The sequence below is a fragment of the Arthrobacter bussei genome, assembly GCF_009377195.2.
In the GTDB taxonomy this organism is placed as follows: Bacteria; Actinomycetota; Actinomycetes; order Actinomycetales; family Micrococcaceae; genus Arthrobacter_D; species Arthrobacter_D bussei.
The window spans coordinates 1,580,771-1,638,441 of record NZ_VJXX01000001.1 but is presented as its reverse complement, the minus strand read 5'-3'; the positions used below and the strand labels follow the sequence as shown (position 1 = coordinate 1,638,441).

The following is a 57,671-nucleotide window of genomic DNA, read 5'->3' as shown; positions in this document are numbered from 1 at the left end:
GACGAAGAAGGCGACCCGGGGCGGAAGCGTGATGGAGACGATGGACGACTCGTCGCCTCTCGGACGGGAGCTGGCGAACGAAGCGAAGCGTCGGGAGAAGCTGATGGGCAAGCAACTCCCCAAGCCGCACAACACGCGCATCATGACCATCAGCAATCAGAAGGGCGGGGTGGGCAAGACGACGACGACGGTCAACATCGCCGCCGCGCTGGCCACCGCGGGGCTGCAGGTCCTCGTGATCGACATCGACCCCCAGGGCAACGCCTCGACCGCACTCAACATCGACCACCATGCTGATGTTGATTCCATTTACGACGTTCTCATCGATGACGTTCCCCTCCGTGAGGTGGTTGCGCCTTGCCCTGACGTTCCCAACCTCATCTGCGCGCCGGCGACGATCCATCTCGCTGGGGCTGAGATCGAACTGGTGTCCCTGGTTGCGAGGGAGCAACGCCTTCGCCGTGCCATCGATGTCTACGCGAAGGAAAGGGAGGAGAAGGGCGAGCCACGGCTGGACTTCGTGTTCATCGACTGTCCCCCCAGTCTCGGCCTCCTCACCGTCAATGCTTTCGTGGCGGCCAAGGAAGTGCTGATCCCTATCCAGTGCGAGTACTACGCGCTCGAGGGATTGAGCCAGCTCCTGAAGAACATCGAGATGATCCAGAAGCACCTCAATGCGGATCTCGCTGTCTCGACCATCCTCCTGACCATGTACGACGGTCGGACGAACCTCGCGGCGCAGGTCGCGGCTGAGGTACGGGAGCACTTCCCTGAGCAGGTCCTGAAGGCTGTGGTTCCTCGCTCCGTCCGCATCTCCGAAGCCCCCAGCTACCAGCAGACCGTCATGACCTACGATCCCTCCTCGAGTGGTGCGCTGTCGTATCAGGAAGCCGCCGCGGAGATCGCTTCGCGTTCATAGGAGTTGCGGGTCCGGGTGATCCGAACCCCTGAACTGTACTGGTGGGCTTTCGGTCCACACCCGGAAGGAATGACATGGTTGAGAAACGGCGCGGATTAGGTCGAGGACTGGGTGCTCTGATCCCCAGTGCACCGACGGAGAAGGAGCAGGTCCTCCCGGCAGCGGAACCGACGGGTGCGACCGGAGAGGTTCCCCAGACGAACAGCAACGACCGCAAGCAGGGAGGGCGGCCTGTCGACCTGTTCTTCGAGCGCGTGACCGAGGACGACGTGGCAGAGCAGCCACGATCGTACTCGTCCGCCCTGCGCAGTGGGATCAACAAGAATGTTCTGGATGCCCAAACGAAACGAGTTGGGAAGACCGTTCGAAAGGCGGCGTCCGGTGTCGGCGGGAAGCAGCCGTCGAAGTCTGAGGCAGGGAACAACGACGAGCCGAGGTCGGCCGGCGACCCACCGATGCCGACGTCTACGGAGTTCGGGGAACAGAGCGAGATCCCGGCACTGGACGCGGTTGAGCCGAACGCCGCGACGGAATCCGTTGTGTCGCAACGCCCGGAGGACGACCAGCCGCTGCAGTCGCCCACCTCAGATCCTGATTCCACAGGCAAGGAAGAGGGATCGCTTCGCCGCGGTCCTGCCGGATCGACTGAGCGTGTTTCACGTGAAACGTCGAGCAGTGACGCGTCCGAGGGGGCGGTCAGTGCCATGGACACGAGGGGTGCCGGCGCCGCTGAAGGTCTGGTCGAGGTACCTGGTGCGAGCTTCGCGGATCTCCCGCTGGACGCCATCCATCCGAACCGCAAGCAACCTCGCGTCGAATTCAACGAGGATGAGCTCTCGGAACTGGTGCATTCGATCCGCGAGATCGGGGTACTACAACCGATCGTCGTGAGGCCTTCCCAAGAGCCGGGTGAACCCCGATATGAACTGGTCATGGGTGAGCGCCGTTGGCGAGCCTCGCGTGAAGCCGGGATGGAGACGATCCCGGCGATCATCCGCGTCACTCTCGACGATGACCTCCTGCGTGATGCCCTGCTGGAGAATCTTCACCGGAGCGCGTTGAACCCACTGGAGGAGGCGGCGGCATATCAGCAGCTTCTCGAGGACTTCGGGTGTTCGCATGACGAATTAGCCGGACGCCTGGGAAGATCCCGTCCTCAGATCTCCAATACTCTGCGCTTGATGAAGCTACCGCCGCTCGTTCAGCGCCGGGTCGCCGCAGGGGTTCTGTCCGCAGGCCACGCCCGTGCGCTACTCGGCCTTGCAGACCCTGTCGACATGGAGAAGCTGGCTCAACGAATCGTCGCCGAAGGTTTGTCTGTTCGGTCCACGGAGGAGATTGTTGCTCTGAGTGGTGGTTTGAGGCGGGCTTCGAAGCCTTCCACACCGAAGGACGGCGCTCGTCATGAGCGGCTCGACTATCTGGCTACGTCGCTAGCCGATCGGCTGGACACCAGTGTGAAGATCACCCTGGGTGCAAAGAAGGGCCGTGTCAGCATCGAGTTCGCCAGTGTTGATGACCTGAACAGGATCATTGGGGTTCTCGCCCCCACCGCCGAGTAGGTATTCGTCCCTCGCGTACGAGCTGCAGGAGCTGATGTTGTTCTTCTCAGCAATGGTCCGTGCGGAGTTGCGTCTTGGTCCCAGAGTTTCACGTGAAACCTGACCGCGGGAGGATCGGAGGGGCTGTGCATCGAGCAGTTCCTCCGTCGCTCGGCGGGAGATTCCTCCATGCTCCTGGCGGAAACTCCACCCGGAAAGGTCATGCTCGCACGATGACAGCATGCTCCCTCTCCTCATGGGGAGGCTTGATGTCGTTGCGGCCGTGCGTTCGCGCAAGCGCGTGACCGTCGAGTTGAACGCTTCGCGAGGTTTTGGGCTCGAGCACTGCCGCCAGATTGCCAGGAAAGACTTCAGTGGCCGTGGGATCAGTCCGAATGAGCTTGACGTGGCTCGTAAGACCATGGCCGTGGCCACGGGCAGCACGAGGCTATCTGAAGCAGTCAGGATTCACTGGGGCGGCGTACGTAGGTGTGCAGCTGGCAGCTAGCTTGCAGAACCTGTTGGCTCCCATGATCAGCCGGCGGGCGCCGACCACTGCAATCCGTGGGGCTCAGTACATGTTCCACGTGAAACCGGGCTGCTTCGATCTTGATGTTGTCGCGATCGCTCTCCCATGAAGCATGTCCCCCAGAACAGGGCAGGTGCGTCGCTTCTCAGGGACTTGGTCCGCCTGATGCGGGCATGCTGCTACCGAATACTGCGTGCGTCGGTGCTCCTACTACCAACGGAGTTCACGGCTATCGAGCCAGCAATCGAACGTGTGAGGATCGGCTGAACGAACGTCCGATGGGACCCCCTACTCTGCTACAGGAGTGCACGCTCCTCATCGAGGGCACCGGCCGCGCGCGGATCCCCTCCCTTCCGGTCCGTGCGATTCCTACCTGTCGGGCCGACGATCAGGATAGGCAGCTTCGAGTTACCCCTAGTACGTGCTGGCCCGGAATCAGTACGGGATCCCGTAAGGCAAGATGCGGCTCTCTGTTGATGGGAGCGCTATTGTGGTTCCACGTGAAACGCTATCCAATGCTGTGAAACGTGACTCGATGCTTTGGAGGGCCTCAGTTGTCACCGCTTCTTCTTCTTGCGGCTTAGTTGCGAATGGATCAAGCAGAGGCGAGCAACCACGCGCCGATGCCGGACCGATCGTTTGGCCAACTCGCAGCGGGTCAGTCTTCTGTCTCCGCCCTCTCGTTTCACGTGAAATGTCCAAGGGAGAACAGTGATCGAAGGGCTGATGCTTCGCTCTCAGGGAGACAGGTAGAGTTTCGGGACTATACGTGGACGTGATGCTGCAGACCGGTCGAGCAATGTGCGGACGATGCACTGTTCATCGATTCAGCGAGCTGAGGAACTCCTGGCAGGAGCGCCGTCCCCATCCCGATTCCACGGGAGAGCAGCGTAGGAAAAGGCGCTTGGAGTGGCGCCGAGCTTTATGCCTGACCTCTACCACCATCGTGAAAGAGGGCGACGCCATCGCTCCGTCTTCGTGTGCAGCATGTACGGTCTTCGTTTGTGGCGTATTCGAGGCTGCTATTGCTGAGGTGCTTGATCAGGGAGCCTTCGCCCTATGTTTTTGTTGGAGGTCCCGGTGTTGGCCCCAATGCGCGGAGATATGGCTTCCCAGCCGCCCACCAGATCACTGGTGACATCGCCCTGAACTGGATGCAATTGGTCTGAGGTGTTTTTGCGATGCTGTACCCGCAAACAGGTTCTTATGGGTTTCACGTGGAACATGGATTCCTCATGACAGGACCACCTGGAGCTCGGCGTCTGTCGCAGGAGCCGATACGCGCCTCCGCTGTTGTCCGGTGGCATGGCCTCCGCCCGATGACTGCAGAGCTCGTCGCAAGGATGATGCTCTTCTCGCTGGTATTGCGGTCGCTGTCCTCAATCTGATTGAGCTAGCGATGCCGATTCTCGCTCCTCGGGCAGGAACCCCACAGGAGCCGTACAGGAGCCGTACGAGGAGTCGTACCTGGAGTCGCCGCTCACCACGCGCGTGCCGCGCATCGGGTCCAGACGGTCCGGAAGTCTGTTGCAGGCGCAGCACTTGTGGTGTGGCTGACCAGGCCGCTCATAGGCCACGTCTATATCTCCACGACAGCGGGGCCCCGAGCGGAGCGGGCCACGAGACATCACTGACCGGAAGGGAAGCCAAGCTCCCCCGATGCCCTCCCGGCCTCATCAGGGTCAGCTCTTCGGACGCACGTCGTTCACTGCGCAGAGGACATGGATCGAGCCATGGTGGCGGCGGTCGGTCGGCACACCGCCCAATGTGGTGCACGGAGGCAGACCTGACATGTCGTCGACTCTCAGTCCTGTCACCCGTGCGGTCCACAGCACGAAAAAGGGACCCGCCTTCCGGCGGGTCCCTCAGTACGTCAGGCGATCAGTTGATGAAAGCTGCGAACTCCTGCTCGAGTACCTGCTTCGGCTTGGCGCCGATGGAGGTCGCCGCGACCTCGCCTCCCTTGAAGACGTAGACGGCGGGGATCGAGGTGATTCCGTACTTGGCGGCGATAGCGGGGTTGTCGTCGACGTTCACCTTCACGACGTCGACCTTCTCGGCGTGCTCGGCTGCGATGTCGTCGAGGATCGGCGAGAGCATGCGGCAGGGGCCACACCACTCTGCCCAGAAATCGACGATGACGGGCTTGCTCGCCTGCAGGACGTCGGCGTCGAATGACGCGTCAGTCACATCCTTTGCATTGCTCATTGCGTTACTCCTTGTGATTGATCGATCAGAGGGAAGCGTTCTCGGACACGGCTTCCGCCGGAGGCGTCGGCACGCGTGCTGCTGTCTGGGATGCGCTCACGGTGTCGGCCAGGTAGTGCTCGACGTCGAGGGCGGCCACGCATCCGCTGCCGGATGCGGTGATTGCCTGGCGGTAGGTCGGGTCGATGACATCGCCGGCGGCGAAGACGCCGGGAACCGAGGTCTTCGACGTCCGCCCCTGGACCGCGATGGTGCCTTCCACCGTCAGCTCGAGCTGGTCCTTCACGAGATCGACGCGAGGATCGTTGCCGATGGCAACGAACACCCCGGTCACCTCGATATCACTCGTCGTGCCGTCGGCGATATTCGCCAACTTGAGTCCGGTGACCTTGTCGGACCCGTGGATGCCGACGACCTCGGAGTTCCACAGGAAGGAGATCTTCTCGTGGGCGAAGGCGCGGTCCTGCATGATCTTCGACGCGCGGAGTGTGTCGCGGCGGTGGATCACCGTCACCGACCGCGCGAACTTGGTGAGGAAGAGCGCCTCCTCCATGGCAGAGTCACCGCCGCCTACGACGGCGATGTCCTGGTCGCGGAAGAAGAAGCCGTCGCAGGTGGCACACCAGCTCACACCGTGACCGGACAGGCGCTTCTCGTCGTCCAGACCGATCTCGCGGTACTCGGATCCGGTCGAGATGATCACCGATCGGGCCAGGAATTCCTCGCCCGTTGCGATGGTGAGCTTCTTGACGTCTCCGGAGAGTTCCGCCTTCACGACGTCCTCGTAGAGGATCTCGGTGCCGAATCGGCGGGCCTGCTTCTCGAACTGCTCCATGAGGTCCGGGCCCATGACGCCTTCCGGGAACCCGGGGAAGTTCTCGACATCCGTGGTGTTCATGAGCTCACCACCGGCCTTGACGGAGCTGGCGATCATCACGGGCTTCAGGTTCGCACGCGCCGTGTACACGGCCGCCGTGTAGCCGGACGGCCCCGATCCGACGATGATGACGTCGTGGATCTTCTGCTCGCCTTCCGTGCTCTGGGCGGTGGGCGCGTCCAACTGGACCTCGGTTTGGGTTGTCACGTTCTCGAAAGACCTTTCTGTCTTCTCCATCGCTGATATGGCCGGTCCGGTCACATCCGCGGACACTTCCCTCAACGGAACCACACATACGCTTATTCCGTCGACGACGCCGGCCGGTGCTCGACGACGATTCCCTGTCGGGAGTGGAGCACCCGGTACTCGGCGCGGTCAGCTCACCCGGATCTCGGCGATCCTCAGGCCGAACGGATACTGGGCCTGGATGTTCGACAGGCGCGGCAGCTGGGTGAAGTTCACGATGACGAAACGGCCGGTGCGCGGTCCGTCCGCTCCTGCGGGGATGGGCAGCGAGACGGTGGGGGACGTGAAGCCGCCCTGGGCGATCTGCTCCGCACCCTCGAGTGTCGGCTGGTCATTGACGAGCACGGAGAAGCTTCCGCCGGCTCCGTTGAGCTGGTCGATGGCCACCTGGGCGATGGTCGACTCCTCTTCCAGCTGGACGACCAGTGCAAGGTTGGTCGCCAGTCCGCCGAAGCTGTCGCTCGCGTACACCTGATTGCCCCAGAAGGTCGCCGGGTTGCCGTCGATGATCGACGGCAGGGTGACATCATTGGCCGCGTCGAGCCCCGGGTTGTCGGGCACCACACGGGTGATCCCGGTGATGACGGGAGTGACGGGCGCGGGTGTGGGCTCGGCGGAAGCAGTCTCGGCCGGGGCCGGCGCGGTGGCGTCCTCCGTTGCGGGAGCGGCGCTGGCCTGCTCCGTCGCGGGGTCGGCGACAGGGCTGCCGTCGAAGATGGATCCGAGCTGTGTCGCCGCGAGGACCACCGCGACGACGAGGACCACGGTCAGCACGACACCCACGAGGACCCGGGTGAACCTGCGACCGTTGCTGTCTTCGTCGTCGTACTCGTCCCGATCGGTGTCGTCGTACCCGTCGCTGTCGTCGCTGACGTCCCTGTCTCCCGAGAGCGGGAAGAGGGAAGCCGCACGGGCGGACGACGACGGCGACGAGGAGGCCGCGGCCGTTCCGGCCGCCAGGCCTGCCGCTCCCGCTCCGACGGCTGTTCCTCCGGCACCCGATGCGCGGCGGTCTGCGTCCTCGGAACGCCGTTCCTGCTCTTCGGAGGCTGCTCCTCCGGCACCCGATGGGCGGCGGTCGGCGTCCTCGGAGCGCCGGTGCGGCTCGTCGGTGGCTGCTCCTCCCGGGCGGCGGCTCGGCGGCGGCGGAACCCGGTGGGAGGACGGTCGGTTGTCGGGTGCGGCCTCCGCCTGGACGGGCGGAAGGTCCGAGGTGCCGTCCTGCCGGGAATCCTCCGCGCCGTGGCGTCCGAAGCGGTTACGGAGACCCGAGATGCGCGGCCTCCGCTGGTGCCGGTAGTCGTGGTCGTCCTCGTGGTCGTCGTCGTAGGACTCGGGTTCGGTGGATCGCGGGCCGCCGAAGATCTCCGAACCGAGCGTGTCGGTGAAGAACGGCTCCACGAAGGGCTGGTCCTCGCGCGGCGGATCCTGCTGGACGATCAGGTCCAGCATGTCCGCTGCCGGGGTGCGGTTGGTGACGAGGTAGGTGCCGGTGTCCGTGATGCCGAGATCGAGCACCTGGATGGCACTGTTCCTGTCTCCGGTCGCCAGGTCACGAGCGCTGGCCGCCACCTGCGAGGCGTTCCCGGAGGAGGCGACGAGGATGCTGACGGGCCGGTTGAGGACCTGATCGACGCCGTCGAGCACGAGATCCTTCTCAGCAGATGCCAGTACGTAGGCGGTCACCTTGTACCGGCCGCCCAGCACTGAACCGACGTCTACTGCTTCTGGCACGTGTTCCTCCCGCAAGCATGGCTGATTTTTACCCATGCTACCGGTCGCCCCGGCGTTTCCCGGGCGGTTGGGTCAGGCGCCGCTCCGGCGGAAACGCGCGAGGAGAGGGCCTGCGAATTCATCGAGTTCGCGGATCCGGAGCAGTTTCAGCATGCCCAGGTACACCACTCCCATCAGCACACCACCGATCGCGAGGACCAGCAGGGCGTTCAGCTTCGACTGCCACAGGAAGCCGTCGGCGTCGTAGCCGCCGAACGCCCAGCACAGCGCCGTACCGGCGAGCGCGGCGACGATCCCGGCGACGGCCAGGCGGACATGGACGTCGAAGACGTGCCCGGCACCGTAGCGGCCGATGGACCGGGTGAGGAAGGTATGACTCACGGCCACCGCGATGACGTTGCCCAGCGAATAGGCGACGGCCAGCATGGGGACGATCAGGCGGGGGTCGAACATGCCGGCGACGAGGGCGAGCACCACCCCGACGACCGAGAGGACGAGTTGGATCTTCAGGGGCGTCTTCACGTCCTCTCCGGCGTAGAAGACCCTGGTGAGGAAGAAATTGGCGCTGAGGAATGGCGCCCCGATCGCGAGGATCGCGATGATCACACCGTTGAGGGCAGCGCTCTCGGCGGATTCGCTGAAGAGGACGCCGAGGGGACCCGCGAAGGTCAGCAGTGCGGCTGATCCGAACACCGTCGCGACGCCGATGATCCGCAGGCCCTGCGACAGGGTCGCGCGGACCGCGGGGAGGTTGCCGTCCGCGTGTGCGGAGGAGAGCTGGTTGAACATGACCGTGGCCAGGGACAGGGCGATGACGGCGTGCGGCAGCTGGTACACCATGGAGCCGAACTCGAGGTTGGTCAGACCGGCGATCTCGACGGGTGGATCCTGCGCGAGCAGGGCCGGGCGGGCATCGGTGGCGATGGTGGCGACGCGCTGGTTGACGAGATAGAGGCCGTTGCCGATCAGCATCGTGACGATGGTGACGGAAGCGAGCCTGCCGGTGCGGCCGAGCCCCGTTCCACGCAGGCCGAACTTCGGCCGCAGCCCGAGACCGAGCCGCTTGAGGGGGATGAACAGCACGAGCGCCTGGATCACGATACCGAGGGTGGTGCCGCCGGCGAGAAGCAGGGTCTGCGTCGATGTCCAGGTCCCGGGACTGTGCCGCTCTGCCTGCTCGCTCCCCATCAGGACGATGAAGACCACCAGGAAGGCGATCGACACGATGTTGTTGACCACCGGCGCCCACATGTACGGACCGAAGGATCCGTTCGCGTTGAGGATCTGCCCGGTCACCGCGTACATGCCGTAGAAGAAGATCTGCGGCAGGCACCAGAACGCGAAGGTGGTGGCAAGGGCGAGCTTCTCGCCCGTGAAGCTGGTGGTGACCCCGACGATGAAGGGGGCTGCGAGGGTCGCGAGGACGGCGAGGACCAGGAGCGCCATGGCCGCGAGGGTCAGGAGCCGGCTGACGTAGTCCGCGCCGCGGTCGGGTTGGCGGCTGGCCCTGATGATCTGCGGGACCAGGACGGCGTTGAACACGCCACCGGCGAGCATGAGGTAGAGGAAGTTCGGAAGGTTGTTGGCCGAGGTGAACAGGTCCGAGACCTGGCCCGAGGCGCCGATGGCGGTGGCGAGCAGTGCCACCCGGACGAGACCGAGGATCCGGGAGACGAGGGTCCCGGCGGCCATGATGGCGCTCGACCGGGCGGTCGAGCCGCTGCGGGGAGCGGACGGATCGTCGCGGACGGGCCCTCGGGCGTCATGGAGGGGGATCGAGGCGGTGTTCGTGTCAGACATCGCTTCCCATCGTCTCACCCCACGGCCCGACGACGGCGACGGGTCACTGCGGGGCGGGCAGTACGGGAGCGGCCGGGTCAGAGGTGTTCGGGAAGGACTTCGCGGGCGAGGTCGGCGATGCGGCGCTCGTTGGGGAAGGACAGCCGGCGGCCGAGCTCCTGCAGCGGCACCCAGGCGACGTCGACGGCCTCGTGGTCCGGATCGTTCTCGATGGTCAGGTACCCGCCGGTCGCGATGAGGAGGTAGTGGTGCACGGTCTTGTGCACGCGGTGGCCGCTGACCGTGAACCAGTAGTCGATGCTCCCGAGCGCCGAGACGATCCTGCCCTCGATGCCGGTCTCCTCGGCGATCTCGCGGACCGCCGCTTCCTCGTTGTTCTCCGCACCCTCCGGATGGCCTTTCGGCAGACACCATTCGAGGCGTCCGCCGCGATTGAGTCGGGCGATGATGGCGACGTCGAGGGTCTCCCTGGAGGCATCGATGACGATCCCCCCGGCCGAGACCTCCTCCACCGTGGGGAGCTGGTGCTGTACGGCAGGCATACCCGTGGTTCCCATTGACACTGTCAACGGGGTGCGCTTCGGAGCACTCGGAACGGGCCGGTCCATACCGACCACTCTAACGATCTTTAAGCGGAGGGGATGACGGCGCGGCCCGGTGCGGAGCCGCTGGCAAGCCCGGGCCGCAGCCGTCGCGGACCCGCTCACGGTGTGGGAAACGGCGCCCCATCTGGCACCCTTAAGGGACTATGGCGCACCTGCTGGACACCTCGACACTCACCGCACCGCTTCCTCCCGTTGTCCTCGAGGTCGGCGAGCTCTTCGACGCTGCGGGTCATGAGCTCTCCCTCGTGGGCGGGCCCGTGCGGGACCTCTTCCTCGGCCGCGTGTCACCGGACCTCGACTTCACCACGGACGCCGACCCCGACCGCACGATCGCCCTCATCAGGCGTTGGGCGGACGCCTACTGGGAGATCGGCCGTGCCTTCGGGACCATCGGTCTCCGCAAGGACGGTTTCCAGATCGAGATCACCACCTACCGCGCGGAGGCCTACGATCCGGCGTCGCGCAATCCCACCGTCGCCTTCGGCACGAGCCTCGACGAGGACCTCGTGCGACGTGACTTCACGATCAACGCGATGGCCCTCCGCCTGCCGTCCCTCGAGCTCGTGGACCTCTTCGGCGGCGTCCGTGATCTCCATGCCGGGATCCTCCGGACGCCCGGTGCGCCCTCGTCGTCGTTCTCCGACGATCCGCTCCGCATGATGCGCGCCGCGCGTTTCGTGTCGCAGCTGGGCGTCACCGTTGCACCCGACGTGGCCGAGGCGATGACCGCCATGGCGGAGCGCATCTCGATCATCTCGGCGGAGCGGGTCCGCGACGAGCTGGTGAAGCTGATCCGGGGGGCGGCACCGGACGAGGGGATCGACGTCATGGTGGGCACCGGTCTGGCGGACCACGTCCTCCCGGAGGTCTCGGCCCTGCGCCTCGAGACGGACGAGCACCACCGCCACAAGGACGTGTACCAGCACTCCCTCACGGTGCTGCGGCAGGCCTGCGAGCTGGAGACGGACGACGACGGACCGGTTCCCGCGCCCGACGTCGTCCTGCGCCTCGCCGCGCTCCTGCACGACATCGGCAAGCCCGCCACCCGCAAGTTCGAGCCGGGGGGTGCGGTCAGCTTCCGTCATCACGACGCCGTGGGAGCGAAGCTGACGGGCAGGAGGCTCCGCGCGCTGCGGTTCGACAACGACACGATCAAGGCCGTGTCCCGGCTGGTCGAGCTGCACATGCGGTTCTACGGCTACGGAGAGGCCGGCTGGAGCGATTCCGCGGTACGGCGCTACGTGAGCGACGCCGGCCCCCTGCTGGAGCGCCTCCACCGCCTGACGCGCTCCGACGTCACGACGCGGAACCGGCGGAAGGCCGAGCGTCTGGCCTTCGCCTACGACGACCTCGAGACCCGGATCGCCGCGCTGGCCGAGCAGGAGGAGCTGGACGCCATCCGCCCGGACCTCGACGGCGGGCAGATCATGGACCTGCTCGGCATCCGGCCCGGACCCGTGGTGGGCCGCGCCTACCGGTTCCTGCTCGAGGAACGCATGGAGCACGGCCCCCACGACCCGGCCGCCGCCGAGACCAAGCTCCGCCGGTGGTGGAGCGAGCAGCCCGAATCCCAGGAGAGCACACCATGAAGCCCATGACAGGCGCCGCAGCACCGGACCTCACCCCGGCCGGGACGCCCCTGCCGAAGCTGTGGCTCCTCCGGCACGGCGAGACGGAGTGGTCCCGGGACGGCCGCTACACGGGCCTCACGGATCTCCCGCTCACCGAGCACGGTGAGGAGCAGGCTCTGGCCGCGCGTGGGCATCTCGAGGGAGTCGACTTCGACCTCGTGGTCACGTCACCGCTCCAGCGCGCCACCCGCACGGCGGAGCTCGCCGGCTTCCCCGATGCCGAGATCCTTCCGTTCGCCCACGAGTGGGACTACGGCGACAACGAGGGCCGCAACAGCGCGATGGTCCGCGAGGAGAATCCGGGCTACCTCATCTGGGACGACGGCGTGCCGAACGGCGAGACGCTCGACCAGGTGTCCGAGCGCGCCGACCGCGTGATCGCCAGGATCCAGGCCGGTTGCGGTACTCCCGCCGACCGTGAGCCCGGGGCGAAGCCGATCGAGAACGCGCTGCTGGTGGCCCACGGGCACTTCCTGCGGATCGTCGCGGCGCGGTGGCTGCAATTCGGAGCGATCGAGGGACGCCGCCTCGTCCTCGGCACCGCCGCCGTCTGTGCGCTCGGCTGGGACAAGCGCACTCCGGCGATCGTGCACTGGAACCTCTGAGGCGCTGGGCCGCCGCCACTGCCACCGCCACTGCCGCCGCCGCCGGATCTGGAGGCGGTCCCCGTCGTGCACCGACGGGTGCTCAGAGCGCCGGGGTGCGCCGCACGAACCGGCGCAGCGCTGCTTCCACCGGGCCGGTACCGAACCGCGCCAGGACGAGATGGCTCGCGCCCAGCTGGAGAGCGTAGAGCCCGACGACGACCACCGGCACCGCCGGAAGGGGGACCTGGTCCGCCAGACCGAAGCCGTAGCCCGTGAAGACGAGGCACAGCATCAGCGACTGCCCGAGGTAGTTGCTCAGCGATATGCGGCCCGCACCCGCCATCACTCTCCCGAGCGCACGCCCCGGCCGGCTGCGGAGCAGGAGGAGGAAGGCCGCAGCGTACCCGATCGTCACGAGGGGTGAGGCTGCGACCGACAGGCCCGTGGCAAGCAGGGACAGCCCCTCGCCGCCCTGCTGTGCCAGATGGGCCTGCAGGGCAGAGACGGCCAGGCCCGGCGGCAGGGCCACCACGGCCACGCGCACGAGGACGCGGCGGGACGGTGGGTGCGGCCGCAGGACGCCCCGCTCCGCGAGGGCGGCACCCGCATGGAATGCGGCGAGGGCGAGCGGCCCCTGGAACAGGACGACGGACGGCAGGATGGCACCGTAGGTCCCGGCGTTGGCGGCGAACGCCTCGCCGGGAGTGTCCGACGCGGTCCCCGGTCCGAGGGCGGCCGCTCCGCTTCCCGCAGGTCCGGCGGCCAGGACGAGGAGCGCCGATCCGATGATGAGCAGTGACACCCCCGCGGTGATCGCGGCGGCAGTTGCCCATCGCGCCCTCGTCGTCATGGTGCGGGTGGCGAGCAGGAGCGTCCCCGCAAGCGCGTAGGTCACCAGGATGTCCCCGTAGAAGAGGGTCAGACCGTGCAGGACCCCGAGGACGCCCAGCGCGGCGAGTCGCCGGCCGATCACCCGCACGGTGTGCGGCGTCGTCGAGTCCCTCAGCACCACGAAGCCGTAACCGAAGAGCAGCGAGAACAGCAGGTAGAACTTGCCCTCGAAGAACGTCGCGACGAGGAGCCTCACCGCCTGGTCCGAGATCTGACCGCCCGCCGGACCGCCCGCCGGACCGCCCGCCGGCCCGCCCGGGTCCGCGAAGAACCACACGTTGACCATCAGGATGCCGAAGAGGGCCAGACCGCGGAGCGCGTCGATCTCCGGTACACGGACCGACGTCGTCAGGCGATCGGACACACAATTCCCTCTTTCCAGAATTCCCCGAACTATTTCCGCCGGCGGGCTATGCCGGAGCGACATTCATACGGTAGCTTTACGTATGTGCCATTGGGGCTTCCCAACTCGATCCTCGAGTGTCGCCCCGGCCACCCGGACCCGACTGCAATCCATGAAATGGAGGTGGAGATTGTGAATACCATGCTCGGCAGGACCTACACGCCGCGAACCGATCCCGCCTTCGTTGTCCGTTCGCACTAGGAAGTCCGCGCACCGGCACTAGCCGGCCGACCTCGCCTCGACCCGCATCCGTGCGCGGCTTCCCCATATCTTCTTCCTGAATTCCCTTTTCGCGGCTCTTTCTGCCCGAATTCATTCCTCGAAAGTCTGTCATGCCCAATTCACGGCCCAGCCCTGCCCAATTCGACGAACAATCAGCTCCCCGACCGCCCGGGACGACGGCGGCGGAAGCACGCGCTCCCGCACCTCCACCACTGCAGCCTCCTCCCGTCCGGGGCGACTTCATCATGAGTGGCTCACTGACGCCACTGGTCGACATCTCCCCGGGTCCGATCCTCGAGGACCTGCCGGGAGTACCAGCGGTGCCCATGCCTGGATTCCACCGGCGGGAGGAGGTGCAGCGCCTGCTCGCCAGGTGGCGGAACGGCCTCTCGCTCTGGGGGCGCATCCTGAGCAGCCGGTCCCGCGGTCCCTGGGACGATTCACTGCGCTTCGAACAGCCGAGCCACATGCTCTACATCAAATGACGTCCGCCCGCGGGGGTGGCCGGGTGCAGCGGTCACTGCAGCGATCCTGGCCGGGCCACCCCGTCGAAGGACGGGCGTCGAACGCCCTCACCCCAGAAGGACCCGGCGGTGACGGCCCCACCACGAGCGAAGCCCGCGCTTCCCGGCGCGGGCTTCCGCCGTGGTCGGGCGCGACGGTCGCGCTCCCGTCCGGCCCCGGAATTCGGCGCGCGAACAGCGCGTTATAGGGTCGTGAGGGTCACTCGACCGGCCTCTCCCTCACCGCCGGTCGGAAGGGAGGAAGCGTGTCCGCCGTCCGGCGCGTAGCGATGCTCTCCCTGCACACCTCCCCGCTCGAGCAACCCGGCAGGGGCGATGCCGGTGGGATGAACGTCTACGTCAGGAGCACGGCGCGGGAACTCGCGCGGGTGGGGATCGATGTCGAGATCTTCACCCGGGAAGCCGGCGAGGGACGGCCCAGCCGTGAAGTTCTCGGCGACGGCGTCGTGGTCCACCACCTCGAAGCCGGGCCCCGTCGCCGCATCCCGAAAGAAGCGCTGCCCGGCCTGACCGACGCGTTCGCCGACGCCATCACGGACGTCGCCGACCTCCTGGCCGACGGTCACTTCGACGTCCTCCATTCGCACTACTGGGTGTCCGGGGCGGTCGGCCTGACCCTGAGCCGCGAGATGCGCCTTCCGCTGGTGCATTCCATGCACACCATGGCCAAGGTGAAGGATCTCCGCATGAAGGCGCTCGGAGCGCCCGAGCCCGCGGCCAGGACCGCGGGTGAACAGGACATCGTGGACGGCGCCGCCCGCCTGATCGCCAACACCAGCACGGAGGCGGCAGAACTCGTCTCGCTCTACGGGGCCTCACCGGATCGGATCGACGTCGTCGCTCCCGGCGTCGACCTCTCGACGTTCCATTCCGGAGACCGCACCGCCGCCCGTGCGGCACTTGCCTTCCCTCCGGAGCAGTTCCACGTGGTGTTCGCGGGCCGGATCCAGAAGCTCAAGGGCCCCCAGGTGCTCGTGGCCGCGGCCGCCGAACTCCGCCGCCGCCGTCCGGACATTCGACTGGCGGTGAGCATCCTCGGATCCGGCAGCGGATCGGAAGCGCTCGCCCTCCAGCCGCTCATCGACGACGCCGGCCTCACCGAGGACATCCGCCTCTACCCTCCCGTCACGGCCGCGCACCTCGCGCAGTGGTTCCGAGCGGCGGACGCCGTCGTCATGCCGTCCTTCAGCGAGTCCTTCGGTCTCGTGGCGCTCGAGGCACAGGCCTGCGGTACGCCCGTCGTCGCAGCGAACGTCGGCGGGCTCCCGCAGGCGATCAGCGACGGCCGGAGCGGCCTCCTCGTGGACGGACACTCGGCTCATGAGTGGGCGGATGCCCTGGAACGCCTGCACGACGACGACGGGCTGCGGGAGCGGCTCGGCCGCGGCGCTGCCACCCACGCGCTGGCTTTCGGGTGGCAGCGCACGGCCCTGCTGACCGCACAGAGCTACCGCACCGCCGTCGATCGCTTCCCTGCCGCGACAACACGCTGAACCTGGCAGTCCCACCCTGAATCGCCCGCCCGCCCGCCCGTCCGGTCGGTCCCGCCCACCTAGGATGGGAAGCGTGAATTCCGCCGAGCTCGCCGCCTACCTCGACTCCGTCCGCATCACCGGTGAGGTGGCCACACCCCGGCAGGACAACCTGCGGCACATGCGCCTGTTCCTCGAGGGCAACGAGAACCTCGAGTTCGGCGTCGCCCTCACCCGGGAGTGGAGCTACGACGAGGTCTTCGACCTCATGCACCGGCGCGTGGGCACGAGCGCGGACCGCAGCCTCGTCGAGGGACAGGACACCATCGACGGCTCGCTGTGCGTGGCTGCGCTCGACCGCTTCGCCGACCGGCTGGGCGCATCCGCCCACCGGAAGGAACGCATCCTCTTCGCCACCGGTCACCCGGCCGGCCTGCTGCCCGTCCACGCGGCCTTAGCGCGCGCCGCCGCGGCCGTCGGCGCCACCGTGGTGCGGGTTCCCGAGGGCCGGCGCTTCCGGGCCGGTGACATCCGGCAGATCTTCGGCGTGCTCGCCTGGCACCAGCACGGCGGCCTCATGCACACCCATCTCCCGGAGCCGATGCGGCTCAGCCTCGAGACTCTGGCCACGGACCCCGCAGGCGTGCCCGACCTCGTGGTGGCCGACCACGGCTGGGCCGGACAGGCGGCAAGCACGGGGCTGCCGACGATCGGCTTCGCCGACTGCAACGACCCGGGACTCTTCGTCTCCGAGGCTCAGGGCCAGCTCGAGGTGGCCGTGCCGCTCGACGACAACGTCTGCCCCGGCCTCTACGATCCGCTGATCGCCTACGTCCTGGAACGCGCAGGGCTCCCGGCGGCCTGACGCAGGAGCCGCTGATAGGTTGGCTGCATGAGCGATCTTGAGATTGCCCGCGCCGCTGCGGTCAGGCCCATCGAGGACATAGCCGATGCCGCGGGGATCCCCCGGGAGGCACTCGAGTTCCACGGACGGTTTAAGGCCAAGATCGACCCGCGCCTGCTGCCCGACGACGGCCGCGCGCCGGGCAGGGTGGTGCTCGTCAGCGCGATGAGCCCGACGCCGGCCGGCGAGGGGAAGTCCACTTGCACGGTGGGGCTGGCCGACTCCCTCGCACGGGCCGGGCAGCGCGTCATGATCGCGCTGCGGGAACCGTCCCTCGGGCCGGTGCTCGGCATGAAGGGCGGTGCGACCGGCGGGGGCTACTCGCAGGTGCTGCCGATGGACGAGATCAACCTCCACTTCACCGGCGACTTCCATGCCATCACCTCGGCGAACAACGCGCTCGCGGCGCTGATCGACAACCACATCCACCAGGGCAACGAACTCGGCATCGACCCCCGCCGCATCACCTTCAAGCGCGTCCTCGACGTCAACGACCGCGCGCTGCGCGAGGTCGTCATCGGCCTCGGCGGCCCGGCGCAGGGCACCCCGCGGCAGGACGGTTTCGACATCACCGTGGCGTCGGAGATCATGGCGGTCTTCTGCCTCGCACGGGACCTCGACGACCTGAAGGCACGCCTGGCCGCGATCACGTTCGGGTACACGTTCGATCGCGCGCCGCTCACCGTCGGGGATCTGGGGGTCGAAGGAGCACTGGCGCTGCTGCTCAGGGACGCCATCAAGCCGAATCTCGTGCAGACCATCGCCGGGACGCCGGCCCTCGTCCACGGCGGACCCTTCGCCAACATCGCCCACGGCTGCAACTCGGTGATCGCCACCCGGACGGCTCGGAGCCTCGCGGACATCGTCGTCACGGAAGCCGGATTCGGTGCCGATCTCGGTGCCGAGAAGTTCATGGACATCAAGGCGCGCGTCGCCGACGTGGCGCCGGACGCCGTCGTCGTCGTCGCGACCATCCGGGCCCTCAAGATGCACGGAGGGGTCCCTACATCGGATCTCGCCACTGCCGACATCGACGCCCTGCGCGAGGGTACCGCCAACCTGCTCCGCCATGTGCGCAATGTCGAGAAGTTCGGTGTGGCTCCGGTGGTGGCCATCAACAGGTTCGGTACGGACACGGACGAGGAACTCGACTGGCTCATGGACTGGTGTGCGGGCGAGGGGATCGACGCGGCCGTGGCCGACGTCTGGGGTCAGGGCGGTGGCGGTCCGGGAGGCGACGACCTCGCGGCGACGGTGCTCGCGGCGCTGGAACGCCCTGTGACGTTCTCCCACCTGTACGACCTCGACCTTCCGGTCGAGGACAAGATCAGGACGATCGTCCAGGAGATCTACGGGGCCGACGGCGTGGACTTCTCCGTTCCCGCACTGCGGCGCCTGAAGGAGATCGAGGCGAACGGCTGGTCGGGGCTTCCCGTCTGCATGGCCAAGACGCAGTACTCGTTCTCCGACGACGCCACCGTGCTCGGGGCGCCGAAGGGCTTCACCGTGCACGTCCGGGACCTCATCCCGAAGACGGGTGCAGGGTTCATCGTGGCGCTCACGGGTTCCGTGATGACGATGCCCGGGTTACCCAGGGAGCCCGCGGCACTCCGGATGGACGTCGACGCCGACGGGAACGCGGTCGGGCTGTTCTGAGGACCGCCGCACGACCGGCGTCGTTCAGGCCCCGCACCCTCGAGGCGGCGAGAAGTTTCGCGACCCCGCGATCGCACCTCGGACACGACGCAGCCGGTATGCCGGAGGCCGGGACGTCGCCGTCCCGGCCTCCGGTGTGCTGCTGGTCCTGACGTCTCCGGCCGGTCCTAGCGGTCGATCTCGCCGCGGATGAAGGCTTCGACCTTCTCGTGGGCGATGTCGTCCGCGTACTGCTCCGGCGGGGACTTCATGAAGTAGCTCGAGGCGGAGAGGATGGGGCCGCCGATACCGCGGTCCAGGGCGATCTTCGCCGCGCGGATGGCGTCGATGATCACGCCCGCCGAGTTCGGGGAATCCCACACCTCGAGCTTGTACTCGAGCGAGACGGGGGCGTCGCCGAAGTTGCGTCCCTCGAGGCGCACGAACGCCCACTTGCGGTCGTCGAGCCAGGCCACGTAGTCCGAAGGACCGATGTGCACGTCATTGGCGCGCAGTTCGGCCTTGACGTTGGAGGTCACGGCCTGGGTCTTGGAGATCTTCTTGGACTCGAGGCGGTCCCGCTCCAGCATGTTCTTGAAGTCCATGTTGCCGCCGACGTTCAGCTGGTAGGTGCGATCCAGCGTCACGCCGCGGTCCTCGAAGAGCTTCGCCATCACGCGGTGGGTGATGGTGGCGCCGATCTGGCTCTTGATGTCGTCGCCCACGATCGGGACGCCCGCCTCGGTGAACTTGTCCGCCCACTCCTTGGTGCCGGCGATGAAGACGGGGAGGGCGTTGACGAAGGCGACGCCCGCGTCGATCGCGCACTGGGCGTAGTACTTCGCCGCGTGCTCGGAACCGACCGGCAGGTAGCAGACCAGGACGTCGGCCTTCGAGGCCTTCAGCTGGGCGACGATGTCCACCGGCTCCTCGTCGGACTCGACGATGGTCTCGCGGTAGTACTTGCCGAGGCCGTCCAGGGTGTGACCGCGCTGCACGATGACGCCGGTGGGCGGTACGTCCGCGATCTTGATGGTGTTGTTCTCGCTCGCTCCGATGGCCTCGGCGAGGTCGTGGCCCACCTTCTTGCCGTCGACGTCGAACGCCGCCACGAACTGCACGTCCCCCACGTGGTACTTGCCGAACTCGACATGCATGAGGCCGGGGATGGCCCCCGACGCATCCGCGTCCCGGTAGTAGTGCACTCCCTGCACCAGCGACGCGGCACAGTTGCCGACTCCAATGATTGCCACGCGAATGGGGTTCTGTCCCACAGTTCTCCTCGAAAGCCCGTTGAATATGCCCCGGCCGTCATCACCCTGGGCGCGGTCGGCAGGAATTGCCAGTCTACGTTCAGTTCATAACGCCGACGTATGCCGTGCCATTCCTCGCCGTCCGCCGGCCGTGCTGCAGTGCCTGCCGACGGGACCGTGCATCCCGCCGGTGGAGGAGCACCACCGGCCGGCGGCACAGGACGGCTAGGCTCGACGCATGAGCTCCGGGACAGGCAGGCGAGGGCCTTACCGCATCAGTGTTCCGAGCAGGTCCGACCACCTCCTGATACCCCTGACCGAAGGAGCCGGCGGTGCGCTCGGGCGCCACGCCGACCCGGGACGCGTGGCTCCACGGTGGTTCACCGTCCCCCGCGTGCTGATCCTCCTGACAGTCTGCTCCGCCGTTTTGGCGATCGTCGTGAAGAACCCCTGCCGGGTGGCCGGGTGGTCCTCCCCCGAGTACTTCTACCGCGCGTGCTACTCCGACTGGACGGAGCTGTACCGGAGCCGCGGACTCGGCGAGGGTGTGCTGCCGTTCATCACCCCGGGAGCGCTCTTCGAATACCCCGTGCTCCTCGGTCTGCTGGCCTCGGGGACCGCGGTCCTCGTCGAGGCCCTCGTGGCCGGCCCCGACCTCGCTGCGAAGACCCTCCTGTACTTCGACCTGAACATGGTTCTGCTGGCCGCCGTGTGGATCCTGACCGTCCTCGCGACCCTCCGCCTGGCGTCCCGCCGACCCTGGGATGCGGCCATCGTCGCCGTCGCCCCCGTCATCATCCTCTCCGGCAGCATCAACTGGGACCTGTGGGCGGTGGCACTCGCGACCGCGGGGATGCTCGCCTTCGCCCGTGAGCGCCCGCTCCTCGCCGGGACTCTCTGGGGCCTCGGCACAGCGGTCAAGCTCTACCCCGTCCTGATCCTCGGGGCGGTCCTCGTCCTTTCCATCCGCTCCGGGCGGTACAGGCCGTTCCTCCTGGCAGCCGCGGCCACGACGCTCGCGTGGCTCGCGGTCAATGTCCCCTTCCTCCTGCGGGACCGCGCGGCGTGGGGCTATTTCCTGACCTTCTCGGAGGACCGCGACGCCGGATTCTCCTCGGGGTGGTACGTGTACAACGCGCTGGCCCGGGAGTCGGGAGCGCCCACCCTCACACCCGCCGCCATCAACATCGCGGCCGTGGCCCTCTTCGCACTGGCCTGCCTGGGCGTCGCCGTCCTCACGCTGCGCGCAGGACGCCGCCCGCGCCTCGCACAGCTGGCCCTCCTCATCGTCGGGGCGTTCGTCCTGTGCAACAAGGTCTACTCGCCCCAGTACGCGCTGTGGCTCGTACCCCTCCTGGCGCTGGCCGTCCCCCGATGGCGGGTGGTGCTCGTGTGGCAGCTCGTCGAGGTGCTGCACTGGTGGGCTGTCTGGCTGTACCTCGGCGGGATGACCAGTGGAGGCGCGGTGGAACACAATCTCGGGCTGGGTACCTATGCCTGTGCGGTGATCGCGCATATTCTCACCACGGCATACGTCCTCCTGGTCGTCGTCCGGGAGATCCGGACGCCCGGCGAGGACGTGGTCCGGCGGATCGGCATCGATGATCCGCAGGGCGGGCCGTTCGATCACGCCGACGACCGCTTCACGCTGCACCACGGGTGGCGTCGGCGCAAGGCGGGACGGAGGGCGACCGGTGCGCCCCCGGACGCCGTGCCGTTCGCTCCGCTCCGATAGGCTGGCCGGACCGCGCGAACGCCTCCCGGCATCAGCGTGACGGGCGCCGACCGGCCTGCCGGCCGGCGGACACCCCTGACGAGACGACTCCCACCGGAAGACCATCAGTGACAGCACCATCCCTGACCGCTCGCCCCCTCGACCGGGCTGCGTTCGACGCGATCGCCGCCGCCCACCCCGACGTGCTGATTCCGCTCGAGCAGACTCCGGACTGGGTGGACTTCGAGCTCGCGCTCGGACGGGCGGCACTGGGTATCTGGGCCTACGAGGACGCCGCGGGCGCTCTCGTGGCGCTAGCAGGCTATGTGCACGTGGTGCGGCGCTCCCGGGAGTCCGTCGTCTCCGTCAACGGCCCTGTCTGGTTCGCGGACAGGACCCCTGCGGCCGAGAAGGTCCTGATGGAGACGGTGCGGGAGCAGTTCCGCGATCATCCCGGGATCGATCCGTTGTATGTCCGCATGCAGGTGGCCACCCTGCAGTCCCCGGCGAGCGGCCCGATCGAGCACGGCTGGTACGAACGGGAGATCGTCGTCGACCTGACGCCGTCCGAAGCGGACCTCCTCCGCAGTTTCCGCCCCAATGCGCGGAACAGCATCCGCCGGGCCCAGCGGAACGGCGTGACCGTCCGGCATATTCCTCGGGAGGAATGGAAAGCCGTCTTCGCGCGGGAACTGTTCCCGATCATGCAGGAGACCGCGGAACGCGACGGGTTCCAGTCCTTCGACTCGTCCTACTACGAGACACTGCTCTCCGTCCTCGGTGACCACCTGCGGCTGATGGTCGCCTATCGGGACGATGCCGCCCTCAGTTGGCTGATCACCACCGAGTACCGCGGCTACGCCGTCTACTACTTCGCCGGCAGCACGCACGCGGCACGCACCACCTTCGCGCCCTACCTGCTCCTGTGGGAGGCCTTCCGGACGCTGAAGGCGGGGGGCAACACCGCCTGCGGCCTGACCGGGATCGAGAGCGAGAACTACCCGTCGCTGGCGAACGTCACCACCTTCAAGCGCAACTTCTCGAAGAACGTCGTCGTCGTGCCCACCACCTACGACATCCCGCTGCGGCCGGGGCGCTACACTGCCGTCTCCGCGCTGCTGCGGGGCCGCCGGGCGGCACCGGCTGTCGTCCGGCGGGCGGTGGCGCGGGTGTCCGGACGGGTGCGGACCCGGCGCAGCGGAGTGACCACCGAGAGCACATGACCCCGGCGGACAGGCCGGGCGGCGCCAGGAGAGGACGTCCCCATGGTTGATGTCGAGATCGTCGGCGCAGGTCCCAACGGGCTGGCCGCCGCCGTCGTCATGGCCCGCGCCGGACTGTCGGTCCGGGTGCACGAGGCCGCCGCGACCATCGGCGGCGGCTCCCGATCGCTCGAACTGATGGAACGGGACCACCTCCACGACTTCTGTTCCGCTGTGCACCCGATGGCGCTCGCGTCGCCGTTCTTCCGGGCCTTCGAACTCAGCCGGCGCATCGGCTTCGCCGTCCCCGACGTGTCCTTCGCCCATCCGCTCGACGGCGGCCGGGCCGGGGTGGCCCACCGCAGCATGGAGCGCACGGTTGCCGGGCTGGGCGTCGACGGCGAAGCCTACCGGCGCCTCGTGCAGCCGCTCAGCGACCGCGAGCAGGCGATCCTCGCCTTCACCCTCAACCACGTGGTGCGGATCCCGAGGAAGCCGGAGGCAGCCCTGCGGTTCGCCCTCTCGGTCCTCGACCAGGGCCTGCCCACCTGGAACCGCCGTTTCCGGACGGACGAGGCGAAGGCGCTGGTGACCGGTGTGATGGCCCATCCTGTCGGCACACTCCCGTCCCTGACCGGGGCCGGAGCGGGTCTGGTGCTGAACCTCCTGGCGCACACGGTCGGCTGGCCGATCCCCGTCGGCGGGTCCCAGGCCATCGCCGACGCCCTCGCCCTCGACGTGACGCGCCACGGCGGGGAGCTGGTCACGGGAAGCAGGATCGACACCCTCGCCGAGGTGTCCGGCGCCCGGGCGGTCCTGCTCGACGTCGCTCCCACGACGTTCCAGGCGATGGCCCGCGGCCGCCTGACCGGTCCCTACAGGAGGGCCCTCGAGGCGTTCACCTACGGGAACGCGGCCTGCAAGGTGGACTTCATCCTGTCCGGCCCCGTGCCGTGGACGCATCCGGACCTGCGACGGGCCGGGACCGCCCATCTCGGTGGCACGCGCGAGGAGATCGTCGCGGGGGAGAAGCAGGTCAACCAGGGCGTGCACCCGGACAGTCCCTACGTGCTCCTCTCCCAGCCGTCGTCCTTCGATCCGACCCGCGCGCCCGAGGGCCGGCACACCCTGTGGACGTACTGCCATGTCCCACACGGCTCCACCCGTGACATGGCCGAGGCCGTCACCGCGCAGATCGAACGCTTCGCGCCCGGCTTCCGGGACGTCATCGTCCGCACCCACACGACGACGGCGAGCGATCTCGAGGCCTACAACGCGAACTACGTCGGAGGTGATTTCAGCAGCGGAGCGGTGAACCTGCGGCAGATCGTAGCCCGTCCGGTGCCCTCCATCCGGCCCTGGGCCACTCCGCTGAAGGGCGTCTATCTGTGCTCGCAGTCCACGCCGCCCGGTCCCGGCGTCCATGGGATGGCCGGCTTCAACGCCGCGAAGCTCGCCCTCCGGCGCGAATTCGGCCTCCCGGTGCCGGCCCTCGGTCTCTGATCCGCTCACCCGTGGCACCTTCACCAGTCCGTTCGTGCCACGGTCCCCGCGGCCCTCGTCCTGCATTGGATACCCGGGTAACCGTTCGACACCCGGGTAGCCATCCGGCTACATCCGAGCGGCCAGCCTGACCATCCGGCTGATTTCGTCCCGTTGCGGCACGCGAGCGGGTGACCGATCGGCCACGAAACTCTAGCCGCGCGGCCGTGGCGGGCGCTACAGGCATGGTGTGCCATAAGGAGTAGGACGCGGTCTCAGGAAATCCTCAGGTTCAACGGCGTCCGGCTGGCTCGCATCACTCAGAGATGCATTGTTTCTAGGGGAAATCTGTCATGGCTCAGCACAACCGAATTCTTGCCGCTGGTTCGACCGCCGCTCTCGTAGCAGGCGGTCTTTTCTTTACGGCCGCGCCGGCCAACGCCGCTCCCGGCTCCGCCGAATGCCTTGCCGCCCAGGATCTGTTCCGGGCTGCCCTCGCCAACGCGGAGATCGACCAGGCCCTGGAGGGCGAGCTCTCGGCCGCACTCGAGGCCGTCCTCGTGGCCCTCGCCGAGCGCGACGCACTTGTCGCCGCCGTTCCGGGTGACACCGCGGACGCCCAGGCCGAGCTCGACGCGGCGCTGATCGTCCTCGCCGACGCGCAGGCCGCCGTCGTCGCCGCGCAGGAGGCCCTCGACGCGGCGGAGGAGGATCAGGCACCGCTCGACGCGGCGGTCGTCGCCGCGCAGCTCGAGCTGGACATCGCGACGCAGGCCCTCGCGGACGCGCAGGCCGATGTCGACGACGCCGAGGCAGCCCTCGCGCTCGGCATCGCCGCCGCTGCGGAACTGCAGGCCGCCATCGATGCCGCCCAGGCGGATGTCACTGCCGCCGTCGAGGTCCTCGCCGGCCTCCAGGACGATGTCACGGCAGCCGAGGCCCTGCTCGATGCAGCCGTGGAGGCGCAGATCCCGCTCGACGAGAGCGCCCTCGCAGCCCAGGCCGCGCTCGACCTGGCCCTCGAGGCGCAGGATCCGCTGGATGATGCCGCAGAGCTGGCGCAGACCGATGTCGATCTCGCCCTCGACGCCCAGGTGGGCCTGGATGCTGCCGCAGAGCTGGCGCAGGACGGTCTCGATGTGGCCCTCGACGCCCAGGTGGGCCTGGATGCTGCCGCCGAGGCGGCGCAGGACGGTCTCGATGTGGCCCTCGACGCCCAGGTGGGCCTGGATGCTGCCGCCGACACGGCGCAGACCGATGTCGACGACGCCACCGCGGTCCAGGCGGAGCTCAACGCCGCCGTCACGGCGGCGGAGACGAACCTTGGCGACGCCCTCGACGCCCAGGTGGACCTGGACGCCAACGCCGTCGCTGCTCAGGAGGCCGTCGACATTGCCCTTGACGAACAGGGCGATCTCGATGTCGCTGTCGAGGACGTGCGGACGGACCTCGACGCCGCCCTCGAGCTGCAGATCGGACTCGACGCGGACGCCACGGAAGCGCAGGACGCCGTCGACGTGGCCCTCGAGGCACAGGCGACGCTGGACGCCACCGCTACCGACGCACAGGCAGCCGTCGACGCGGCCGTCACCGCCCAGGACCTCCTCGATGATGCGGTCGTGTCGGCGCAGGCCGACCTCGACGCGGCGAACGCGGCCCTGCCCGGTCTGGCCGACGCCGTCCTGACCGCGCAGGCGAACCTCACCACGGCGACCACGGTCACTCAGCCCGCGCTCGAGCAGGCCGTTGTGGACGCACAGGCAGATCTCGATGCAGCGGAAGCTGCGGTTCCGGGTCTCGAAGACGCCGTCGTCGCGCTGCAGGTACAGCTCACGACAGCGCAGGGCGTCCTCGCCACCGCGACGGCCGCCGTCGCAACGGCCAACGGAGTGCTCGCTGACGCCAACGCACAGCTGGCGGCCCAGGAGGAACTGGTCGAGACTGCCCAGGTGAACCTCGACGCGGCTCTGGTCATCCAGACCGGTCTCATCGCCACCGCCCGGACAGCTGTCGACACCGCCGCCGCCGATGTCACCCTGACCGCGGGGGCAGTCGTGGCGGCGCAGACCGCTCTCGAGGAGGCACAGGCGAACGACGATCCCCTCGATGACGCTCCCGCGCTGGCTGCACTACTCTCCGCCCAAGCTGCAGCCGCGACGGCGGAGACCACCCTGGCCACGGCCACGGCTGCACTGAACGTGCTCCTCGCCGGAGACACCCCGGAAGTAGACCTTGCTCAGGCTGCCCTCGTGACGGCACAGGAAGCCCTCGCCGGCCTGCAGGTGAGCCTCAATATCGTTGGTCTCCAGGCGGACGTCGACGCCGCCGTCGGAGCCCAGACCACTGCCCAGGGCGTGGTGACGGACCTGAACGCCGAGATCGTCCTCGCGGGCGGTGCAGTCTCCGACGCCCAGGCTGACGCCGTCGCCGCTCAGGCTGCCCTCGATGCTGCCGTCCTCGCGGAAGCGGCGGGAGAGGAGAACATCCTCACGCTGCAGGCCGCGGTCACCGCGGCGATCGCTGCCGAGGACGCCGGCGACCAAGCCATCATCGATGCGACCGCCGCTCTCGAGGCCGCTGTCGCTGCCCAGGCGACCGGCGCGGACGCGCTCGTGACGCTGCGGGCCACGCTAGGGGCGGCGCTCGAGGCGCAGGCAGCAGGCGCCGATGCGCTTGCCGAGCTGCAGGTCACGCTGGAGGCGGCGCTCGCGGCGCAGGCAGCCGGCGACGAGACCATCGCGGGTCTCGAACTGGAGCTGACAGCAGCGCTCGAGGCGCAGGCGGCCGGCGCAGCCGCGCTCGCCGACCTGCGGATCACCCTGGCAGCGGCGCTGGACGCGCAGGAGGCCAACGAGGGGCTGATCACCGACCTCCGGCTGGCCCTGAACGCGGCCATCCTCGCCCGCAACGAGGGCCAGGACGTCCTGGACGGTCTCGAGGTCATCCTCGCCGCAGCCCTCGATGCCCAGGCGGAGGGAGACCAGCTGATCATCGACCTGCAGGCCGCCCTCGACCTGGCCCTCGGCAACCAGGCGGCGGGCGTCACGCTGATCGCCGACCTGCGGCTGGTCCTGGCCGCGGCCCTCGATGCACAGGCCGAGAACGCGGACCTGATCGTCGAACTCCGGCTGGTCCTGGCCGCGGCGCTCGAGGCACAGGCCGAAGGCGAGGACCTCATCGCCGATCTCCGGCTCGCCCTCGCTGCGGCGCTGGACGCGCAGGCGGAGGGTGCGCAGCTGGTCATCGATCTGCAGGCGGACGTGGACGCGGCCACCGACGCTCGTGATGCAGCGGCGGAGGAGCTGGCAGGACTCGAGGTGATCCTTCAGGTAGCGATCGACGCCCAGGCGGAGGCTGCCATCGACCTCGATGCCCTGCAGGCGGACGTGGACGCGGCACTTGCGGCCCAGGCGGACCTCGAGGCCGAGATCGACCTCGAGGCCCTGCAGGCCGAGCTCGATGCAGCCCTCGAGGCACAGGCCGCCGGCCAGGTCGACGTCGATGCGGCGCAGGCCGATCTCGATGCCGCGCTGCTCGCCCTGGCTGCTGCCGAGGTGGGCGTGGACGACGCCGAGGCCGCTCTTGCCGCCGCGGCGAACCTCGAGGCGATCATCGCCGCGAATGCACGTCTCGCCGTCGCCGTCGCGGTGGCGAACGCCATCCGGGTCGAGGCCGACGGCGTCGATGCTGACTTCGCTGCGATCGAGGACCTCTTCGACGCCGCGATCGTCGCCTGCGCGGGAACTGTCACGGTCGACATCGACATCGACATCGACATCGACATCGATGGCGGCGGCACGGTGATGGTGGTCGACGGTGGAACTCCGGTCAAGGGTTCCACGAACAGCGGGACCAACCGCGGCATGAACGTCCAGACGGGTAGCGCCGAGGAGTCCTCCGAGGGTGGTGTCCCCTTCGGCGGGATGCTCGCCGCCGGGTTCGGCCTCCTCGCCGCAGCCGGCCTGTGGGCTCGCCGCTCGCTGAGCACCAGGGACTAGAACCGAGGCTCTCCGACGAGGAGTAGCCGTGGTTCCCACCGCCGGCCCCGTCTCCGCAGATTCTGCGGGGCCGGGGCCGGCGGCCGTTCCGGACGGGGTGGTGCAGTCCTCGCGCTCGGGCTGAGCGGCGATCCCAGGACCCGTCTCGGCCACTTTGTTAGGTTATGCTTGCCTTGCCCCGGTGACGGGCCCTTCCCGGCAAGAAAGCCACCCCATGTTCGCGAACTACCTGATCGGCCTGCGCGAGGGCCTCGAGGCTGCCCTCGTGGTGGTGATCCTCGTGGCCTACCTCGTCAAGATCGGGCGCAGGGACCTGCTGCCCGGCATCTGGCTCGGGGTCTCGCTCGCCGCAGCGCTCTCCCTCGGATTCGGTGCGCTCCTGACCTACGGCACATACGGCCTGACCTTCGAGGCGCAGGAGGCCATCGGGGGCTCCCTCTCGATCATCGCCGTCGGCCTCGTCACGTGGATGGTCTTCTGGATGGCGAGGACGGCCAGGAACCTGCGCGGTGAACTGCACGGCCAGGTGGACCGCCACCTCGCAGGTGGCGGCAAGGGCCTCGTCATCGTCGCGTTCCTCGCCGTCGGGCGGGAGGGCCTCGAGACCGCGCTCTTCATCTGGTCGGCCGTCCAGGCGACCGGCCAGACCACCCAGCCCATCCTCGGCGCCGCGCTGGGACTGGCCTCCGCCGTCGTCCTCGGATGGATGTTCTACCGGGGCATGCTCCGCATCAACCTGTCGAAGTTCTTCACCTGGACGGGCGGCATGCTGATCGTCGTGGCCGCGGGAGTCCTGTCCTACGGCATCCACGACCTCCAGGAAGCCGGCATCCTGCCCGGCCTGTACTCCCTCATGTTCGACGTCAGCGCCGCGGTCCCGCCGTCGAGCTGGTACGGGACGCTGCTCAAGGGCACCGTCAACTTCTCGCCCGCGACCACCTGGCTCGAGGGGATCGCCTGGTTGCTCTACGTCATCCCCACCATGACCCTCTTCATCCGGCAGAGCATGCGCAGGTCCGCCGCGCCCGCCGCCGTCCGGCCCCCACTTCCCCAAGGAGTCCAGTGACCACCGCCCGCCTCTCCAGGCCAGCCGCCCTCGCAGCTGCCTGCGGCATCCTCCTCGCGACCGCCTGCACCCCCAACGCGTCCGCCGGGTCATCCGACGGTGCATCCGCGGGCCTGACGGTCACGAGTACCACCGACGAGTGCGCGGTCTCGGCGGCGACGGCGGAGAGCGGTCCGCTCACCTTCGCCATCACCAACGCCGGGGACCAGGTCACGGAGTTCTACCTGCTCGCCGAGGACGGACTGCGCATCGTGTCGGAGGTCGAGAACATCGGACCGGGCATCAGCCGCGACCTCGTGGTCAACGCGCAGCCGGGCTCCTACTACACGGTCTGCAAGCCGGGGATGGTGGGCGACGGCGTGGGCCGGGCCGGGTTCACGGTCACGGACTCGGGCACGGCGGTCGCGCCGTCCGGTGACGAGCAGGCGCAGATCGATGCCGCCGTCACCAACTACAGGGCGTACGTGAAGGACCAGGTGGACCAGCTCGTCACCGGTACCGATGACTTCGCCGCCGCGTACACGGCCGGGAACGACGACGAGGCGCGGCTCCTCTACCCGACCACCCGCATGCACTTCGAGCGGGTGGAGCCGGTCGCCGAGAGCTTCGGCGACCTCGATCCCCGGCTGGACAACCGCGAGGCGGACCTCGCCGAGGGCGAGGAGTGGACCGGCTGGCACCGCATCGAGAAGGACCTGTGGCCACCCGCTGATGCCGGGTACACGCCGCTCACGCAAGCCGAGCGCGAGGCCGTCGCTGCCCAGCTCGTTGCGGACACGGCAACGCTGCACGCCGGTATCCAGGACATCGAGCTCTCCCTGGATCAGCTGGCCAACGGGGCGATCGCCCTCATGGACGAGGTGGCCAACGGGAAGGTCACCGGTGAGGAGGAGATCTGGTCGGGCACCGACCTCTGGGACTTCCAGGGCAATGTCGAGGGTGCGCGCGTGCTCGTCGACGGACTGCGCGACCTGCTGGAGGCCAAGGACCCGGACCTCGCCACGACCCTCGATGCGGACTTCGACGCCCTGGCCGCGGAGCTGGGCGAGCACCGGACGAGTGCGCCCGACGCCGCGCAGCGCGACATCGCCTACGTCTCCTACGGTGAGCTCTCCCCGGAGGACGTGAAGGCGCTGTCCGATCGCGTCAACGCGCTCAGCGAACCGCTCTCGCGCATCACCGCGACCCTGCTCGGATAGCAGCCATGGCACGCACCTTCCGCATCTCCCGCCGTCGGGCGCTGACCCTCGCCGGGGTGACGGCGGCCGCCGGCGCGGGCGCGGGCGTGGCCGCCGGACGAGCCACCCCGGAGGCGACGGCGAGCCCCGCCGACCCCGATGTCCTGTCCTACCCCTTCCACGGGGAGCACCAGGCCGGGATCACCACGCCTGCACAGGACCGGCTCCACTTCGCAGCGTTCGACGTCGACGACATCTCCCGCGAGGAGCTGATCGGACTCCTCAAGGACTGGACCGCGGCCGCTGCGCGGATGAGCCAGGGCGGGAGCGCGGGTGACTTCGCGCCGGACGCCGGTCCGTACGAGGCCCCGCCGGAGGACACGGGCGAGGCGATGGGCCTCGGCCCCACCGGGCTGACCATCACGTTCGGCTTCGGCCCCACGCTGTTTACGACGGCGGACGGCACCGACCGCTTCGGGATCGCCGACCGCCGTCCACAGGTGCTCACCGAGCTGCCGACCTTCGCCGGGGACATGCTGGAGGAGCGCATCAGTGGTGGGGACCTCTGCATCCAGGCCTGCGCGGACGATCCGCAGGTAGCCGTGCATGCCGTCCGCAACCTCTCCCGCATCGCCTTCGGCCGCGCCTCCCTGCGGTACTCCCAGCTCGGCTTCGGCCGCACGTCCAGCACCAGCACCGCCCAGGTGACCCCCCGCAATCTCTTCGGGTTCAAGGACGGCACCGCCAATGTGAAGGCGGAGGACCCGGCAGCCGTCGACGAGCACGTCTGGGTGGCGGAGGGCGACGACCAGGCGTGGATGGCAGGTGGCTCCTACCTCGTCTCCCGCAAGGTCCGCATGAACGTGGAGCCGTGGGACCGGACGCGCCTGTCGGAGCAGGAGCGCTCCATCGGGCGGACCAAGGGGACGGGTGCGCCCCTCTCCGGCGGCGACGAGTTCACGGCGCCGGACTTCGCCATGCCGGGGAGCGGCGGCCGGCCGATCATCGCCGAGCAGTCGCACGTGCGCCTCGCGCACCCTGACAGCAACGGCGGCGCCCGCATGCTCCGGCGGGGCTACAACTACGTGGACGGGAACGACGACCTCGGCCGCCTCGACGCCGGCCTGTTCTTCATCTGCTTCCAGCGCGATCCCGAGCGGTCCTTCATCCCGGTGCAGACGAGCCTCGCGGGATCCGACATCCTCAACGAGTACATCCGCCACGTCGGCTCGGGGATCTTCGCGGTTCCGGGTGGAGCCACCGAGGGCAGCTACGTGGGGGCGCGGCTCTTCGAGGCCTGAGGGGCGCCGTCGGGGGTCCCGGCGTCGGTCGGTCGGCCGTCGTCGTACGCCCGGCCGTCGTCGTGCAGCCGGCTCGGAGCGTCACCGTACCGAGCCGATGATCCTCCGTGCGGCTTCGACCGCAGCGGCCCGGTGGGCTGCGAGGGGTGTCCGGCGTGCGTTCGCGTGCGCCGCCAGCGGAGCCTGCACCCATGCCTGCGCGACGCCGAACAGCAGGGGCAGGAGTTCCTCCACCGCCCAGGCCGCGTCGATGCGCCCCAGATCCTGCGCCCGCCGCAGCGCCTGCAGCTTGACGTCGGGATCGCTGCCGCCCGGGAGGTCGTAGTCCACGCCCTCGAGACGCGCCCAGGTGAGCATGCGGAGGATGTCCGGCTGGTCGTGCGCATGGTCGAACACCGCACCGACGAAGGCCGGCACGTCCTCGGGATCGAGCACGACGGCGTCGTGGAACATCGCCGCGTTGGTGTCGAGGACGGCCTGGAACAGCGCCGCCTTGGTGGTGAAGTGCGCGTAGAGGCGCTCCTTGCTGGCACTCGCCGACCTCGCGATCCGGTCGATCCTCGCACCCGCCAGACCGTAGGTCGCGAACTCTCCCCGGGCGGCCAGGAGGATGCGGGACCGTACGTCCGTCGTCGAGTGCATCCTTCGAGTATAACCAAACGAACCAGTTCGTTTGACTTGCTCCGGAACTGTCCCTACCCTCTAACCGACACCACTTCTGAGGAGATCCATGACCACCCCACCCTCGGGCCCCACGGCCCAGGCAGCACCGGACGTCGATCCGGTCCGAGCGCCGGCCAATCGCTGGCTCGTGCTCGCGATCGTCGCCCTGGCCCAGCTCACCGTCGTCCTCGACGGCACGATCGTCAACATCGCCCTGCCCCAGGCCCAGCTCGAACTCGGGATGTCCGACGGCGATCGCAGCTGGGTGGTCACGCTCTACGCCCTCACCTTCGGCGCGCTCCTGCTTCTCGGCGGCCGGATCGCCGACTTCTGGGGGAGGAAGCGCTCGTTCCTCGTGGGCATGGGCGGCTTCGCCCTCGCATCGGCCCTCGGCGGGATCGCCACCTCGGGCGAGACGCTCCTCCTGGCGCGAGGCCTCCAGGGTGCCTTCGCCGCGCTGCTGGCGCCGGCTGCGCTCGCCATCCTCTCCGTGACCTTCCCCGGCGGGCGTGATCGCGTGCGGGCCTTCGCGGTGTACGGGACGATCGCCGGAGGCGGTGCGGCCGTCGGGCTCCTGCTCGGCGGGGTCCTGACGGAGTACTTCAGCTGGCACTGGTGCCTGCTCGTGAATGTCCCCATCGCCGTCGTCGCGATCGCGGTGGGCATCCCGGTGCTCCGCGAGAGCCGGGCCGAGGGCAGCACCCGCTACGACGTGCCGGGTGCCGTGCTCGTGAGCCTCGGGCTCGCCTCCGTGGTCTACGGCTTCTCGCGCGCCGAGGCCGGCTGGGTCCGTCTCGATACCCTCGGCTTCCTCGCCCTCGGCGTCGTCCTGCTGGCGCTGTTCCTCCTCGTGGAAGCTCGCTCGGCCCACCCGCTGCTCCCGCTGCGCATCATCACGGACAGCGCTCGCGCGGGCGCGTACCTCTCATCCATCGCCGTGGGTGCGGCCCTGCTGGGCGCCCTGCTCTACCTCACGCTCTACTTCCAGATCGTGCTCGGGATGAGTCCCCTGGTATCCGGACTGGCCTCACTGCCGATGACGGCGGCGATCATCGTCTGCGCCGGCGTGGTGTCACGGCTCCTGCCGAAGGTGGGCCCCCGGATCCTCATGACCGTCGGGCCGCTGATCGCCGCCACCGGGCTGCTGCTGCTCAGCCGCATCACCGTGGGAGGCTCCTACGCGCTCGAGGTGCTGCCCGCGCAACTCCTCCTGGGCATCGGGCTCGCCTTCATCTTCGTGCCGCTGCAGAACGTGGCCCTGCTCGGGATCGCCCCGAGGGACTCCGGCGTGGCCAGTGCCGCCGTGACGGCGACGCAGCAGATCGGTGGCTCGATCGGCACCGCCGTGTTCACCGCCCTGTACACCGTGGGTGCGGGCGCCGGCACGGCCGAAGGCGCCGCGGGCGGACTGCAGTCCCTCGTGGACGGGTACTCGGTGGTCTTCCTGGCCGCGGCCGTGGCGCTCGCGCTGGCCTCGCCGCTCTCGTGGTTCATGATCAGGGTCGCGAGGAACGAGTTCTCCACCTCGAGCGAGGCCGCCCACCTCGGGTAGGGCGGCAGGCCGGGCTCAGGCGCTCGCCGGATGCTCCTGCTCACCGGCGGCACTCTGGAGCCAGGCCACTGCCATGTGCCGCGAGGTGAAGAACTTCGTGGGACACGGCGGTGAGTTCACGCCCAGGAAGAAGTTTGCGAGCATCCGGTCGACCGGCGAGGAGCCGAGCAGGGCGATGCGCGAGGCCGAGCAGGGGATCGCGAAGACCGCGCGCGCACCGCGCGTCACCGTCCTCGTCGTCTCCATGTCGACGAGCATGGGATGGCCCTCGGCGCCGACCAGGGCGTCGACCGCAGCCATCGCGAACGCGGCGTCCTCGGCGGTGATGGTGCTGTCACGGTCCCACTCGAGGTGGAGGATGCCGTTGGGGAGCAACTCGAGGGTCGCCTTGCCCCCGTCGATCCGTTCTGCGGGCATGGCCCACCTCCTGGTGATGCCGCTGACGCTCCCGGGCCGATCGGCCCCGGATACCCCCGTGAGACCAAGGATCAGCGAGACCCCAGCATAGCGAAATATCCCGGGATGCTGGTGGTGGTCCTGCCGCTCATCGGCACGGCCTCGATGAGGACGGGACCATCCGCCAGCACCGTCCAGATGCTGTCCGGCAGCGCTGCCCGCCGCTCGACGGGCCCGAAGTGGCCCGGCACGGGGATGCCGCCGATGGCCCGCCGGAGCGGGGCCGGGATGCTGCCCGGCCTCGCCCCGAGGCTCTGCATGTAGGACAGGGGATTGCCCCGGTAGTTGGTCTCGGTCAGCAGGACACGTCCACGCGCTCCGACGAGGTCGCGGAGGTTCCGGCCCAGCTGTTCGCGCTGCTTCGGCCGCAGGACGTGGAACACGCCCCGGACGAACACATGGCAGTCGCCGCATTCTGCCCGCAGGAGGCGGCCTGCGCCGGGCACGGTCAGGTCCAGGGTCCGGTAGGCGACGCTCCGTACGCCCTCCGACTCGTCCCCGGCGCGCTGCACCGCGCTCGCCGAGACATCGACGCCGAGGACCTGCGGAAAACGCCGGGACAGCCAGCGCGTCCACCGGCCGTTGCCGCAGCCGACGTCGATCACGGGCATCGACGGGTCCATGTACTCGTCCATGACAGCGGCGTACGGCTCCGCCTCGGCCCCGATCTCCGCGTCCCAGAGGACCTCACCCGCCGGCCCCGTGGTGCGGACCCGACTCCAGTAGCCCTCCCAGGCCACGGCGGCATTCCGGGGGGTCCGCACCGCGAGGCGCGCGACTTCGGGCACCATTCTGAGCTGGTCGACGATTCTGAGCATAGGAAGAGGGTACCGATGCCGGGGCTTCCCGCCGTCGGAGCCAAGTATTGTCGCAGGAAAAGGTCACCTGCGCCGCCTGACGGAAGGTCCCGGGCCATCCCGACCTATGCTGTGGACTCAGGATCACTGCGAGAACGGGGACTGCATGCGGAGCGACGGTGCCCGCGCGGCCGAGAGGCGACGACCTGGAAGGCCCACGTACCCACGGGTGCTGATGTCCGTGACGGTCCTCCTCCTCGTCGGCTACACGGTGGGCCTCCTCGTCGGCGACCCCGGCACTTTCGACCCCCTGATGGACGGCTGGCTGTGCATCGCCACTGAGCTGGCGGCCGTGGCTCTCTGCGTCAGCGCGTCCGTGCGGTCGGGGTTCGCCGAGCCCCAGGTGCTCCTCGGGACCGGCGCGATCGTCACCTACAGCGCGGGTGACGCGTACTACGCGGCCTCCCTCGACGGTGCAGCGGCCCTGACCTACGCGTCCGTGGCCGACGTGGCGTACCTCGCCTTCTACCCCCTGATGCTCGGTGCCCTCGGCGTGGTGATGGTCCGGAAGCTCAAGGGGCTGGCGTGGCCGCTGCTGCTGGACAGCATCGTCGGTGCCCTCGGCGCGGCGTCGCTCATGGCCCTGATCCTCGCACCCGTGCTGAGGACCGGGACCGCCGGGGGGACACCCTTCGAGGTGATCGTCGCCGTCGTGTACCCGCTTCTCGACCTCCTCCTGATCACGGCCGTCGGGGGCGTCCTCGCCTCCCGCGGGCTGGACATCGGACCGCGCTGGCCGCTGCTGGTCGCCGGACTGATCATCTTCTCCGCCGCGGACGTCGCGTACGCGCTCGGCATGGAGGACTATTCCGTCGGTTCGATCATCGACGTCGGCTGGGTCGCCGGGATCGTGGCGATCGCCGCCTGGGTGGACGGCGCCGCGAACCCGGCGCGGGCGTCCCACCGCACCACGCACGGAGTCCCGGAGCTCGCGGCTCCCGTCGTGTCCACAGCCACGGCTCTCGCGGTCCTCGTGGTGGGCAGCCAACTCCGGATCCCCGTGCTGGCGGTGGTGTTCGCGGCCTGCACCCTCGCGCTCGCCGCGGTACCGCTGGCGTTCCGCAACCGCATGCTCGTCACCCTCGCGCGCACGGACGAGCTGACCGGCCTGCCCAACCGCCGGGCCCTGATCGCCGACGTCCCCGTCCGGCTGCTGGCCGGGCGCACCGGTGCACTCTTCCTCCTGGACCTCGACCGCTTCAAGCACGTCAACGACGCCCTGGGGCACGACGTCGGCGACGCCCTCCTCGTGCAGGTGGGCAAGCGCTTCGCCGCCCGGTTGCAGCCCGGGGACATGCTGGCGAGGCTGGGCGGGGACGAGTTCGCCGTCTTCCTCGAGGGCGTCACCGAAGAGCAGGCCGTCGCGACGGCGCAGAGCCTCGCGGCGGAACTCGCCGACCCGGTGGAGCTCGGCGCCGCGACCCTGCAGGTGAGTGCCAGCGTGGGCATCGCGCTGACCCCCGAACACGGTACCGACATGAGCCTCCTCATGCGCAAGGCGGACATCGCCATGTTCTGTGCGAAGTCCGAGCGCAGCGGGCACCATGTGTACGACGCCTCGGACGACGACGACGGCGCCCTGCGGTTGCGGACCGTCCAGGAACTGCGGGTGGCCCTCGCCGAGGACCAGTTCGAGCTGCACTACCAGCCGAAGGTGCGTCTCTCCGACGGCGAGGTCACGGGGGTGGAGGCCCTGGTGCGCTGGAACCATCCGACGCGCGGGCTGCTCCTGCCCGTCGCTTTCCTGCCGCTCGCGGAGGAGGCGGGTCTGATGCCGGCGCTGTCGACCATCGTGCTGCAGCGGGCCGTCCGTCGGGTGGCCCGGTGGCGCGCCGAGGGGCTGGACGTCTCGGTGGCGGTGAACATGTCGGGATCCTGCATCCTCGCGTGCCTCCCGCACGAGATCGCCCGCCTGCTCGAGGCCCACGGGGTGCCGTCGTCGTGCATCATGCTCGAGATCACCGAGGACGTCCTGATGTCCTCGCCCACCGGCACCTCGGCCATCCTGGCGGAACTCCGGTCCACCGGCGTCCAGATCGCCATCGACGACTTCGGGACCGGGTACAGTTCCCTGGCCTACCTCCGTGATCTGCCCGTCGACGAGCTGAAACTGGACCGTTCCTTCGTCACGGCGATGAAGGACGACCAGCGGGCGGTCGGGCTCGTCGGGTCGATCATCGACCTGGCCCACAGCCTGGGACTCCGGGTGGTCGCCGAGGGCGTGGAGGACGAGCGGTCACGGGACGAGCTGCTGGCGCGGGACTGCGACTTCGCGCAGGGCTTCCTGATCGCCGGGCCGCTGCCCGCCGGTGCGGTGTCACCGTGGCTGTCCGAGCGCCGGGTCGGAGCGGGGAGGGCCTGATGGCCGGACGGCGACGTGCGGCGGGCGGATCAGCCAGAATTTCCCCGGAACGCACCCGATGCACTCGGTGGTCGTGCGAAGATCTGGCAGTGTGTGAGTCATGACATCCGACCCCGATGCGCGCCTCGCACTCATCATCGAAGACGACGCCGATGTGCGGCAACTGCTCGTCATGACGCTGGGCATGAACGGCTTCACCACCATCGAGGCAGAGAACGGGCGCCAGGGCGTGGCACTGGTCAGGGAACGGCAGCCCGATCTCGTGACACTGGACCTGAACCTCCCGGACATCGACGGCGTGGAGGTGTGCCGGCAGATCAGGCCGTTGACCGACGCCTACGTCATCATGATCACCGCGCGCCAGGACGAGATCGACCGCCTCATCGGGCTCGAGATCGGTGCCGACGACTTCGTCGTCAAGCCCTTCAGCCCGCGGGAGGTGGGCGCGCGGGTGAACGCCATGTTCCGGCGACCGCGGAGCACCGTCCGCAGCGTCGTCCAGCCGCTCATGGGCGCTGCGGCGGCGCCGGCGGCCCAGTCGGCGTCCACCGTGCAGGCCGCCGAAGCCGTGCCGGTGGCGCCCGCCGCGGAGGAGGACGTCGAGGGCCTGCTGCGGCACGGTCCCCTCAGCATCGACACCGAGGGCCGGATCGCCATGCTGGACGGTTCCGAGTTGCCCCTGACACGCATCGAGTTCGACCTCCTGGCCACGCTCGTCTCGGGCCCGCGGCGGGTATGGCAGCGCGAGACCCTGCTCTCCCGTATCTGGGGCGATGGCTGGGTCAACGACCAGCACCTCGTCGAGGTGCACATCCGGAACCTGCGGAAGAAGCTCGGCGAGGACACGAAGGCACCGCGGTTCATCCGTACGGTGCGCGGGGTCGGGTACCGGATGATGCCGCCGGCCACCGCCTGACGCACTGACCGCCTGACGCACTGACCGCCTGACGCGCTGACCGGCTGACTCACCGGCCGGCTGAGGCTCCGAGGGGCCGAGGGCCCGACGCGCCGGCGCCGCCCGCCGACTGCTCAGTGGGGGCGGACGTCCTGGTGGCGGATGGCGTCCAGTGCGGACGAGACGTCCGCGCCGTGCTGCCGGAGCCTCGCGACGAGGGACCGATGTGTGGTGGGCCGACCGATCAGCTCCAGGGCTGCCGAGGACTCCTCCTCCAGCCGGCGGGCCCCCACCATGGAGGCACTGACGGTGAGGCTGAGGAGCGCGACGACGGCGGCGTCGGCATCCCGGGCCATGAGTGCGGCTTCGACGGCGCCGATCCGCTGCGGGAGCATCTCGACGAACGTCCCGGCGAAGAGCAGGGCGCCGGCATGGCTGGACAGTTCCACGCCGAGGTTGTCGAGGATCCCGCGATCGAGCACCGGATGGTCGGTGCGAGGGGAGCTCCCGGGGACGCGTCCCGATCCTCCGACCGTTCCTCTGACCGTCCCGACGGACGTACCCGATCCCGGGACGGCGTCGTCGTCCTCCTCCTCCCGGCGTGACCAGATCATGAGGAGCAGCGCCCCGACCAGCACGGCCGGGACACCGTAGACGAGGACATGGCTGACGGCCGGGGTCCGGAGGGCCCGGATGACGTTGCCCACCTCGGGGATGACCGCTGCGGCCCGGTACACGTTCTCACCCTCGAGGGTTGCGAGCCAGGGATCCACGGCGTCGTTCGCGTCGCCCTGGGTGCGGACGGCCGTGGTCCCGTCCGCACCGCGGACCACCTCGGTGACCCGGTGGGTCTCGACCCGATGGTCCTCGACGGGGATGTGGTAGCTGATCACGTCTCCCACCTCGATCTCGCTGACGGGCTGGAGGGTGGTGACGACCACGTCGCCCGGCATGATGCCGGGGGCCATGCTGCCGGTGAGCATCGTGGCGGTCTGGTATCCGAGGAAGCGTGGGCCGATGGCGAAGAAGAGGACGGCGATGACCGCGACGATCATGAGCAGTGTGCCGACGAGGCTCGCGAGACGCTGCGCGACGGAGGGGCGCGCTTCGGCGGGAAGGGATCGTGCGCCGGAGCCGCCGGATGGGACGGTTGCGACTGGACGGCGCGATGTCCGTACTGCGGCACGAGGACCCGATGAGAAGGACGGGAAATCGATGGTGGTCACGCCTGCTCCTTGGTGCTGCCGCTGGTCTCCGGGTCCGGTGATCGGTCCGGGGTGAAGCTACCCGCCGGTTCCGGTGGACGGACCGGAGCCGGCGGGAAGAACGCGGAGCGGTGTGCTCCTGACAACAACTCTGGTGGACCCCGATCAAAGAGGGCGTGGCCGAAGGGCGAAAGAAAACCGAAGAAAGGGCGAAGCGGTTCCCGCTCAGTCGGTTCCGGACGCAGGTCGCGTGCCGAGCAGCAGATTGGCACCCCACCCGATCCCGGTGAGGAGCACCACGGCCGCGGCCATGGTGACGAAATGGACGGGAGTGTGGAGGATGCCGAGGCTCACGATCAGCGTGGTGGCTCCGGCCGGCGGATGGGGCAGATCGATCCGCGTCAGGACGAAGGTGGTCACGGCGACCGAGAGGGCACCCGCGGCCAGGTGGGATCCGGTGAGTCCGCCGACCGGGGCGGACTGCAGGCCGTCCACACCGAACCCGTAGAAGCAGGCCACGCCCGCGGCGAGCCCGACTCCGTGCCCGACGAGTGTGTTGACGGGCCGCGACGCCGGCTGGTCGGGTGACTCGAAGAAGAGCATGACCGTGGGACCGAGGCTGGGGAAGAGCCAGGGCAGGTGGGTCACCAGCCCCACGAGCCCGACCACGGCGACGGTCAGGAGGCTCAGGCCGCCCGCATACAGTCCGCCGCCCAACCTGCCGCGAGCCGACCGGAGGCGCTCGAGGAGCGGGATCCGCCCGGTCATGCCGCGACCAGCAGGGCCTGGGGTGCCGCCTGTTTCATGCGGGTCTGCAGCCACCGGCTCTGCAGGTCCGCATCCGGCTCGCAGCGGGCCACGACGTCGAGGAGCTCGCGGTCACGGCCGCCTGCCGCGGCCTGACCCACCATGGTCCACATGACATCGAGGTGATGGACGAGCACGTAGAGGTCCTGCAGGTCGAGGAGCAGGCCGAGGGCGCCGGTGCGGACCTCCTCCACGCCGTCGGCCGTGACCCGGTGCTCCTCCTCGCCCTCCACCTCGGATCCGAAGCGCGCGATGACAGGCTCGAGGGCCTCGACGTGCCGGTCGCACTGGCCGGCGAGGGTCCCGAGGATGACGTGGACGTCGGGTTCGTCACCGTGGCCGTCCGCGACGACGCGGAAGGACCGGGCGAGGATGCGCTCGGCCTCGTGGAGGAGTCCGAGGTAGACGGGGAGCTTCATGGCCGCTCCTCGCTCGAAGCGACCCGGGGCGGTGCCGTGTCGGGGAACCTCTCGGAGGCCTCGCCCTCCTGGCCTCCGACCGTCGCCGGCACCGCCCCGGGACCCCCGCCCGGGCCGGTGGCCCGACCCGCGGTGCGGTGGCCGGCGCAGGCAGGCCTCGACGCCGCCGTGGTCGGGGCGGGGGACGGGCCCGCGCAGTCTCGGACCTTCTCGATCCGCACCGCGGCGTTCTTGAACACCGGTTGCTTGGACACCGGGTCCCACTCCGTCATCGTGAGTTCGTTGGCCGCGTGATGTGCCGACGCGGAGACCTCTGATCCGCCGTCGTCCCAGTAGCCGTAGTGGAACGGGGCGAACACCGTGCCCACCCGGATGTCACCGACCCGCACCGGTACCTCGAGATGCCCCCGACGTGAGCGGACCGCCACCACGTCGCCCTCCACGATGCCCAGCTGCTCCGCGTCCGCGGGCGACACCTCGACCCAGGCGCCCGGCGCGGCGCGGTTCAGGGCGCGGCTGCGCCCGGTCTTGGTCCGTGTATGGAACTGGTAGACCGTCCGCCCCGTGGTGTAGCGCAGCGGGTACTCCTCGCTCGGTTCCTCGTGCGGTGGCCGGTAGTCCTCGCTCTTCAGCCATGCCTTGCCGGGCTGCACGGTGGCCCGGTAGAGGACCGGGCCCGTCGCGGCGCCGGTGAGGAGGTCGTGGCCGTAGGACTCGCAGTAGTCCGGATCCGTGGGGAAGACGCCGTCCCCGTAGAGGCGCACGGTGCCGTCCGGATTCGCGTCGTTGCAGGGCCACGGGATCCCGCTTCCGCCGCGCAGCCGCTCGTAGCTGATGCCCGTGTAGTCGCAGGGACGCCCGCGGGTGCACTCCTGCCAGGCGCGGAAGCCGTCCTCGGGCCCGGCCCAGTCCAGCAGGGGCGCTCCGCTCCGGGTGCGGAAGTCCATGCGCCGCGAGTAGTCGAGGAAGACATCGAGATCGCTCCTCGCCTCGCCCGGCGGCTCCACCGCCTTGTCGGACAGGTGCACCGTGCGGTTGACGTTGGTGAAGGTCCCGGTCTTCTCACCCCAGGCGGCGCACGGCAGGACGACGTCGGCGTACCGGGCCGTCTCCGTCAGGTACAGGTCCTGCACCACGAGGAACAGGCCGTCCGTGTCGAGGATGCGCCGGATCCGTTCGAGCTGCGGCATCGAGACCGCCGGGTTCGTGGCCGAGATCCACAGGAACTCGATGGACCCGAGTTCCACGTACCGGAAGATCTGCATGACGTGGGTGGGCGGCGCCCAGTGCGGGATGGTATCCGGGTCGACGTCCCACAGGTCGGCGAGCTCCTGCACGTGCTGCGGATTCTCCCAGTTCCGGAATCCGGGGAGGTCGCCGTCGGCCCCGCACTCGCGGTTGTTCTGCGCCGTCGGCTGACCGTTCATCTGCAGGATCCCGCTGCCCTCCTTGCCGAGCATGCCGCGGAGCAGGTGCAGGTTGTTCACCTGGCAGGACGACGCCGTCGCCTGCGCGGACTGGTAGAACCCCTGCAGCACCGTGGAGAGGACCCGCTCGCTCGTACCGAAGATCTCCGCCGCCCGGCGGACGTCGTCGGCACCGACCCCGCACGTCTCGGCGACCGCCTCGGGCGTCCATCGCTCCACGGTGTCCCGGAGCCGATCGACGTCCACCGTGTGCGCCGCGATGTAGGCGTCGTCGATCCAGCCGTTCACGAAGAGTTCCCGGATCAGCCCGTTCATGAGGGCGAGGTTGGTGCCGGGGCGGACGGCGAGGTGCACCTCCGCCGCCCGGGCCACCGGTGTCTCGCGCGGGTCCACGCAGACGAGGCGTGGCGGGTTGGGTCCGGCGAGGCGGTCGAGGACCCGCATCCACAGCACGGTCTGCGTCTCTGCCATGTTGTGGCCGAAGAGGAACATGGCGTCGCACTCGTCGATGTCCACGTAGCTGCCCGGCTGGCCGTCGGAGCCGAAGCTCTCCTTCATGGCGGTGGCTGCCGTGGCCGTGCACAGGCGGGTGTTCCCGTCCATGTGCGGTGTTCCCACGCCGGCCTTCCCGATGATGCCGAGGGCGTAGTACTCCTCGAGGAACAGCTGGCCGGTCGTGTAGAAACCGTGGCTCAGCGGGCCCTTGGTGTCGAGCAGGTGCCGGCTCCGCTCCACGATCCGGTTCATCGCGGTGTCCCAGTCGGTCTCGACGAGTTCGCCGTCGACGCGGATGAGAGGGCGGGTCAGGCGATCCCCGGTGTCCACGCCCTGCCAGCTGCCGAACAGGCCCTTCGGGCCGAGCCGTCCGTGGTTGACGATGTCCGCCTGCCGTCCGCGGATCCCGACCATGCGCCCGTCCTTGACGGCGATGTCGCAGCCACAGCCGTTGCTGCACAGGACGCAGGCGGACTGCACCCAGCGGTCGACGTCGCCCTCGGCGACCCCGGGTGCCAGCGTCTGGTCGACACGGACGGGCCAGCGCTCGCCCCGGGCGTAGGGCGTCCTCGTCCCCCAGATGTCAGCGATGCGATCGACCATGGCGGGACCTCCGGTGGGTGGGTGCTGGCGTACGGCGCCACGCTACCCACTCACCGGGTCCCCGGGCCGGAAAGATTTTCCGCCGTCCGGCTCTTGCTAGGCGAGCATCTCCCGGACCATCGGGATGACCTTCGTGCCGTAGAGCTCGATACTGTGCATGAGCTTCTCGTGGGGCAGAGGCCCGGCGCTGTACTTCAGGTCGAAGCGGTCGATGCCGAGAGCCTGCGCCGTCGCGGCGATCTTCCGCGCCACGGTCTCGGGGGAGCCGACGTACAGCGATCCGACGTCCGCTTCCTGGTCGAACTCGGCCCGGGTGGTCGGACCCCAGCCGCGCTCGCGCCCGATGCGGTCGCGCATGATCCGGTTGTCCGGCCACAGCTCCTCGCGGGCCTGCTCGTCCGAGTCCGCGATGTACCCGGGGGAGTGCACGCCGATGGGCAGGGTGGGCTGCCCGAGCTGCGTCAGCGCCCGATGGTACAGGTCGACATAGGGGGCGAAGCGGGCGGGCTCCCCGCCAATGATCGCGAGCATGAGCGGCATCCCGTAGCGTGCGGCCCGCACGACGGACTCGGGACTCCCGCCCACTCCGATCCACGTCTTCAGCCAACCGCCCTCGGTCTTGGGGTAGACCTCGTGGTTTTCGAGTCCCGGGCGGGTGCTCCCGGACCAGGTCACGGGCCCTTCCTTGATGAGCTCGGAGAAGAGATCCAGTTTCTCCTCGAACAGGCGCTCGTAGTCGGAGAGCTCGTAGCCGAAGAGGGGGAACGACTCCGTGAAGGATCCGCGCCCCAGGATGACCTCGGCGCGACCGTTCGAGGCGGCGTCGAGCGTGGCGAAACGCTGGTACACACGGACGGGATCGTCCGAGCTGAGGACGGTGACGGCCGAGCCGAGCCGGATGCGCTGCGTCTGCCCGGCGATGGCCGCGAGCACCGTCTCGGGGGCGGAGACCGCGAAGTCGTCGCGGTGGTGTTCCCCGACGCCGAAGAAGTCGATCCCGACCTGGTCCGCGAGGACGGCCTCGGCGATGACGTTCCGGATCACCTGGGGGTAGGGGACGAGGGTGCCGTCCTCGCCGCGCGTGACGTCCCCGAAGGTGTCGAGTCCGAGTTCCAGTTCGCGTGCCATGGTGTCGCTCCTGTGCTTGCTGTCCGGCCCGCCCTGGGCCTGCTGGTAGAACCGGCACCCTCAGCCCGTTATTCCATGCATACGTATGTACCTGCCCGCACGAGCCCCTCAGGGATCACGGCGTCACCTCGTCCGCCGTCGTGTCCCCCCTCGCCCGCAGGATGCACTCGCCGATCATCGTCTCGAGGCTCTCGGCCACCAGGTAGGCGATGCTGCCGATGAAGGGTGCGAGGCCCCAGGCCCAGAGTCCGGAGAGCGCGGACCCGACGAGGAGCGCGGCGCCCATCCCGGCCAGGACCGAGACCAGGTTCATGCTGGTGCCGAGGGCGAGAGTCTGGGTGCGGTGCTGCGGCATCGGGGCGGTGAATGCGCGGGAGAGCACCCCTTCCAGCAGGGTGAAGGAGAGGACGGCGCCCACCGTGTAGACGAAGATCGCCCCCATGGAGGGACTCCCCTCGACCTTCTGCAGGAGACCGAAGACGACGGTGACGAGAATGGAGAAGCCGAAGGTGGTGCTCTCCCGGCCGATCGTGCTGCGTGAGGCCCGCACGAAGCGGGAATCCTGTCCGGATGCTGTCGGTCCAATGCCCACGACCCTAACCGCGAGCGCGCCGGCACCGATACGACCGCCGGTGCTTCCGGGCACCCGCTCCGCCCCAACCAGTACATGCTTGAATGTACTATTGGGATATGGAGACGTCGACCCCGCACCAGGTGCCGGCCGACCAGAAGCTCGGCGACGCACTGACGGCCCTCCTGCATGGTGTCGCGGTCAGTGACCCCGACTGCCGCTGTACCGCCGAGGGGCACCACATCGATGGGAAGGCCTGCTGCTGATGAGCACTCACACCTCACTGGACGCGCTCCGGCCGGGGCGGGCTGCTCCGACCGCGGAGCGTCGCGCGGTCCTCTCCCGCCGGATCCGTCTCTTCGTCGCCGCGACCATCACCTACAACGTGATCGAGGCGGTGATCGCGATCAGCGCCGGGACGATCGCGTCCTCGAGCGCGCTGATCGGCTTCGGGCTGGACTCGATCGTCGAGGTCCTCTCCGCGGCCGCTGTGGCCTGGCAGTTCGCCGGCCGCGACCCGGAGGCCCGGGAGAGGACCGCGCTGCGCCTGATCGCGTTCTCCTTCTTCGGCCTCGCCGCCTTCGTCGGTTTCGATGCGATCCGCAGCCTGCTCGGCGGGGCGGAGGCCGAGCACTCCCTCGTGGGGATCGTCCTCGCCGCGGTCAGTCTCGCCGTGATGCCGTTCCTGTCCTGGGCGCAGCGCCGCGCCGGGCGCGAGCTCGGGTCCCGTTCGGCGGTCGCGGATTCCAAGCAGACCCTGCTCTGCACCTATCTGTCCGGCGTCCTGCTGGTCGGCCTGCTGCTCAACAGCACCCTCGGGTGGTCCTGGGCCGACCCCATCGCCGCCCTGGTGATCGCCGCCGTCGCCATCAAGGAAGGCCGCGAAGCCTGGAAGGGCGACTCCTGCTGCGCCCCGACCGTCGGAAACCTCGGGGACGACGAGAGCGTTGATGCCGGCAGGAACACATCCGACGACGGCCGGGACTCCTGCTGCAGCACCGGCTCCGGCGCGGGTGCAGCGGCACCCGCGACGAGCACGGGTGCGGGACCCGCGCCGTTGACGCTGACGGCCAGGCCTGGAGGTACCCCCGTCGCCGCCGGTGTGCCGGAGAGCTCCGGCTCGGCGGCGGCGGACGCGCCCTGCGCCTGCTGCGCACACGGATAGAAGACCGGCCGAACACCCGCTCCACCCGGTCCCGGCGGGACCGAGCACGACGACGCACCCAGCCGACGAGGAGACTTCCCTGTGCCGACCCAAGCGCCACGGACCAGCACGAAGACCGGCCTGAGCCTGCAGAACCGCATAGTGATCGGGCTGCTCGCCGCCGCGGCGCTCGTCGTGGCGCTGGTGGTCATCATCGGCAACCTCGGCGACGATCCCTCCCGGACCGCCGACGCCACCGGTGCCGATGCCCAGGTGGTGCGCGCGGACAGCCACCGGCTGTCCCAGGCCACGGACGAGAAGGCCGTGCTGGTCGAGTTCCTCGACTTCGAGTGCGAATCCTGCCTTGCCGCGTACCCGCTCGTCGAAGACCTCTCCGAGGAGTACGAGGAGAACCTGACGGTCGTATCCCGGTACTTCCCGCTGCCCGGTCACCCGAACTCCGAGACCGCAGCCGTCGCCGTCGAAGCCGCTGCGCAGCAGGGCAGGTTCAAGGAGATGCACGCCCGGATGTACCAGACGCAGACCGAATGGTCACACACTGACGAGGACAGGTCGCCCGTCTTCAGGGGCCACGCCGAGGACCTCGGCCTCGACATGGCCGCCTACGACGCCGCCGTCGCGGATCCCGCGACCATGGAGCGCGTCACCAGGGACAAGAACGACGGACTGGCCCTCGACGTCCAGGGGACTCCCACCTTCTTCCTGGAGGGCCGGAAGATCCAGCCCGCCAGCGAGGAGGAGTTCCGCCGGCTCATCGACACCGCCATCAGCCGCTAGGGGCCGGCGATGCGACCATCCCTCCAGGTGCACCCCACGCAGCGGACGACACCGGGGGCGGATCAGGACGTCGACGTCCCCGCCTTCGCGCGTCCCCGTGCCCTCGGGCTGATCATGCTGGCCACGGGCATCACCGGCTGGATCGCGGCCGGCATCCTGATCCTCGAGAAGCTCGAGCTCTACCGGGACCCGGACCACATCACCAGCTGCGACATCAATCCGTGGGTGTCCTGCGGCCAGGTCATGGAGACCTGGCAGTCGGAGCTCTTCGGGTTTCCCAACCCCTTCATCGGCCTCGTCGGCTTCAGCATCATCGTCACCACCGGCATGGCACTGCTCGCCGGCGCCCGGTTCGCCCGCTGGTACTGGCTCGGCCTCCAGGTGGGTGTCACCCTCGGGGCCGTCTTCGCGGTGTGGCTGTGGAGCCAGGCCCTGTTCGACATCTACATCATGTGCCTGTACTGCATGATCGTCTGGGCGGCGATGATCCCCCTGGTCATCCTCACCACCCTCAGGAACCTGGCCCAGGGGGTCATCCCCGCGCCCGCCGGCCTCACCCGATGGCTCACGGACTGGGTCGGACCGATCATCGCCCTGACCTACATCGCCGTCGCCGCCTCCGTGTTCTTCCGCTTCCTCCACGTCTTCACCTGACGGGGTCCGCACGCCCGGCCGTGGCCCTGCGCGCGGCGCCATCCTTGCCAGGAGATCATGGAGCCACTTACCGGGAGACCCGGTAGTTCACTCCACGCACTACTAGTGCGGAGGACGACGTGCAGGTCATCGGGATGCTCGGAGGAATGAGCTGGGAGTCTTCGGCCGAGTACTACCGGCTGGCCAACGAGCTCGTGCAAGAGCAGTTGGGCGGTGTCCACTCGGCGCGCGTCCTGCTGGATTCGGTCGACTTCGCCGATATCGAGCGGCTGCAGGCCGCTGGTCGGTGGGAGCAGGCCGGAGAGCTGCTGGCATCACGGGCCCGCGCACTCGAGAGTGCCGGGGCGGAGCTGCTGGTGCTGTGCACGAACACCATGCACATCGTCATCGACAGTATCGAGGAGGCCGTCTCCATCCCCGTCCTGCACATCGGCGACGCGACGTCGGCGCGCATCCAGGAGCAGGGACTCCGTCGCGTGGGTCTGCTCGGCACGGCCTTCACGATGGAACAGCCCTTCCTTCGTGGCCGCCTCACCTCGGCCGGCATCGATTCGGTCATACCGACCGGTACCGACCGCGCGATCGTCCACCGGGTCATCTACGAGGAACTGGTGCGAGGGATCGTTGCCGACGACTCTCGGGCCGAGTACCGGCGGATCATCCAGGACCTGGTCCACCGGGGAGCCGAGGGCATCATTCTCGGTTGCACGGAGATCGAACTCCTGATCACCGCGGATGACAGCCCTGTGCCGGTGTTCCCGACCACGCGCATCCACATCGAAGCAGCCGTGCGGAGGGCGCTGGGCGCCGGCGCCGAGGAGCAGCAGGACGCCTGAGGCCCCGGCTACCCGGCAGCCCGACGCTCCAGCCTGACGGAGCCCGTCCCTGCGTCCACGGGGGCCGAGGTGTGCTCGTGCACGATCCGCCACCCGTCGGCCGAACGTCGGAGCACCCAGGTCAGGCGATTGTCCATACCGCGCCCCTCCGCGCCGTCCGACTCCGTCTCGCGGTAGGAGATGTTCGCGACGATCGTCGCGAGGTCCTCGACGACGACCGAGCGCACGTCGTCGAACACCACGCCGACGTTCTCCTCGCCGATCGAACCGAACCACTGCCCGATCGCCACGCGCCATGCGGCCTTCCCCTCGTAGGACCACTCGGACCAGAGATCGAAGACCCGCACGTCGTCGTCGTACAGGGACAGGAGCGCCTCCGCGTCCTTCTGCAGGACGGCCGATGCGTACTGCTCGAACAGGTCTCCGGGGATGTCGTGGTGCGTCATGATGCTCCTTGGGTCTGACGGTCCGCGTCCCGGACCACAGCCTGTAGACGCGGCGCCGGTCCGGGATTCATCGGTGTGTCCCGATGGTGACGGACGCGGCGCGGACGGGCAAGGGCCGTGGCCACACCGGCGAGCAGGACGACGGCCCCGAGCACCTCGATGGCTGACGGCACCTCGGCGAGCACGAGCCAGGCCGCCCCCATCCCGACCACCGGGACCAGCAGGGTGAAAGGCACCACGGACGCGGGCTCGTAGACAGCGAGGAGATGGTTCCAGATGCCGTATCCGACGAGTGAGGCGAGGGCCGCGGTGTAGAGGGCGCTCGCGATGGTCACGGGCTGCAGATGCAGGAGCGCGTCGCCGACGGCGGCCGGCCCGTCGACCACGAGCGAGAGGCCCAGCAGCGGCAGGGGGACCACGGCGCCGGACCAGACGACGAGGCCCAGTCCCGATGCGGCGCGGGCTCTGCGTGCGATCACGTTCCCCACGGCCCACGACAGTGCCGCGGCGAGGACGACGACGAGCGGCAGCAGCGGGGCCACCGCGCTCCGGCCGAAAGCGACGACGAGCAGCCCGAGCGCGCCGAGGACCAGCCCGGCGAGCTGGAGCGGTCGTGGACGGTCACCGAGGAAGACCGCCGCGAGGAGCACGGTCAGCAGGACCTGCGCCTGGAGGACGAGCGAGGCGAGCCCGGCCGGCATGCCGAGGGAGATCGCGAGGTAGAGCAGGCCGAACTGGCCGGCGCTCATGAAGAGCCCGACCCCGATGATCGCCGTCCAGCTGATGTCGGGCTTCCGGATGAAGAAGATCCACGGGAGGACCACCAGGGCGAAGCGCAGGGCGACGAACAGCAGGGGTGGGACCTCCGCTCCGTCGGCCGGGTGCAGCCCCAGGTCGATGGCGACGAAGTTGAGGCCCCACAGCACGGCCACGAGCAGGGCGAGAAGGCAGTGGCGACGGGTCATGGTGCCAGTCAACCGCGAAGGAGCGTGAAGGACCAGCGCACAAAAATACACGCAATCGTGTACGTTTCCTTCATGATTGATCCTTCCGCCCTGCAGGCCCTCGCCGCTGTCCGCCAGACGGGCTCCGTCATCGGGGCAGCGGCGGCTCTCGACTTCAGCCCGTCGGCGATCTCCCAGCAGATCAAGAAGCTCGAGCGGCAGACCGGCGTGCCCCTGCTCGAGCGGCACGGCCGCGGCGTCCTCCTCACCGAGCGGGGCAACGTGCTCGCGGACTACGGCCGCCGCATGCTCGCGGACCTCGAGGCGCTGCAGTCCTCCCTCCTGTCGGAGCCCGGTGAACCTCGGGGGCGCCTGCAGCTCGTGGCCTTCTCGACGGCGTGCCGCGGGCTGATCGGACCGGTGCTTGGGCGGATCGCCGCCGAGGGGACGGACCTGGACCTGAGGGTGAGCTCGGACGATCCCCGCCAGGCCGTGGCGCGGGTCGCGGAGGGGAAGGCCGATCTCGGGATCGTCCACAACTGGAACTCGGTGCCGCTGGGCGTGCCGGAGAACCTCGAGCTGGAGTGGCTGTGCGAGGACGTGGCCGATCTCCTGGTCCGTGACGACCACGCGCTCGCGGGCCGTGTCTCGGTGGAACCCGCCGATTTCGTGGACCAGACCTGGGTCAGCACGCCGCACGGAGCCATCTGCAACGAAGCCCTCCTGAAGCTCCATGCGGATCTCGGGCGCCTGCCGGACATCCGGCTGTACGACGACGACTTCGCGACGCACATCGCCCTCGTCGAGCAGGGCGTCGCCGTGGCGCTCGTGCCGAGGCTGGGACGGCCCGTGCTGCCGGAGCGGGTCGTCGTCGTGCCCGTCGTGCGGCCCACGCCGGCGCGCCAGGTCGGCGTGGTGCATCGGCGCACCATGGCGGAGAGCCCCGGCATCCGCCACGTCGTCGGGCTGCTGCGGGAGGCTGCCGCGCAGACGCACGGCAAGCCCGGCTGACCCCGAGCCGAGGGACACCGCACCATCGCGCCGGGGGGACCGGCGCGCGGCTACCGTTCCCGGGCCTGAGCGGCCTGAGCGGCCTCCGCGGCGCGATCCGCCCGCGCGATGCTCGCCGGGTCCGCGAGGTCGACGCCGGCCCGCGCCGCAGCGGCCCGCGCCGACCGGCTCTTCAGGTCGGGCAGGACGAACTCCTCGGGCCGGATGCGCCGGTCCGTCGCGGAGTACGCTGCCTGCTGCTCCGTGAGGGCAGGGGCGGCGGCCTCCGCGGACTGCAGCGTCTCCCGTGTGACGGCGACGCTGGCCCCCGTCAGCGCCGCACCCATCAGCGGTGCGTACCCGGACGCGTGGCCCGTCCGGTTCGGGTGGTAGGAGTCGGAGATCGGGCTGGAGAGCCCGTTCAGCCACTCGACGTCGTCGCACACGGCGTGACCGGTGAACGCCGGCGCCGGGTCACGGAAGGCGAAGCCCGCGGTGGCGGCCGCGGCCGCCGTCGTCCGGTTGAGGAGGTCTGCCATGGCGTTCAGCCTCGACTCCTCGGCGGGTGAGAACCACGTGGCGGCGTTGCAGTCCTCACCGTTGAAGATGCGGGGGTATCCGGCGATGGTCACGGCCGCCCGGGGTGCCCGTGCGCGGATCTGCCCGTAGAGCGAAGCGAGGCGTCCCGGCAGCTGATCGGTGATGATCGCCTGCGCCCTGTCGACGGCCGCGGTGCAGTTGCTCATCCACGCCGGCTTGGCGCACTCGGTCAGGACGGAGACGAAAGCGGCGTCATTGCCGCCGACGCTCAGCGAGACGTAGGCGGTGGTCGGCGTCAGCGCGCCCAGCTGCGTCGCGGCGACGTCGGAAATGGTGGCCCCGGAGCACGCCCGGAGATTCAGCGCGTACCCCCTGGCGCTCGCGATGAGCGACGGATAGGCGTACACGGAGCGCTGGCAGGCCGTCCCGTCCGCCAGGTAGGCGCGCGTGCCGGTGCCCGAGGAGTAGGAGTCCCCGAGCGCCACGTAGGAGGCCCCCGCCGCGGAGGCGGGAGGCGCCGGGAGGACGACGGCGGCCAGCAGGGCGAGCGCGGCGAGAGCCGGGCGGAAGCGGGGGATCGTCATCGATACTCCAGGTCGGGCAGTGGTGAGCAGGGGACCTGTCTCCACGCTAAGCCTGCATCGCGCCGGTCCGACGGCTCCTCGGGAGCATTCATGGCGCACTCTTCCGGCACGGGCGGGGACACGGTACTGTTCCGCCCGTCGACGTCGGGCTTTGCCTCCCTTCCGCCCTGCGCGGTAGGCTGTGGGACGGCTCACACGCCGCCCGAACACCCAACTGAATACGCCATCGATCTGCAGCGGGAGAGTCCTCCCGTCCACCACACCGGCAGGCGCCGTAGGAGCAACTCCTCCCCAGGAATCTCTCAGGCCAATGCACCGCTGCGGCTAGGCAACTCTGGAAAGCAGCCCCGACATCCACTCGGCGCTCACCGACGGTGCAAGCAGGCAACGCGTCCTGCGGAAACTCTCAGGTCCCCTACAGAGCGGGGAGGAACCCGACCAGGCCTGCGCCCGCGCACCTCCCCGACGTACGGAGTTCCCATGAACGCCTCGCTGAACCCGACACCCGCCGCCCAGCACGCAGCGACCTTCGCCGACCGCCACATCGGCCCCCGGTCCTCCGACGCGGGACAGATGCTGGAGGTCCTCGGCTACCCGAGCCTGGAGAAGCTGGTCGACATGGCGGTTCCCGCCAGCATCCGCCTGGACAGGGCGCTGAACCTGCCCGCGGCCCTCAGCGAGACCGAGGTCCTGGCACAGCTCCGCCGCATCGCCGGTCGGAACCGGACCGCCGTCCAGATGATCGGCCAGGGGTACTACGACACCGTCACCCCGCCCGTCATCCGCCGGAACGTCCTGGAATCGCCCGCCTGGTACACCGCCTACACGCCCTACCAGCCGGAGATCTCCCAGGGCCGCCTCGAGGCGCTGCTGAACTTCCAGACCATGGTGCAGGACCTCACGGCCCTCGACATCGCCAACGCCTCCCTGCTGGACGAGGCCTCCGCCGTGGCCGAGGCCGTCCTCCTCATGCGCCGGTCCGGCAAGAACAAGGGCCGCACGGTCATCGACGCCGACGCCCTCCCGCAGACCGTCGCGGTGGTCCGCGGGCGCGCCGAGGCCCTCGGCTTCGACGTCGAGGTCACCGACCTCTCGGCGGGACTGCCCGACGGCGACATCAACGGCGTCGTCCTCCAGCAGCCCGGCGCCTCGGGAGCGCTGCGCGACCACGCCGGCGTCATCGCCGCCGCGAAGGAGCGCGGGGCCCTCGTGATGGTCGCCGCGGACCTCCTGTCCCTCACGCTCATCACCGCCCCGGGCGAGCAGGGCGCGGACATCGCCGTCGGCTCCGCCCAGCGCTTCGGCGTCCCGCTCTTCTTCGGCGGGCCGCACGCCGCGTACATGGCTGTCCGCAAGGGCCTCGAGCGCATGCTGCCCGGCCGCCTCGTCGGTGTCTCGAAGGACGCCGACGGCGCCCCCGCCTACCGCCTGGCCCTCCAGACCCGCGAGCAGCACATCCGCCGCGAGAAGGCCACGAGCAACATCTGCACCGCGCAGGCCCTCCTCGCCATCGTCGCGTCCATGTACGCGGTCTACCACGGCCCCGAGGGCCTCACGGCGATCGCACGCACCACCCACCAGCGGGCCGTCGAGCTCGCTGCGGCCCTCGAGGGGTCGGCCGCCGCCGTCGTGCACGGCGCCTTCTTCGACACCCTGCTGGTGCGCGTGCCCGGGAAGGCCGCCGAGTACGCCGACGCCGCCGAGGCCGCCGGCTACAACCTCCGCCGCATCGATGCCGACCACCTCGGCATCTCCTGCGACGAGACGACGACGCCGGAGCACGTCGCGGCCGTCGCCGCAGTCTTCGGCGCCACCGTGGACGCCGCTGCGGACCGGGGGGAACGCATCCCGTCGGAGCTGCACCGGACGTCCTCCTTCATGACGCACCCCGTCTTCTCGCGGCACCGCTCGGAGACCGCGATGCTGCGCTACCTGCGGAAGCTCTCCGACAAGGACCTCGCCCTGGACCGCACCATGATCCCGCTGGGCTCGTGCACCATGAAGCTCAACGCGACGGTGGAGATGGAGTCCATCTCCTGGCCCGAGTTCGCGTCCATCCACCCCTACGCGCCGGAGGGCCAGACCGAGGGCTGGCGTGAGCTCATCACGGACCTCGAGGAGCGCCTCGCCGAGATCACCGGCTATGCCCGTGTGTCCCTGCAGCCCAACGCCGGGTCGCAGGGCGAGCTCGCCGGTCTCCTCGCTATCCGCGGCTACCACCGCTCGCGCGGCGACGACAACCGCACCATCTGCCTCATCCCGTCCTCCGCGCACGGAACCAACGCGGCATCCGCTGTGCTCGCCGGGATGAAGGTCGTCGTCGTGGGCACGGCGGCCAACGGCAACATCGACCACGACGACCTGCTCGCGAAGATCGAGCAGCACGCCGGGAACCTCTCGGCCATCATGATCACCTACCCCTCCACGCACGGCGTGTTCGAGGAGGACGTGCGCTGGGTGTGCGAGAAGGTGCACGAAGCCGGTGGCCAGGTGTACATCGACGGCGCCAACCTGAACGCCCTGGTCGGCCTCGCGCAGCCCGGCGAGTTCGGCGGCGACGTCTCCCACCTGAACCTGCACAAGACCTTCTGCATCCCCCACGGTGGTGGTGGACCCGGCGTCGGGCCCGTGGCCGTGGCCGCGCACCTCGCGCCGTTCCTGCCCGGGGACGCGAACCGCGACATCACGACGGACGACGCCCCCGGCAGCGAGGGCGGTACCCCCGTCTCGGGCTCGATGTACGGCTCGGCCGGCGTCCTGCCCATCTCCTGGGCGTACGTGGCCCTGATGGGCTCCGAGGGCCTGACGAGCGCGACGGCGCATGCGCTCCTCGCCGCCAACTACGTGGCCGCCCGCCTGACCGACCACTTCCCCGTGCTGTACACGGGCGTGCAGGGCCTCGTGGCGCACGAGTGCATCCTGGACCTCCGCCCGCTGACCGCGACCACCGGCGTGACGGCCGAGGACGTGGCCAAGCGCCTCATCGACTACGGGTTCCACGCCCCCACGCTGTCCTTCCCCGTGGCGGGCACCCTCATGGTGGAGCCGACCGAGTCCGAGGACCTCGCGGAGCTGGACCGCTTCGTGGACGCCATGATCGCGATCAAGGGTGAGATCGACCGCGTGGCCTCCGGCGAGTTCAGCGTCGAGGAGAGCCCGCTGCGGCAGGCGCCCCACACCGCGCAGCTGCTCATCGGCGACGACTGGACGCAGGCCTACCCGCGCGAGCTCGCCGCATATCCGCTCCGGGCGCTGCGCCACGACAAGTACTTCCCTCCGGTGCGGAGGATCGACGGCGCCCACGGCGACCGCAACCTGATCTGCTCCTGCCCGCCCATCGAAGCCTTCGAAGACTAGGACCCCGAACCCGCATGAGCGAGCAGAGCAAGCACACCGCCCTCTATACCCAGCACGAGGCCCACGGGGCGTCCTTCACCGACTTCGGCGGATGGCAGATGCCCCTGAAGTACCGCAGCGAACTCGAGGAGCACCACACCGTCCGGAAGGCCGCCGGTCTCTTCGACCTGTCCCACATGGGAGAGGTCCTCGTCACCGGTCCGCAGGCCGCGGAGTTCCTCAACTACGCGCTGGTCAGCAACCTGGCGGTGATGGCGGTCGGCAAGGCGAAGTACTCGCTGATCTGCACCGCGGAGGGTGGCGTGATCGACGATCTGATCACCTACCGGCTCGCCGAGGACTCCTTCCTCGTGGTGCCCAACGCCTCCAACGCACCCGTGGTCGCCGAGGCGCTGCGGATCCGCGCGAACAGCTTCGACGTCGCCGTGGAGGACCAGTCGGAGGCGACCTCGCTCATCGCGGTCCAGGGACCGACGGCCGAGGCGGTGCTGCTCGATCTCGCCCGTCCCGAGGACGGCGCCCTGATCCGCGAGCTGAAGTACTACGCGTCGGTCGAGCTGGAACTCGCCGGACTGCCCGTCCTGCTGGCGCGCACCGGCTACACGGGCGAGGACGGTTTCGAGATCTTCATCGGCAGCAACGTCGCCGTGCGGCTCTGGGACGCCGCACTCCAGGCGGGTGACGCCCACGGGCTCCTGCCCTGCGGACTCGCAGCCCGCGACTCGCTGCGGCTCGAGGCGGGCATGCCCCTCTACGGGCACGAGCTCGGCCTGGACACCAATCCCTTCGAAGCGGGCCTCGGCCCCGTGGTGAGCACCAAGAAGGCCGACGACTTCGTGGGCCGCGCGGTGCTGGAGCCGCTGAAGGCCGTGGAGCCGGCGCGCCGCCTGGTGGGCCTCCGCGCGGTCGGCCGCCGGTCCGCGCGGGCCGGATACGACGTCGTCGTCGGCGGTGTGCCGGTCGGTACGGTCACGTCCGGCCTGCCCAGCCCCACCCTCGGCTACCCCGTCGCGCTCGCCTACGTCGACGCGGCCCACGCTGCCATCGGCACCGAGGTGCAGGTCGACCTGCGCGGACGCCCGGAACCCTTCACCGTCATCCCGACCCCGTTCTACAAGCGGGAGAAGCCTGCCGGACCAGCCCAGTGACGATCAGCGCCTTCGACCTCTTCAAGATCGGCATCGGACCCTCCAGCTCCCACACCGGAGGACCGATGACCGCCGCCTACCTCTTCACGGACCTGCTCCGCACCAGGGGGCTCCTCGCGGCCGTGCACCGGGTGCAGGTGGACCTGTTCGGCTCGCTGGGCGTCACCGGTCACGGCCACGGAACCGTCAAGGCCGTGCTCCTCGGCCTCGAGGGTGACCAGCCGCACCTCGTCGACCCGACATCGGCCGACGCCCGCGTGGCCTACATCGGTGAGTGCAGGTCCCTGCATCTCGCCGGGGAGCGGCGCATCTCCTTCGACCCGGAGACCGACGTGCTGCTGCACCGGCGGCAGCGGCTCGACTACCACACCAATGGCATGCGCTTCTCGGCATACGATGCGGCCGGTGATTGTATGCAGACGAGAGAATACTTCTCGGTGGGCGGAGGCTTCGTGCTCGACGAGGACCAGATCGGCTCGGAGACCGCCGCGCTGAAGCCCGTCCCCGTCTCGCATCCGTTCGATACCGCGGACCAGCTCCTCGGCGTCTGCGCCAGCACCGGGTGGTCCTTCTCCGACGTCGTCCTCGCCAACGAGCTCTCCTGGCGCTCGGAGGAGGACGTCCGCTCAGGGCTCCTGGAGATCTGGTCCGTCATGCAGGACACCATCCGCCGGGGGACCACCACGGGCGGCATCCTCCCCGGCGGTCTGAGCGTGCGGCGACGCGCGGAGCGGCAGCGCCAGCTGCTCGAGAAGGCAGACGATCCGAACGACCGCCTCGGGACGATGGAGTGGGTGACGCTGTTCGCACTCGCCGTGAACGAGGAGAACGCCGCGGGCGGCCGCGTGGTCACCGCTCCGACCAACGG

The 57,671-nt window shown here is 69.3% G+C and carries 46 protein-coding genes and 1 riboswitch (1 of these 47 cut by a window edge); of the genes, 27 read left to right on the top strand and 19 right to left on the bottom strand.

Annotated elements, in window-relative coordinates; genetic code table 11:
• Positions 1-31 precede the first annotated feature (31 nt).
• Positions 32-919 carry a ParA family protein gene (locus FNH21_RS07790; RefSeq protein WP_152814221.1) on the top strand — a complete coding sequence of 296 codons (888 nt, stop codon included), beginning with the start codon at positions 32-34 and terminating at the stop codon, positions 917-919.
• Between the two features lie 74 nt (positions 920-993).
• Positions 994-2,481, top strand: coding sequence for a ParB/RepB/Spo0J family partition protein (locus tag FNH21_RS07785; protein WP_152813572.1), 1,488 nt, complete (start codon positions 994-996; stop codon positions 2,479-2,481).
• Positions 2,482-4,870: 2,389 nt separating this feature from the next.
• Here FNH21_RS07785 and trxA read toward each other — a convergent pair.
• From trxA to FNH21_RS07760, 5 genes are all read right to left on the bottom strand, one after another.
• Positions 4,871-5,197 (bottom strand): thioredoxin, encoded by a 327-nt coding sequence (gene trxA, locus FNH21_RS07780; protein WP_152813570.1) that lies wholly within the window; start codon positions 5,195-5,197, stop codon positions 4,871-4,873.
• Positions 5,198-5,222: 25 nt separating this feature from the next.
• On the bottom strand, positions 5,223-6,281 hold the full coding sequence (gene trxB / locus FNH21_RS07775; protein ID WP_422108751.1) for a thioredoxin-disulfide reductase: 1,059 nt from the start codon (positions 6,279-6,281) through the stop codon (positions 5,223-5,225).
• Between the two features lie 168 nt (positions 6,282-6,449).
• Complete coding sequence (locus FNH21_RS07770) at positions 6,450-8,054, bottom strand: ABC transporter substrate-binding protein (RefSeq protein ID WP_191931702.1); 1,605 nt, start codon at positions 8,052-8,054, stop codon at positions 6,450-6,452.
• A gap of 72 nt (positions 8,055-8,126) precedes the next feature.
• Positions 8,127-9,854 carry a murein biosynthesis integral membrane protein MurJ gene (murJ, locus tag FNH21_RS07765; protein WP_152813565.1) on the bottom strand — a complete coding sequence of 576 codons (1,728 nt, stop codon included), beginning with the start codon at positions 9,852-9,854 and terminating at the stop codon, positions 8,127-8,129.
• A 77-nt stretch (positions 9,855-9,931) separates the two neighbouring features.
• On the bottom strand, positions 9,932-10,411 hold the full coding sequence (locus FNH21_RS07760; protein WP_241742758.1) for an NUDIX hydrolase: 480 nt from the start codon (positions 10,409-10,411) through the stop codon (positions 9,932-9,934).
• 191 nt (positions 10,412-10,602) lie between these two features.
• On the opposite strand from FNH21_RS07760, the gene FNH21_RS07755 reads away from it, so the two are divergent.
• Both FNH21_RS07755 and FNH21_RS07750 read left to right on the top strand, forming a co-directional pair.
• A complete protein-coding gene (locus tag FNH21_RS07755; RefSeq protein ID WP_152813562.1) occupies positions 10,603-12,048 on the top strand; it encodes a CCA tRNA nucleotidyltransferase in 1,446 nt (481 codons plus the stop codon).
• Complete coding sequence (locus FNH21_RS07750) at positions 12,045-12,695, top strand: histidine phosphatase family protein (protein WP_241742757.1); 651 nt, start codon at positions 12,045-12,047, stop codon at positions 12,693-12,695. Before FNH21_RS07755 ends, FNH21_RS07750 begins: the two co-directional genes overlap by 4 nt.
• A gap of 82 nt (positions 12,696-12,777) precedes the next feature.
• Here FNH21_RS07750 and FNH21_RS17405 read toward each other — a convergent pair whose 3' ends face one another.
• Positions 12,778-13,932: a DUF418 domain-containing protein gene (locus FNH21_RS17405; RefSeq protein ID WP_152813560.1), complete on the bottom strand. Its 1,155-nt coding sequence runs from the start codon at positions 13,930-13,932 to the stop codon at positions 12,778-12,780.
• Between the two features lie 506 nt (positions 13,933-14,438).
• Between FNH21_RS17405 and FNH21_RS07740 the strand changes: the two genes are divergently transcribed.
• From FNH21_RS07740 to FNH21_RS07725, 4 genes are all read left to right on the top strand, one after another.
• Entirely contained in the window at positions 14,439-14,678 is a 240-nt protein-coding gene (locus tag FNH21_RS07740) for a hypothetical protein (RefSeq protein WP_191931701.1), read from the top strand.
• 284 nt (positions 14,679-14,962) lie between these two features.
• On the top strand, positions 14,963-16,210 hold the full coding sequence (mshA, locus tag FNH21_RS07735; protein WP_191931700.1) for a D-inositol-3-phosphate glycosyltransferase: 1,248 nt from the start codon (positions 14,963-14,965) through the stop codon (positions 16,208-16,210).
• A 64-nt stretch (positions 16,211-16,274) separates the two neighbouring features.
• Positions 16,275-17,054 (top strand): phosphatase, encoded by a 780-nt coding sequence (locus tag FNH21_RS07730; protein ID WP_152813558.1) that lies wholly within the window; start codon positions 16,275-16,277, stop codon positions 17,052-17,054.
• 27 nt (positions 17,055-17,081) lie between these two features.
• Complete coding sequence (locus tag FNH21_RS07725) at positions 17,082-18,749, top strand: formate--tetrahydrofolate ligase (RefSeq protein WP_152813556.1); 1,668 nt, start codon at positions 17,082-17,084, stop codon at positions 18,747-18,749.
• Positions 18,750-18,916: 167 nt separating this feature from the next.
• Here the strand turns inward: FNH21_RS07725 and FNH21_RS07720 are convergent, their stop codons facing one another.
• Positions 18,917-20,002, bottom strand: coding sequence for an inositol-3-phosphate synthase (locus tag FNH21_RS07720; protein WP_191931699.1), 1,086 nt, complete (start codon positions 20,000-20,002; stop codon positions 18,917-18,919).
• A gap of 217 nt (positions 20,003-20,219) precedes the next feature.
• Between FNH21_RS07720 and FNH21_RS07715 the strand changes: the two genes are divergently transcribed.
• From FNH21_RS07715 to efeB, 7 genes are all read left to right on the top strand, one after another.
• A complete protein-coding gene (locus FNH21_RS07715) occupies positions 20,220-21,716 on the top strand; it encodes a glycosyltransferase family 87 protein (RefSeq protein WP_152813554.1) in 1,497 nt (498 codons plus the stop codon).
• Positions 21,717-21,823: 107 nt separating this feature from the next.
• Positions 21,824-22,918 (top strand): peptidoglycan bridge formation glycyltransferase FemA/FemB family protein, encoded by a 1,095-nt coding sequence (locus FNH21_RS07710; RefSeq protein WP_152813552.1) that lies wholly within the window; start codon positions 21,824-21,826, stop codon positions 22,916-22,918.
• 42 nt (positions 22,919-22,960) lie between these two features.
• A complete protein-coding gene (locus FNH21_RS07705; protein ID WP_152813550.1) occupies positions 22,961-24,400 on the top strand; it encodes a phytoene desaturase family protein in 1,440 nt (479 codons plus the stop codon).
• Between the two features lie 332 nt (positions 24,401-24,732).
• Positions 24,733-28,377, top strand: a complete 3,645-nt coding sequence (locus FNH21_RS07700) for a coiled-coil domain-containing protein (RefSeq protein WP_152813548.1) — start codon at positions 24,733-24,735, stop codon at positions 28,375-28,377.
• A gap of 214 nt (positions 28,378-28,591) precedes the next feature.
• Complete coding sequence (efeU, locus tag FNH21_RS07695; RefSeq protein ID WP_152813545.1) at positions 28,592-29,443, top strand: iron uptake transporter permease EfeU; 852 nt, start codon at positions 28,592-28,594, stop codon at positions 29,441-29,443.
• Positions 29,440-30,642 carry an iron uptake system protein EfeO gene (gene efeO / locus FNH21_RS07690; RefSeq protein ID WP_191931698.1) on the top strand — a complete coding sequence of 401 codons (1,203 nt, stop codon included), beginning with the start codon at positions 29,440-29,442 and terminating at the stop codon, positions 30,640-30,642. Before efeU ends, efeO begins: the two co-directional genes overlap by 4 nt.
• Before the next feature lie 5 nt (positions 30,643-30,647).
• Positions 30,648-31,922 (top strand): iron uptake transporter deferrochelatase/peroxidase subunit, encoded by a 1,275-nt coding sequence (gene efeB / locus FNH21_RS07685; protein WP_152813543.1) that lies wholly within the window; start codon positions 30,648-30,650, stop codon positions 31,920-31,922.
• An 81-nt stretch (positions 31,923-32,003) separates the two neighbouring features.
• Here efeB and FNH21_RS07680 read toward each other — a convergent pair whose 3' ends face one another.
• On the bottom strand, positions 32,004-32,564 hold the full coding sequence (locus FNH21_RS07680) for a TetR/AcrR family transcriptional regulator (protein ID WP_152813541.1): 561 nt from the start codon (positions 32,562-32,564) through the stop codon (positions 32,004-32,006).
• An 88-nt stretch (positions 32,565-32,652) separates the two neighbouring features.
• Between FNH21_RS07680 and FNH21_RS07675 the strand changes: the two genes are divergently transcribed.
• On the top strand, positions 32,653-34,137 hold the full coding sequence (locus FNH21_RS07675; RefSeq protein WP_152813539.1) for an MFS transporter: 1,485 nt from the start codon (positions 32,653-32,655) through the stop codon (positions 34,135-34,137).
• A 15-nt stretch (positions 34,138-34,152) separates the two neighbouring features.
• On the opposite strand, the gene FNH21_RS07670 is transcribed toward FNH21_RS07675, so the two are convergent.
• The gene (locus FNH21_RS07670) at positions 34,153-34,554 is read right to left on the bottom strand and encodes a DUF7793 family protein (protein ID WP_152813537.1); all 402 of its coding nucleotides are present in this window, start codon (positions 34,552-34,554) and stop codon (positions 34,153-34,155) included.
• A gap of 71 nt (positions 34,555-34,625) precedes the next feature.
• Positions 34,626-35,411, bottom strand: a complete 786-nt coding sequence (locus FNH21_RS07665) for a class I SAM-dependent methyltransferase (protein WP_152813536.1) — start codon at positions 35,409-35,411, stop codon at positions 34,626-34,628.
• A 214-nt stretch (positions 35,412-35,625) separates the two neighbouring features.
• Here FNH21_RS07665 and FNH21_RS07660 point away from each other — a divergent pair, with 214 nt between their 5' ends.
• Together FNH21_RS07660 and FNH21_RS07655 are read left to right on the top strand one after the other, a co-directional pair.
• Positions 35,626-37,812, top strand: a complete 2,187-nt coding sequence (locus FNH21_RS07660) for a putative bifunctional diguanylate cyclase/phosphodiesterase (protein WP_191931697.1) — start codon at positions 35,626-35,628, stop codon at positions 37,810-37,812.
• A gap of 100 nt (positions 37,813-37,912) precedes the next feature.
• Complete coding sequence (locus tag FNH21_RS07655) at positions 37,913-38,728, top strand: response regulator transcription factor (RefSeq protein ID WP_152813533.1); 816 nt, start codon at positions 37,913-37,915, stop codon at positions 38,726-38,728.
• Positions 38,729-38,841: 113 nt separating this feature from the next.
• Here FNH21_RS07655 and FNH21_RS07650 read toward each other — a convergent pair whose 3' ends face one another.
• From FNH21_RS07650 to FNH21_RS07625, 6 genes are all read right to left on the bottom strand, one after another.
• The gene (locus FNH21_RS07650) at positions 38,842-39,933 is read right to left on the bottom strand and encodes a signal peptidase I (RefSeq protein WP_338403184.1); all 1,092 of its coding nucleotides are present in this window, start codon (positions 39,931-39,933) and stop codon (positions 38,842-38,844) included.
• A gap of 204 nt (positions 39,934-40,137) precedes the next feature.
• Positions 40,138-40,680, bottom strand: a complete 543-nt coding sequence (locus tag FNH21_RS07645; protein ID WP_152813531.1) for an HPP family protein — start codon at positions 40,678-40,680, stop codon at positions 40,138-40,140.
• Positions 40,677-41,138, bottom strand: coding sequence for a hypothetical protein (locus FNH21_RS07640; RefSeq protein WP_152813529.1), 462 nt, complete (start codon positions 41,136-41,138; stop codon positions 40,677-40,679). Before FNH21_RS07640 ends, FNH21_RS07645 begins: the two co-directional genes overlap by 4 nt.
• Positions 41,135-43,663, bottom strand: coding sequence for a molybdopterin oxidoreductase family protein (locus tag FNH21_RS07635; protein WP_206687033.1), 2,529 nt, complete (start codon positions 43,661-43,663; stop codon positions 41,135-41,137). Before FNH21_RS07635 ends, FNH21_RS07640 begins: the two co-directional genes overlap by 4 nt.
• A gap of 96 nt (positions 43,664-43,759) precedes the next feature.
• Positions 43,760-44,791 carry an LLM class flavin-dependent oxidoreductase gene (locus FNH21_RS07630; RefSeq protein WP_152813527.1) on the bottom strand — a complete coding sequence of 344 codons (1,032 nt, stop codon included), beginning with the start codon at positions 44,789-44,791 and terminating at the stop codon, positions 43,760-43,762.
• A 115-nt stretch (positions 44,792-44,906) separates the two neighbouring features.
• Complete coding sequence (locus FNH21_RS07625) at positions 44,907-45,341, bottom strand: hypothetical protein (RefSeq protein ID WP_152813525.1); 435 nt, start codon at positions 45,339-45,341, stop codon at positions 44,907-44,909.
• A 140-nt stretch (positions 45,342-45,481) separates the two neighbouring features.
• On the opposite strand from FNH21_RS07625, the gene FNH21_RS07620 reads away from it, so the two are divergent.
• The 5 genes from FNH21_RS07620 to FNH21_RS07600 all read left to right on the top strand — a co-directional run bounded on the left by FNH21_RS07620 (position 45,482) and on the right by FNH21_RS07600 (position 48,794).
• On the top strand, positions 45,482-45,628 hold the full coding sequence (locus FNH21_RS07620) for a hypothetical protein (protein ID WP_191931696.1): 147 nt from the start codon (positions 45,482-45,484) through the stop codon (positions 45,626-45,628).
• Complete coding sequence (locus FNH21_RS07615; RefSeq protein WP_206687032.1) at positions 45,628-46,527, top strand: cation efflux transmembrane domain-containing protein; 900 nt, start codon at positions 45,628-45,630, stop codon at positions 46,525-46,527. The genes FNH21_RS07620 and FNH21_RS07615 overlap by 1 nt, the downstream gene beginning before the upstream one ends.
• Before the next feature lie 81 nt (positions 46,528-46,608).
• Complete coding sequence (locus FNH21_RS07610) at positions 46,609-47,304, top strand: DsbA family protein (protein WP_422108750.1); 696 nt, start codon at positions 46,609-46,611, stop codon at positions 47,302-47,304.
• 9 nt (positions 47,305-47,313) lie between these two features.
• Positions 47,314-47,958, top strand: coding sequence for a vitamin K epoxide reductase family protein (locus tag FNH21_RS07605; RefSeq protein ID WP_152813523.1), 645 nt, complete (start codon positions 47,314-47,316; stop codon positions 47,956-47,958).
• Between the two features lie 119 nt (positions 47,959-48,077).
• A complete protein-coding gene (locus FNH21_RS07600) occupies positions 48,078-48,794 on the top strand; it encodes an amino acid racemase (protein WP_191931695.1) in 717 nt (238 codons plus the stop codon).
• Between the two features lie 8 nt (positions 48,795-48,802).
• Here FNH21_RS07600 and FNH21_RS07595 read toward each other — a convergent pair whose 3' ends face one another.
• Together FNH21_RS07595 and FNH21_RS07590 are read right to left on the bottom strand one after the other, a co-directional pair.
• Positions 48,803-49,240, bottom strand: a complete 438-nt coding sequence (locus FNH21_RS07595) for a YybH family protein (RefSeq protein WP_152813521.1) — start codon at positions 49,238-49,240, stop codon at positions 48,803-48,805.
• Positions 49,237-50,205, bottom strand: a complete 969-nt coding sequence (locus FNH21_RS07590; RefSeq protein WP_152813519.1) for an EamA family transporter — start codon at positions 50,203-50,205, stop codon at positions 49,237-49,239. Before FNH21_RS07590 ends, FNH21_RS07595 begins: the two co-directional genes overlap by 4 nt.
• A gap of 72 nt (positions 50,206-50,277) precedes the next feature.
• On the opposite strand from FNH21_RS07590, the gene FNH21_RS07585 reads away from it, so the two are divergent.
• The gene (locus FNH21_RS07585; protein ID WP_152813517.1) at positions 50,278-51,195 is read left to right on the top strand and encodes a LysR family transcriptional regulator; all 918 of its coding nucleotides are present in this window, start codon (positions 50,278-50,280) and stop codon (positions 51,193-51,195) included.
• A gap of 50 nt (positions 51,196-51,245) precedes the next feature.
• Here the strand turns inward: FNH21_RS07585 and FNH21_RS07580 are convergent, their stop codons facing one another.
• Positions 51,246-52,298 carry an SGNH/GDSL hydrolase family protein gene (locus tag FNH21_RS07580; RefSeq protein ID WP_152813515.1) on the bottom strand — a complete coding sequence of 351 codons (1,053 nt, stop codon included), beginning with the start codon at positions 52,296-52,298 and terminating at the stop codon, positions 51,246-51,248.
• Positions 52,299-52,525: 227 nt separating this feature from the next.
• A riboswitch (glycine riboswitch) is annotated at positions 52,526-52,626 on the top strand.
• Between the two features lie 152 nt (positions 52,627-52,778).
• Between FNH21_RS07580 and gcvP the strand changes: the two genes are divergently transcribed.
• The 3 genes in view from gcvP to FNH21_RS07565 are tightly spaced (at most 14 nt apart) and all read left to right on the top strand, a layout consistent with a single transcriptional unit that may run on beyond the window.
• Positions 52,779-55,655, top strand: coding sequence for an aminomethyl-transferring glycine dehydrogenase (gcvP, locus tag FNH21_RS07575; protein ID WP_152813513.1), 2,877 nt, complete (start codon positions 52,779-52,781; stop codon positions 55,653-55,655).
• Between the two features lie 14 nt (positions 55,656-55,669).
• Positions 55,670-56,803 carry a glycine cleavage system aminomethyltransferase GcvT gene (gcvT, locus tag FNH21_RS07570; RefSeq protein ID WP_152813511.1) on the top strand — a complete coding sequence of 378 codons (1,134 nt, stop codon included), beginning with the start codon at positions 55,670-55,672 and terminating at the stop codon, positions 56,801-56,803.
• Positions 56,800-57,671 carry the 5' portion of an L-serine ammonia-lyase gene (locus FNH21_RS07565; protein WP_191931694.1) on the top strand. The gene runs 502 nt beyond the window's last position, so 872 of the gene's 1,374 nt are visible here — the first part of the coding sequence; the start codon lies at positions 56,800-56,802; the stop codon falls past the right edge of the window. Before gcvT ends, FNH21_RS07565 begins: the two co-directional genes overlap by 4 nt.

Excerpts from the sequence above, each read along its gene's own strand:
- FNH21_RS07605 (WP_152813523.1), top strand. The coding sequence starts at position 47,314 with ATGCGACCATCCCTCCAGGTGCACCCCACGCAGCGGACGACACCGGGG.
- FNH21_RS07665 (WP_152813536.1), bottom strand. The coding sequence starts at position 35,411 with ATGCTCAGAATCGTCGACCAGCTCAGAATGGTGCCCGAAGTCGCGCGC.
- FNH21_RS07635 (WP_206687033.1), bottom strand. The coding sequence starts at position 43,663 with ATGGTCGATCGCATCGCTGACATCTGGGGGACGAGGACGCCCTACGCC.
- FNH21_RS07750 (WP_241742757.1), top strand. The coding sequence starts at position 12,045 with ATGAAGCCCATGACAGGCGCCGCAGCACCGGACCTCACCCCGGCCGGG.
- FNH21_RS07590 (WP_152813519.1), bottom strand. The coding sequence starts at position 50,205 with ATGACCCGTCGCCACTGCCTTCTCGCCCTGCTCGTGGCCGTGCTGTGG.
- FNH21_RS07715 (WP_152813554.1), top strand. The coding sequence starts at position 20,220 with ATGAGCTCCGGGACAGGCAGGCGAGGGCCTTACCGCATCAGTGTTCCG.
- FNH21_RS07755 (WP_152813562.1), top strand. The coding sequence starts at position 10,603 with ATGGCGCACCTGCTGGACACCTCGACACTCACCGCACCGCTTCCTCCC.
- FNH21_RS07725 (WP_152813556.1), top strand. The coding sequence starts at position 17,082 with ATGAGCGATCTTGAGATTGCCCGCGCCGCTGCGGTCAGGCCCATCGAG.
- FNH21_RS07585 (WP_152813517.1), top strand. The coding sequence starts at position 50,278 with ATGATTGATCCTTCCGCCCTGCAGGCCCTCGCCGCTGTCCGCCAGACG.
- FNH21_RS07760 (WP_241742758.1), bottom strand. The coding sequence starts at position 10,411 with ATGGGAACCACGGGTATGCCTGCCGTACAGCACCAGCTCCCCACGGTG.
- trxA (WP_152813570.1), bottom strand. The coding sequence starts at position 5,197 with ATGAGCAATGCAAAGGATGTGACTGACGCGTCATTCGACGCCGACGTC.
- FNH21_RS07740 (WP_191931701.1), top strand. The coding sequence starts at position 14,439 with ATGAGTGGCTCACTGACGCCACTGGTCGACATCTCCCCGGGTCCGATC.
- FNH21_RS07675 (WP_152813539.1), top strand. The coding sequence starts at position 32,653 with ATGACCACCCCACCCTCGGGCCCCACGGCCCAGGCAGCACCGGACGTC.
- FNH21_RS07645 (WP_152813531.1), bottom strand. The coding sequence starts at position 40,680 with ATGACCGGGCGGATCCCGCTCCTCGAGCGCCTCCGGTCGGCTCGCGGC.
- FNH21_RS07785 (WP_152813572.1), top strand. The coding sequence starts at position 994 with ATGGTTGAGAAACGGCGCGGATTAGGTCGAGGACTGGGTGCTCTGATC.
- FNH21_RS07700 (WP_152813548.1), top strand. The coding sequence starts at position 24,733 with ATGGCTCAGCACAACCGAATTCTTGCCGCTGGTTCGACCGCCGCTCTC.
- FNH21_RS07615 (WP_206687032.1), top strand. The coding sequence starts at position 45,628 with ATGAGCACTCACACCTCACTGGACGCGCTCCGGCCGGGGCGGGCTGCT.
- FNH21_RS07595 (WP_152813521.1), bottom strand. The coding sequence starts at position 49,240 with ATGACGCACCACGACATCCCCGGAGACCTGTTCGAGCAGTACGCATCG.
- FNH21_RS07660 (WP_191931697.1), top strand. The coding sequence starts at position 35,626 with ATGTCCGTGACGGTCCTCCTCCTCGTCGGCTACACGGTGGGCCTCCTC.
- FNH21_RS07730 (WP_152813558.1), top strand. The coding sequence starts at position 16,275 with ATGGGAAGCGTGAATTCCGCCGAGCTCGCCGCCTACCTCGACTCCGTC.
- FNH21_RS07640 (WP_152813529.1), bottom strand. The coding sequence starts at position 41,138 with ATGAAGCTCCCCGTCTACCTCGGACTCCTCCACGAGGCCGAGCGCATC.
- gcvP (WP_152813513.1), top strand. The coding sequence starts at position 52,779 with ATGAACGCCTCGCTGAACCCGACACCCGCCGCCCAGCACGCAGCGACC.
- efeB (WP_152813543.1), top strand. The coding sequence starts at position 30,648 with ATGGCACGCACCTTCCGCATCTCCCGCCGTCGGGCGCTGACCCTCGCC.
- FNH21_RS07580 (WP_152813515.1), bottom strand. The coding sequence starts at position 52,298 with ATGACGATCCCCCGCTTCCGCCCGGCTCTCGCCGCGCTCGCCCTGCTG.
- FNH21_RS07620 (WP_191931696.1), top strand. The coding sequence starts at position 45,482 with ATGGAGACGTCGACCCCGCACCAGGTGCCGGCCGACCAGAAGCTCGGC.
- FNH21_RS07705 (WP_152813550.1), top strand. The coding sequence starts at position 22,961 with ATGGTTGATGTCGAGATCGTCGGCGCAGGTCCCAACGGGCTGGCCGCC.
- gcvT (WP_152813511.1), top strand. The coding sequence starts at position 55,670 with ATGAGCGAGCAGAGCAAGCACACCGCCCTCTATACCCAGCACGAGGCC.
- efeU (WP_152813545.1), top strand. The coding sequence starts at position 28,592 with ATGTTCGCGAACTACCTGATCGGCCTGCGCGAGGGCCTCGAGGCTGCC.
- murJ (WP_152813565.1), bottom strand. The coding sequence starts at position 9,854 with ATGTCTGACACGAACACCGCCTCGATCCCCCTCCATGACGCCCGAGGG.
- FNH21_RS07680 (WP_152813541.1), bottom strand. The coding sequence starts at position 32,564 with ATGCACTCGACGACGGACGTACGGTCCCGCATCCTCCTGGCCGCCCGG.
- FNH21_RS07630 (WP_152813527.1), bottom strand. The coding sequence starts at position 44,791 with ATGGCACGCGAACTGGAACTCGGACTCGACACCTTCGGGGACGTCACG.
- FNH21_RS07790 (WP_152814221.1), top strand. The coding sequence starts at position 32 with ATGGAGACGATGGACGACTCGTCGCCTCTCGGACGGGAGCTGGCGAAC.
- FNH21_RS07655 (WP_152813533.1), top strand. The coding sequence starts at position 37,913 with ATGACATCCGACCCCGATGCGCGCCTCGCACTCATCATCGAAGACGAC.
- FNH21_RS07670 (WP_152813537.1), bottom strand. The coding sequence starts at position 34,554 with ATGCCCGCAGAACGGATCGACGGGGGCAAGGCGACCCTCGAGTTGCTC.